This window comes from Streptomyces sp. NPDC111656, from assembly GCF_055656965.1.
Window position 1 is genome coordinate 1 of record NZ_JBVKCA010000003.1, and the last position, 56,016, is coordinate 56,016.

Sequence of the window (56,016 nt, forward strand, 5' to 3'; positions counted from 1 at the left end):
CTACCCGCCGAAAATCGCCCTGTCCAAACTCGTCAACTCCCTCAAGGGCGTCAGCTCCCGCTACCTGCGCGCGGAGTACACCGGCCGGATCAACCAGACCGGCACCGGGTCCGTGTTCTGGTCCCCCTCCTACTTCGTAGGCTCCTGCGGCGGCGCACCACTGAGCATCGTCAAGGACTACATCCACAACCAGAAGCAACCAGCCTGACCATCACCCCGCAGACCCAGAGAACACCGGCACTTCGCGCCTCCGGGCCGAGGACCGCACTCCCGCCCGGCCTCAAGACCGGGACTCCCTGCGAAGATTCAGAGGATGGAGTCGGCCGTTACGGATGCCCGCCGCCTTGAGTAGGGCCTTCCACTGATGATCAGTGGTCGGGCTGAGCGGCTCGCCCGTGGGTGTGGTGAAGACGTAGCCCTTCTCCACTCAGAGGTCGGCAGCGGCATACCGGCTACAGCCCGACGCAACCGTTCGACGTCCACGCGGCCCTTGTTCAGCCCGCCATACAAAGCGCCATGGCTGCGGCGGTGTTCAGGAGCCAGAGCCAGGTCGACCAGCGTGCGCACCGGTCCGTCCGCGCAGAGCACCGCATCTGCCAGCTCGAACAGGGCGTCACCTCGAGCAGTCAGGCAGGCGTACAACTCAGCACGGAAGTCCTGCAGTTCCGCGATCGGCTCCTTGGCGGTGGCAAGACTCGGTACGCTCTTCAGCACGGCCTCCACTGATCAGATGCGTCCCTGACAGCGCACAGCATGAGTCGAATCCTGTTCCAGGATGCTCTGAACTGCGTAAATACCCACGACCGTGTGAATCGTCTCTGAGCTCGGTGTGACCCCGGGCCTGAGCTGCTGTGAATCAGCAGCCGGGGTCGGTGACTACCTCGCCCCAGAGGGTGCGGGAGGCGTCGTCAGCTCGGATCGCGGGATCAATGCGTTCGATCCCCACCAGAACGATCTGCTCGCATGCTTCGCGGCGATCGAAGTATGCATTGATTTCTTCTTCGGAGCAGGGGCTGGAGGGCTCAGTGAGCTCCAAGAGAATGGGTATGGCGGCTCGCCAGCGCCAGCTGATCTGGACGAGTTGAGCGATCGACGAATTGATGAAGTCGACGGCTGGGCGGTACAGGTCACGGTAGACCTCTCGCAGCGCGGGATGCACATCAGCTGCGGTGACAGGTGCGGGCCTGATGGCCAGGACCCGACCATCATTCTCAACCACGCCGATCTTTGGCGTCAGGTCGTGGCTACCCCATCGGCCCAGGTCATACAGCCTGTCGGCTGGGGTGGCCAGCTTCCGTTCGCGCGGGCCAGCCACGTTGGGCACCAGAGTCGGTTCGGCGTCGGTTTGGAACAAGGGTGTCAGGAGCTGGTCGTCGGGCAGCCCCCGTTCAGCCAGTTCCCGACAATCGGCCTCCGGCAGGCGCCACGAGTACACCGTCTCCCCCGACGGTCGGGATCGATGTTCCGATTCGATCAGGGTGTCGAGAGGCACCGCCATGACCGCTTCCAAGCGCTGCTCGATCGATGGCACTGCCTCGGCTCCCCTCCGCACTTGAGAACCCGGCCCTCGCAAGCAAGTGCCTGGGATGCTCGCCTATCTGTTCACACAACCTAGCTCTCGGGACTGACACCGGCGCCGTCGTCACAGCAGGGGAGGTTAAACGGCAAGCTCAGCTAAGCTCAGAGGAACCTCTTCAACCGCATGCTCGGCCAGCTCTATCACTGCCTCCAGCACCGCGAACGGTTCGACGAGCAGGCCGCCTTCCCCGCACCGTCCTCGACGGCGGAAACGGCGGCCGCCTGACCTTCGGCTACCTTGCTCAGATCACCCACAGCAGTCGATCATTCACGGATGAGACCCGAAGTTCAGGCCTTCGTCGCCGATGGCCCCCTCCCCGACTGGGACACCGACGACGAGGAGCTCGTTGACCGCCGATTCCGGCAAATCGAGGCCATCTCCGCGCCAGTCACACCCGACGAGGCTCATGCTCTGGCTGGCTGCTTCGGCCCCGATGACTGCTATGGCATCGCCTGGTCGCTGCTGCACCTGATCGAGACCAGCTCAGGACCACTGCCAGCCGTGACACGCCCGGGACCCGACGCCGACGAATGGCATCGCACGCTCTGGAATCGCTGGGGAAACCACGGACTCACCGACGAGGACTTGACGCGTTAGAACCCTGAGGTGTCTATGCGGTCAGAGCACTAGCCGACCAACGCAACGGATCAACCCGACGTCTTGTGGCTTCCGCCCGAGCCTCCGCAGCGCTGGGCCCGCTCCCGCCGCACGCCAGGACCAGCAGGGTTCGCGTCTTCGGTGAACCGGGCTACCGGCGGCATAGCGGGCCCTCACTGGAGAAACGACACCCAGGGGGTGCGGCTATGGGCGCCACCCGGCTTGGGGGGTGCGGCGCTGTCCACCGTACGGCGCAGCCGTGCCGGATCGGTGCGGGTCAGGGCCAGCTGGGCGGCCAGCTGCCAGCCGCTCTCGTACGCCTCGGCGAAGCGCTCGTGGCCGAGCGCGGCCCGGGCGCGGCTGCCCAGTGCGCGGACCTGGAGGTCGGTGTGGTCGTGGGCACCGCGTAGGCGGGCCGCCGCGCCGAGCACGACGGCCGCGTCGAGGAACCGCCCGTACAACGCGGCGAGGCCGGCCACGGTCACCGCGACTGTGGCCACGATCGGCAGGTCCTTGCTGTTGACCGCGGCCGTGTACGCCCGGTCCAGCGCCGCCTCGCAGGCGGGGCCGTCGCCGAGTTCGAGACAGAGTTCGGCCCGCACGGCACCGACCAGGGCCTGCCCGTGGTCGTTGCCGAACGGGAGCTGGTCGGACAGCCCGGCCTCGGCCTCCTCGACCAGCTCACGCGCCCGGTCCAGATCACCGGTCCGCAGGCGGAGGCCGGCCTCCCGGGCGTCGAGCAGCACCACCGCCTCGGGCACGGTCGAGCGCACCGTGCGCTCCCGGGTCACGGCGATCATCGCCGCCGCTTGCTCGGTCTGGCCGAGCCGCACGTACAGGTCGATCAGGCGCAGGTCGATGAAGGTCTCGTCGCTGTGGCTGAGCGACCCGAACTCGCGGGCCAGCCGCTTGGCCTCGGTCAGGTCAGCCAGCGCGCCGCCGAGATCGCCGTCGTACTGCCGCAGCAGCGCGCGTGTCGGCAGTGCCATGGCCAGGCCCCAACGGTCGCCCGCTTGGGTGAAGCAGTCCAGTGCCACGGCCACGTCGGCGCTGACCTGGTCGAGGTGGCCGTCGTTCTCGGCGAGCTCGGCCCGGGCCATCCGGGCCAGCCCGGCCAGCCACCCGTCCGGGTTGTCGACCAGCCGCTGGATCACCGGCGACGCCTCGATCCCGGCCAGGGCAGCCAGCCGGGCCGCGGTCAGCACGCCGAAGCCCTGCAGCTCCGGATGGCTCAGCAGCCGGTCGGTGAACTCCTTGGCCGAATCGTCGACTGGCACGCCCCGGATGTCGTAGGCGTCGAGCAGCAGCATCCCCTCGGCGATGTCGCGGTCCATGCTCGGCCGCCCGGCCGGCAACGCGGCCGCCTGGCCGAGCCAGTAGGACGCGTCGGGATGCCGGCCGAGCATGTGCCAGTACCAGGTCAGGTCCACCGCGAGCCCGAGCGCGCCGTCGGCTTCCCCGGTGTCGCAGAGGTGGCGCAGGGCGGCCAGCACGTTGTCGTACTCGGCGCTCAGCACGTGGAGCGCGTCGAGCTGCTCGGGGCCGCGCAGCAGCGGGTCGTAGCGGGCGACCAGTTCGGCGAAGTGGCGGGCGCTCAGGTCCCGTACGGCGGTCAGAACGCCTTGCTCGGCCAGGCATTCCGAGCCGTACTCCCGGATGGTCTCCAGCATCCGGTAACGGCCGGTATCCGGCGCAAGCTGGAGCAGCGAGCGGTCGACCAGGCCCGCGAGCAGCTCCCGGACCTCGCCGGCCGGCACCGTCGTGCCGGCACAGACCGCGGTGGCCGAGGCCAGCGTGACGCCGCCGGGCAGGACCGAGATCCGCTCCGCGACCGTGCGCGCGTCCTCGCCGAGCAGGTCCCAGCTCCACGCGATGACCGCTCGCAGCGTGCGGTGCCGTGGGAAGGCGGTGCGGCTGCCGGTGGTGAGCAGGCGGAACCGGTCGGACAGCCCGGTGGCCAGGTCGGCCAGCGAGAGCGTGCGCAGGCGGGCCGCGGCCAGTTCCAGTGCGAGCGGCATGCCGTCCAGGCTGCGGACGATCCGCAGCACCTCGCCGACGTTGCGCTGGTCGATGTCGAACCCGGGCCGCACGGCCGCCGCCCGCTCGGTGAACAGCCGCACTGACGCCGTGCGGTGGGCCTGCTCGACGTCCGCGTCCGGCTCGGGCAGCGTGAGCGGGCCGAGCGGAACCAGCGCCTCGCCGTCGATCGCGAGGGGTTCGCGGCTGGTGGCCAGCACCCGCAGGCCGGCGCAGCGGGCCAGCAGTGCCGAGAGCAGGTGGGCCACGGCGTCGATCAGGTGCTCGCAGTTGTCCACCACCAGCAGGCTTTCCCGGCCGCTCAGCTGGTCCGCCAGTACGTCCAGGTCGTCGACCGGCTTGGCCGAGGTCTCGAACAGAGCCGTGCCGAGCAGCCCGATCGCCGCCAGCAGCGCCGCGCCGACCTTGGCCGGTTCGGTGACCGGGGAGAGGTCGATCAGCCAGCTGCCGTCGCGGTATTCCTGCTGGTGGCGGCGGGCGGCCTCCAACGCGAGGCGGGTCTTGCCGGCACCGCCGGGACCGATCACGGTGACCAGCCGCCCGGCGGCGAGCAGCATGTCGATCCTGGCCAGGTCGTCGTCACGGCCGACGAAGCTGGTCAGCGGCGCGGGCAGATTGGTCGCCTTGGTCTCTACGGCGGCAGGCTCGGCGCGCAGCAGGCTCAGGTGACGCTCACGTAGTGCGGCCCCCGGGTCGGCGCCCAGGGCGTCGGCCAGGGTTTCCCGCACTTGTTCGTACCGGGCCAGGGCCTCGGCCTGGCGGCCCTGGGCGGCGAGCGCGTCCATGATCAACGCGGCGGCGCGTTCGTGGACGGGATGGTCGGCCAGCAGGGCGGTCAGGCGGGTGGCGGCCGCGTCGGCGCGCCCCAGGGTCAGCTCGGTCTCGGCGAGGTCGGTGACGGCCTCGATCGAGGCGTGGGCCAGCCGGGCAGCGGCGGCCGGTGCGACCGCGGCGACGGCCGTGGGCGCGATGCCGGGGCGGTCGCCCCACAGCGCCACGGCCTCGCCGAGCATGGCCGCCGCGGCGCTCGGGTCGCCGGCGCGCAGGCGGTCGCGGCCGGCAGCGGCCAGTTGCTCGAACCGCAGTGCGTCCACGTCGGCGGCGTCCACCGCCAGCCGGTAGCCGTCCGCGAGCGGCGAGACGTCGCCGGGCGCACCGAGGACCCGGCGCAGCCGCGAGACCAGGGCCTGCAAGGCGTGGGCGGGGTCGGCCGGCGGGTCCTCGGCCCAGATCGCGTCGACCAGGACGCCCCGCTCGACCGCGCGCCCGCCGGCCAGCGCCAGCCGCACGGCCAGCCCCTGCAACCGGGCGCCGGGCACGGCCAGGGCGGCGTCACCGCGCGCCGCCTGAAAGGCACCGAGCAGCGTGACCCGAAGCCGCGCACCCCCGTCCATTGCGTCATCTTCGCGCGAGCACCCGTGTCAGCGCCATGTGCCCCCCGGGTGAGCGCCGTGTGCGCCCCGTGTGAGCGGCCGGCGGCAGTGTTGCCGTATCGGAGGAGAACACGCTGCTGAGAGGGGATTTCTCATGCATGACGCAGTGATCGTGGGGGCCGGCCCGGTTGGTCTGTTCCTGGCCTGCGAGCTCGGTCTCGCGGGCTGCTCGGTCCTGGTGCTCGAACGGGAGCCGGAGCCCGGCTCCCGGTGGCGGGCAGCGCCGCTTGGGATGCGGGGCCTGTCGGCCACGGCGGTCGAGGCGTTCTACCGCCGCGGGATGTTGCCCTCGCTGCTGGCGGCGTCGGGCGTCCACGACGCTCCCGACGGGAACGAGCCGTCGGGCCCGCGGGCCGTGGGCCACTTTGCCGGCATGGTGCTCGATCCGGCCAAGGTCGACGTCGACGCGCTGTCGTACCGGCTGCCCAGCCCGGTGCTGGAGGTCATGATGACCAGCCTCGAAGCGGTCGAGTCGGTGCTGTCCGAGCGGGCGGCCGAGCTCGGCGTGGAGATCCGGCGCGGTGTCACGGTCTGCGCCGTCGAGCAGGACGAGGACGGCGTGATCGTGCGTACCGGCGAGCAGGAGTACGCGGCTCGCTGGGCCGTCGGCTGCGACGGCGGGCGCAGTGCCGTGCGCGGGCTGGCGGGCTTCGACTTCGTCGGCACCGAGCCGCAGTTCACCGGCTACACCATGCTCGTTGGCATCGCCGATCCCGAGAAGCTGAGCCCCGGGTTCAACCTGACGCCGACCGGCATGTACATCCGGATGCCCGCTGAGGGGCACATCGGCATGATGGACTTCGACGGCGGCACGTTCGACCGCACGCAGCAGCCGAGCCGCGAGCACCTCCAAGCCGTGCTGCGCCGCGTGTCTGGCGCCGACGTCACGCTGACCGGCGTTCGGCTCGTCTCGACCTTCACCGACCGGGCAATGCAGGCCACGACGTACCGGCGGGACCGTGTGCTGCTCGCCGGCGACGCCGCGCACGTCCACTCCCCGCTGGGCGGGCAGGGGCTCAACACCGGCATCGGCGACGCCGTGAACCTGGGGTGGAAGCTCGCGGCGGTCGCGCGTGGACAGGCACCGGACGGACTTCTCGACACCTACACCCGTGAACGCCATCCGGTCGGCGCCTGGGTACTCGACTGGACTCTTGCCCAGTCGGTGGCCATGCGTCCGGACGCGCATGGCCAGGCGGTGCAGGGCGTGATCCGCGACCTGCTCGACACCCGGGACGGCACGACCTACGTGTACGGGAAGATCTCCGGCTCGTCGCTCGCCTACGACCTCGGCGGCGAGCATCCGCTGGTCGGCCGCAACGCCCCGGACTTCCAGCTGGCGGACGGCACTCGCCTCGGCGGCCTGATGCAGGACGGCCGCAGCGTCGTCCTGGACTTCAGCACCGACCAGCGCCTGCGCGATTCGGCGACGGGCCGGGAGAGCCGGCTGCACTACGTAGCCGGTACGGCGAAGGACGACCTCGGACTGGGTGCCGTGCTCGTCCGGCCGGACGGCATCGTCGCCTGGGCGGGCGATCGCGGCTTCGACTGGAAAGGTACTCCAGCAGCGTTTCGCTATCTGGCCTGGTCAGAGGCGTCGTCCGGGCACTGTCACGTTGGCTGACAGGGTGGGGTGACCTTCTGGTTGATCATGCTGGAGGGGGATGGCCCGTGGGGAACGTATCGCCGTCGTACAAGGGGCACCGGTACCCGGTCGAGGTCATCTCCCACGGTGTGTGGCTGTATCACCGCTTTCCGCTCAGCTTCCGTGAGGTGGAGGAGCTGATGCTCGAACGCGGTGTGACCGTCTCCTACGAGACGGTCCGCCGCTGGTGTGTGAAGTTCGGGCAGCAGTACGCCGACGCACTGCGCCGCCGACAGTCCCGGCCCGGCGACAAGTGGCACCTGGACGAAGTCTTCATCAAGGTCAACGGCAAGCAGAAGTACCTGTGGCGGGCCGTCGGCCAGGACGGCAACGTGCTCAACGTTCTTGTGCAGAATCGGCGCGACAAGGCCGCAGCCGGGCGCTTCTTCCGTCGCCTGATGAAGAAGACGGGTGCGGTGCCGCGGGTGGTCGTCACCGACAGGCTCCGCTCCTACGGCGCCGCCCACCGCGAGGTCATGCCCTGCGTCCAGCACCGGCAGTCGAAGTACCTGAACCATCGGACGGGGAACAGCCACCAGCCGACGAGGCAGCGCGAACGCGCGATGAAGGGCTTCCGTTCCGTCGGCGAGGCGCAGCGGCTTCTGTCCGCCTTCAGCGGCATCTCACCCCACTTCCAGCCCCGCCGCCACCAGATGACCGCACACAACTACCGAGCCGAGATGACCATCCGCTTCGCGATCTGGGAACAGATCACCGGCGCCGTCGGCCTGGCCGCCACGATCTGAGCGCAGGCCCCGAACCGGGCCCAACCACGCCCCGACGCACCGTCAGACACCCACGCGCCCAACAACGTGACAGCGCCCGCTGCGCCCCTGCCCGCCTCGGCCTGGACCTGACCACCCGCGTCGCCGTGCCCGCGCCGGAAACTCGGATGCGGGTGGCGCACGGCCGCCCCTAGGCTGCGCCCGCGCAAAGGGCGAGGCGCCGGGTCGACCGTCGATGGATCGGAGATACACGGGGTATGGCCAGTCAACTGTTCGCGATCTGCTTCAACGCGACCCGGCCGTCGGGCCTGGCGCGCTTCTGGTCCCGGGTCCTGGGCTGGGAGTTGGCCGACGGTCCGGACGACGACGTCGCGATCCTGCCCCCTGATGCCGGCGGGTTCCGCATCCGTTTCCTGCCGAGCCAGGAGCCGAAGACCGGCCAGAACCGGGCACACTTCGACCTGACGAGCACCTCCCCGGAGGATCAGCAGCAGACGGTGGCCAGGGCACTGGAGCTCGGCGGGACACACATCGACGTGGGCCAACTCCCGGAAGACGGACATGTGGTGCTCGCCGATCCGGACGGCAACGAGTTCTGCGTGATCGAGGCGGGCAACAAGTTCCTCGCCGGCACCGGTTCCATCGGAGCGCTGGCCTGCGATGGTACGCAGGAGGTCGGTTACTTCTGGAGCGAGGCGCTGCGGTGGCCGCTGGTCTGGGACCAGGACCAGGAGACCGCGATCCAGTCGCCGGACGGCGGTACGAAGATCACCTGGGGTGGTCCTCCGGTGGCGCCGAAGACAGGCACGAACAGGCTGTACCTGGAGCTGGCGCTCCCCGCCGACGCCGACGGGGAGGCGGAGGTCGACCGCCTGATCTCACTCGGTGCGACGCGCGGCGGCATCGGCGGGGGCGACGGCGTCCGGGTGCTGATGCTCGACCCCGACGGCAACGAGTTCTCCGTACAGAGGCCGCGGTAGCGGGGCCGGGCACGGTCGCTGAGCAGTTCGGCGGCCGCGCTGAGGGCCTGAGGGAGATCGGCGTGTGGTCCGCGGCAAAACCGGCGGGACCGGTTCGGCCACCGCGGGCGCGTGGCGCGCCCACGCCTCGACGCGCCCGACGGCACCGCACGACGGCGAGCCGATCAACGCGAACGATCCGGCCGGCCGCGCGAGCAGTCCTGCTGGCCGCTTCGGCGTCCGGGGCTCCCCCGGCTCACTGCAACCGGAGCAGAACTGCCGGCCATGAGTACGGTCGCACGTCGTCGGCAGGCTGATCGGGCGCTTCCGTGGCCACTGCGGCCCCGGATCCGGCCCGGCCGGTGGATCGCCCTGGGGTGGTGTTCTGGGCATTCGCGTCGGGTGGCTGTCCCGGCGTGGAGAGGACCCGCCCGGTACAGCGGGGTGTCACGGCCTGTGGGGAAGCAATCGTCCAGGGAGGCGGTCGACGGGGTTCATGTGTCGGTGCGGGCCTGGCCGTGGTCGGCGTGGCGGGCGCTGAGGGCCAGAGTGCCTTCGCCCTTGTGTGCGGCGTTCGTCTCCATGCGGGCGGACCGCCGTGGGGCGCGCGCTCCGGGATCCTGGCCGGCCGGGGTGCGGCCGTGTTGCTGTGAGGGCAGGCGCCGGCGTTCCGGAGTGGGGCGGCTCGGGCCGCGTCAGCTGTGGTCCAGGGACCACATGACCTGGTCCTCGTACCAGCGGGCGGCGCTGACACCGTGCCACGAGGCCGCTTCGTCGACCTGGTCCTCGTACCAGCGGGCGGCACTGACGCCGCGCCACGAGGCCGCTTCGCCCCCGTGGCCCGCAGTGCGTACGTAGCGCACGGTGTCCTGCCCACGGTGGTCGTCGTCCGTGTGGCGGCCGACTTGCTCGCTGCTGGTCGCGGAGGTGGCGGACACGTACTGCGTGTGCTGCGCGGGCACCGAAGCCGTGGCTGCCGACGCCGAGCCGCCGGCTCCGAGAAGGGCTCCGCCGGCCAGTGCCGTGGAGGCGAGTGCGAGCGAGACGCGCTTGGTGATGCTGTTCATGGTCATTTCCCTTGCGAGACTGCCGCGGTTCCGCCGAACTGGCGGCCGCCGCTTCTGTGTGAACCGAGATCCGGAAATCCCGGGTCAGTCGGCTTGCCGCAAGGTCATCCGGAGGGGTGCCTCACGTTCGGCTCTGCCACCGTACCCGAGGGGTGCCTCATGTTTGCAGTGAGGCTCATCACAGCACGTCAGAAGGGCGAGATTGCGATCGGAAACATGACAACACCCGAATTCGAGGGGGCCCTCATGTTACGCTCGGGCCATGAGCCACCACCACGCCCCGTCCGCGAGGGAGACACCGACGAAACCCCTGCGCCGTGACGCACAGCGCAACAAGGACGCGATCGTGGCCGCCGCCCGCGCAGCCTTCTCCGAGCAGGGCCTCGGGGCGTCCCTGGAGGGCGTCGCCCGCGAGGCCGGCGTCGCGATCGGCACGCTCTACCGCCACTTCCCCACCCGGCTCGACCTGGTCGAAACACTCTTCAACGCGAAGTACACGGAACTGCTCACCACCGCGGAAGAAGCCGCGGCCATGGACGACGCCTGGGAGGGGTTCTGCCGCTACCTGGAGAAACTCTGCCAGCTGCAGGCCTGCGACCGCGCCTTCAACGACCTGGTCTCGGCACGGCTGCCCCTTCACGTGGCCGGCCGCGAGATGTACGAACGCGCCAAGGAACTCTGCATCCAGATCATGCGCAACGCCCAGGAACAGGGCGTCCTGCGCGGCGACGTCACCGCGCAGGACATCGCCTTCGTGATCTGGTCCCAGGCCGGGATCATCCAGGCCACACGCACCATCGCCCCCCAGGCCTGGCGCCGCCACCTCCACCTGATGCTCGACGCCTTCCGCACCGAGGGCGCTCATGAACTGCCCGAACCTCCTCTGACCAGCCAGCAGGTCGACCAGACCCTCGTCACTCTCGAGTGCACCGAAGAGGACTGCCGCGAGCAGTCCTGACCACACGAGGGACGAGGCCGCGGACAACGGCTGCGCATCACACCGGACCGGCGCCACACCGGACCGGCACCCCGGCCGACCGGCCGGGAAGAGCCCGGACAGCATGCCGGCTCCCGCGGCTTCCCCGCAGCGACGGGCAGGGCGCCGCTGGTGAGCGCCGCCTGTACACGGCGCCCGCCAGGTCAGCGGGTCCTGACCTCATCAGCGTCCAGACCGCGGTCGACGCCGTGGGAGATGACCTTCTGCCCGGGCTCGGGTTCCAGGCGCTTGCCGTCGAGGTAGACCTCCACCTGGTCCGGTTCGAAGGACACCATGCCGCTGATCCGATCGACCTCCTGGTAGGCATCGCGGTACGTCCAGGCGGCGTGGTGGACGTCGCCGATGTCGTAGTAGTCGCACAGGCCCTTGTAGGGGCAGAACGTCTGCCCCTCGACAGGGCGCAGCCGGGTCTCGTCGATGTCGGCGCGCGGAACGTACCAGCGCGGGGCGAATCCGGACTCGTAGAGCACGACGGGGTGCTCGGAGCGGGCTACCACGGTGTCGCCCAGGCGGACTTCCAGAGGCCTGGAGGTGTTGCGGATGTCGATGCGGTGGTAGGGGTCCGCGGCGTGGCCCAGGATGCGCTCGTCTTCCTCGTAGAAGGCGTCCATGGCCCGCCACGCGAAGGCGATGCGGCCCCGCAGCTCGGCGGCATACTCGGGCGGCGAGGTGAACTCCCAGGCGGCGCGTTCGGTGCTGCGGTCCCCGGCGCGGACCGCGTACCAGGTGGTGTCGCCGAGTTCCTTGTGGTGGGTGACCTTGCCGCTTGCGGCCAGGGCCTTCTCCTCCAGGTCTTCGCGGGGGAAGTAGGCGACCGGGTAGCGGCCCGGCTCGTGCAGCAGGATCACGTTCTCGCTGTCGGCGATCCAGGTGCCGTTGAACTTCACGCGCATGCGGCGGCGCAGCCGCTCGGCGAACAGCAGGCGCTCAGGCAGGGGCTCGGGGGTGAGGAAGTGCCCGATCGCGCCTGCGGAAAGGGGCCCTTGCTGCCAGGACAGTCCCATGGCGTTCTTCTTCCGGGTGCGGGGGCGGCGTGAGTGCGGCACCCCGGGGTGCGGGTTTGTCGTGTCGTTGTCCGGTCAGGGTTTGCAGGAGCAGCGGGAAACCTGGGCCTCGGGCCGGTGGAAGCAGCTCCAGACGACTTTGGCGTCGTCATCGGCTGCGGTCGTCACTCCCCAGTCGTCGGAGAGCTCCTGGACGATATGCATGCCTCGTCCTGATTCCCCGCTCGCGGAGGGCGGCGGGATACGGACGGTGGACCGGAGCGCGCTGTCGAGCACTTCCACGTGGACGCAGCAGGTGCGCTGCACGAGGCGGACCAGGTAGTCACGGCCGTCCGGGCTTCCGTGCTGAACGGCGTTGCCGGCCAGTTCCGATACGCATGCCCGGATGTCGTCGCGGCGTGGGCACCCGCCCCAGTTCTCGAGGGCCTGCATCGCGAAAAGGCGGGCGGTGCGCACGGTCTGGGGGGTGGGGCTGAAGGCGTGTTGCGTAAGGCGTTGCATGACGGGTCCTTTGCCGACCGCGGCACAGGGGGCCCGTGAGGTCCGCGGCCCCCGCAGCCGCCTCTTGACGCGTCAGGTCAGGACGCGGCCGAGGAAGTCGCGGATGTGCTGGGTGATGGGCTGGAGGTGGCTCTCCAGAGCGAAGTGCCCGGACTCGAGGAGGTGGACTTCGGCGCCCGGCAGGTCCGTGCTGAACGCCTCGGCGCCCGCGGGGCCGAAGATCTCGTCGTTGGCGCCCCAGACCGCCAGCAGCGGGACCTGGGTGTCACGGAAGTACTGGTGGACCTGTGGGTAGAGGTCGACGTTGGTGGGATAGTCGCGGAAGAGCTTGAGCTGGATCTCGTCGTTGCCGGGCCGGTCCAGCAGCGCCTGGTCGTGGACCCAGTTGTCGGGGCTGACCAGACTGGGGTCGGCGACTCCGTTCACGTACTGCCATCGGGTGACCTCGGGGGTCAGGGCGCCTCGCAGGGGGGCTTCGGTGTCCGGGCCCGGCGCCTGGGCGTAGGCGAAGACGCCGTCCCAGAAGGGCTTGACGAAGCCCTCTTCGTAGGCGTTGCCGTTCTGGCTGATGATCGCGGTGATGCGGTCCGGGGCCTGGAGCGCGAGGCGCCAGCCGATGGGGGCGCCGTAGTCCTGCACGTACATCGCGAACCGGTCGATACCCAGGTGCTGCAGCAGGCCGGAGGTGACCTCGGTGAGGGCATCGAAGGTGTAGGGGAAGTCCCCCAGGGCGGGCATCGCCGACTGGCCGAACCCGATGTGGTCAGGAGCGATGACGTGGTACCGGTCGGCGAGCGCCGGGATCAGGTGGCGGAACATGTGCGAGCTGGTCGGGAAACCGTGGAGCAGCACCACGGCGGGTGCCTGGGGATCACCGGCCTCCCGGTAGAAGACCTCGAGGCCGTTGACGGTGGCCGTGCGGTGGTGGACTGCGGGAGCCATATCTCTAACCTTTCTATGAAGCTTGAGTGGTTACTCAGTCAGTCGACCATGCCCCATCTAACCTGTCAAGTGAATTTTACTGGTTAGGAGGCGCGGGGTTCGTGACGCCCGCCGCCGCGCAGGGCAGAACGCGCTCACCGCCGGCCGGGACGCGGGACCCAGGGCGGGAGCCGGCCGGCGTCCCGGATCCAGCCTCCGCCCGTGGACAGCCGTGAGCCAGCGCAGCCGGCCGTGAGCGCGTTCAGCCGGCCGATGCCGGCCTGCCGGCCTCGTGGGTAAAGGCCAGCCCTGCCGTGGCGGAGCGGGCGCGCCGAGGGCTGGGCTGTTCGCGGAACAGCCGCACCAGGCCGGTGGCGCGCTCCAGGTCGGTGCGCATGGGCGCGTAGGCGGAGGTGACCAGGCCGATCGCCAGACCTGCGACGACCGGGTCGACGCCACTGCCCATCCGGCCCGCCCACATCGTGACGCCCATCGCGACGACAAGGCCGCCGCGATGGGCGCAGCCGCAATGTGCGGCCGGCGAGGGTGGCAGCGAAGGACGCGGCGGCGACGGCCAGCGGGAGGGGCCGGATGCGGTGGCTGCAGAAGGCGGCGATCACCAGGAGCGCGACCAGGTCGTCGACGACGAACAGCGCGAGCAGGAAGGTACCGATCCTGCCGGGCAGGCTGCGGGCCATGACGCTGAAGACGCCGAGCGCCAGAGCACTGTCGGTGGACATGGCCACTCCCCAGCCGTGGGCGGTGGGTCCGGCATGGTTGACCGCGAGATAGATCCCCACCGGAACGGCCATCGCCACCACACCGGCTCCGACCGGCAGGAGGAGGCGCCGGCGTTCCCGCAGCTCCCCCAGGTCGAGTTCCGTGCGCGCCTCCAGGCCCACCAGCAGGAAGAAGAAGGTCATCAGCCCGCTGTCGATCCAGGTGCGCAGGTCCAGGCCCAGCCGGCCGCCGCCCAGCCCGAGGCTCAGCCCACACACACCGCCTCGTAGCCGGCGGGAAATACGTTGGACCAGATCAGGGCGGCCAGGAGTGCGGCCACCAAAGCCGCGGCGCCTCCTGCTTCACCGGCCAGCATGGCCCTGGCGCGTTCGACGACACGCATCGTGCGTGCGGCCGGAGCGCGACCGGCCGGCGTGACGCCCCCCCCGTCGGCGACCGTCACCAGCCGCCACCGCTTCCGCTCACACTGGTGCATCTCCGGGGCGTCCTGGTGCGTCTCCGGGGCGTCGGCGCTCCGGCAGGCGATCACGGGTTCTGTCCTTCCTGTCGCGGCTGCTGACCGTCCGGCTGGTGCAGCTCCTCAGCCGAGGATTCGAGGATTAAACTAACCGATTAAACACGTTTATCCAGTTAGGATGAACGAGCCCGTGTAACCTGTCAATCGAATCAGTACGGTTAGGAGACGCGATGGTGGCCGACCGAGAGCAGCAGGACGCACTGCTGGAACTCCTCAACACGACGCCGGTGGTGGGCGGGGTCGTCCAGGACCAGCTGGCAGATCCGGAAGCGGCCAGGCCCTGGCAGCGGGTGCACGGCGGCAGCGGCACCCCGGACGAGCACCGGCACCTCCTGCAGGCGCGCGATGCCCTGCAGAGCGTGGTGCGCGCCACCCGGCCGGCCGCGGCGCTCGCCCCGCTCCTCAAGGACGTCACCTCCCACCCGCACCTCTCCCCCACCGGGGTGTCCTGGGAGATCGACGCCCCGCAAGAGCGCCGGATGGCGGTGGAGGCCGTCCTGGCCTGGAGCGCACTGCAGGAGACGATGCCCGGCCGCCTGCGGCCGTGTGCCAACCCGGAGTGCCGGCGGTTCCTCCTCGACCGCAGCAAGGCCAACAAGGCCCGCTGGTGCTCGATGGCCGTCTGCGGCAACAGGATGAAGGCCAGGCGCCACTACCAGCGCACCCGCGACGACGGCGCCGCCGAGTAACGAGTCAGCACGCGGCAGTGGTGGCCAGACCGTTGACATGACGGTGGCCGCACGGGTTGGTGAGAAGCAGAGCACCGCCAAGACCACCACCGTCAGTGACGGCTCGGGGCGCCTGCCGCGGTCCGGGGCCGCCCGGCCCGGCCGGATGCGCGACCAGGCCGCGCTGCGCACCGAAGGCATCGCCGAGCAGCTGCGGACACCTCCGCAGGTCGCTGCGACAGCCGACGAGGGCCACCGGGGTCCGGCCGACGGCCTCCCCGACCAGGTGCAGGCACCTCCATGCAAGGCGAAGGACGGAGCACCACCGGGCGGGAAGTACGCCTGGCGGGAGGCGCGCCGACGCCAGTCCTCGCGGATCTGACGCCAGTCCTCGCGGATCTGCGGGGAACACACCACCGGCGAGGTACAGAACCCGGCGTCCGAGCCGGATTGAGCGGGCAAGGGCCCGGAAAAGCGCGGCAAAGCCAGCAAGCCGAATGCGGCGGCTTCACCTCACGAGGAACGAAAACCGCATTCCTGCAGCGCCCACGCATTGCCGTCAGGATCGGTGAACTCCGCGAAGCTCGCGTAGTCGCGGTGCTCCGGGTCAACGCCGGGCTCGAAGCCGCCCTGCCACGTGTCGACCGGCGCCTTGTGCCTGATCTCCCCGACGTCGACACCGCGGCCCACCAACTCGGCCCGCGCACTCTGAAGATCGGGGACCACCAGGTACAGGCCCTTCACCGAGCCGGGCTCGGCGTCAGTGAGGCCCACCCCGATCTGCACCGAGCAGGCGGACCCGGGAGGCGTCAGCTGCACCACGCGGAAATCAGGGCTGGGCCCGTAGTCCACGTCGAGGTGGAAACCCAACCGCTCGGTGTAGAAGGCCAAAGAGCGGTCGACTTCACTCACGGGCAGGATGGCGACCTCGAGCTTGTACTCCATGTGGGCATTCTGGTGCAGCACGGCACCACCCGCTACCGCGCACTCATGCGTAATGTGGATGACCAGCCGAGGCAACACGAATAGAAAGCCCGATTTCCGCGCCCGCCCCAATCATTCGGAAAATCTCTGACCATGCCTCAAAGAATGCATGCCCACGAAACAGCGGCGGCACCTGCCAAGAACTAAGATCGACTCCAACCGCACAAATCAAAGCGCCATGAGGGGCTTTCCCGGCTGGCCGCCCACGCAGGAGAAGCACTATGGCGACGCTGCTGTCCGTCAACGTAGGGACGCCCAAAGACGTCTCCTGGCAGGGGAAGACCGTCCACACAGGAGCGTGGAAGAGCCCCGTCCACGGCCCGCGGATGGTCCGGCGGCTGAACATCGACGGAGACGGCCAAGGAGACCTCGCCGGGCACGGAGGCGAGATGAGGGCCGTCCTCGTCTACCAAGTGGAGTCCTACCAGTACTGGCAACAGCATCTCGGCCGCGACGACCTCACCTTCGGCATTTTCGGAGAGAACTTCACCGTCGACGGCCTGCCCGACGAGGAAGTGCGCATCGGCGACCGGTACCGCATCGGCGAAGCCGAATTCGAAGTCACCCAGCCCCGCGTCACCTGCTACCGCGTCGGCATGCGCCTGGGCGAACCCGACATGGCCTCCCTCCTCGTCGCCCACCACCGTCCCGGCTTCTACATGCGCGTCATCACCGAGGGACACATCCATGCCGGCAACGAAATCACCCTCACCCGCAAGGGCCCGGAAGAACTCAGCGTCGCCGACACCGACGCACTGCTCTACCTCCCCGACCGCGACCCCGCGAAGCTGCGCAAAGCACTGAACATCCCCGCCCTCAGCCCCGGATGGCAGCAGTCCTTCCGCGAACTCGCCGCCGCCCAGCCGCCCCGGCAGGAACCGGGATGGCCGGGCGAACTCACCAGCGCCCAGCAGCCCCGACAGGAACCGGGATGGCCGGGCTTCAAGACCATGCGCGTCGCCCGCATCGTCCCCGAGACCCCCACCGTCTCGTCGATCTACCTCGACACCACCGACAGCACACCACTGCCCGAGGCCCGTCCCGGCCAGTACCTCTCCATCCGCCTGGCCGTCGGCGAGCCCGCCCCCGCAGTGCGCAGCTACTCCCTGTCCTCCACACCTGAAGCCGGCACCTACCGCATCAGCGTGAAGCACGAGCCCCACGGCCGGGTCAGCGGCTATGTACACACCAGCCTCCGCCCCGGAGACCTCGTGGACATCGCCAGCCCCCGCGGGACCTTCGTCCTTGACGAAGGCACCGGCCCGGTCGTCCTCATCTCCGCGGGGATCGGTGCCACACCCGTGCTGGCCATGCTCCACCAACTCGCCGCCGCACGAGACCCACGCCCGGTGTGGTGGATCCACACCGCCCACGACCGCGCCCACCACGCCTTCGCGGACGAGACACGCACACTCCTGGCACAGCTCCCCAACGCCCACCAGCACGTCTACTACACCGCTGAAGCCCCACACCCTGATGAGCCCCACATCACCCAGGGCCGCCCGACCGCCGCATCGCTCGCGGCCATGGGCATCCCCGCCGACGCCGACGCCTACATCTGCGGGCCGCTCGCCTTCATGGACGACCTCGGCGGCCACCTGCGCGATCACGGTCTGCGCCCCGAGCGGATCCATACGGAACAGTTCAGCGCCCTGCCCGCCATCAACCCCGGCGTCACACCCACGGCCGCGATCCGACCGCACCAACCACCCGGCCCCCCGGGCACCGGCCCGCTCATCACCTTCGCCCGCAGCGGCATCACCACACCCTGGTCACCGGCCCACGCCTCCCTCCTCGACCTCGCCGAGGCCTGCGACATCCCCACCCGCTGGTCCTGCCGCACCGGCGTCTGCCACACCTGCATCACCCACCTCGTCTCGGGCGACATCACCTACACGCCCCAACCCCTCGACCCCCCCGAGCCCGGCACCCTCCTCGTCTGCTGCAGCCGACCCACCACTGAAGTCGTCCTCGACCTGTAGCCGCACGATCTGGGCAGCCGAAGAGCACATGTCCAGGGGCGAAGGCCACGCAGACCCGTACAAGACGTACGCGCGCCCCGTCGGCGCCGGGTTCATCGTCCTGATCGGCGGCGACGCCGACGGCCGCCAGGCCGACGTCCCCCACGGCGGCAATCCGGGCCCGGACCGCTCCGCGGGCGCGGCTCGAGCAGCGAGTCCCAGGTCTCGCCTCACTCGGCCGAACTCCGAACTCCGAACTCGCACTGGGCGCCCGACGGGCGGGCCCGGTCCAAGGACGCAACGGACAGCGGGCCGGACGGCCTGCAGAGCCCCAAGGCGTACATCTCCGGACTGACACGCCGTCCGGAAATCCGCCGGAGGCTCGATGCCGCCCGGCAGTTCACCCTGAAGGGTGGCAGCCATGGGTGAACCCAGAACACTGACGAAGCGTCATAAGCGTTCCCTGACAGGCAGGTTGGCGGCCGTCGCGGCCGCCCTCTGTCTCACCTCGGCCACCGCGGCCCTGCTGCCCGCGCCCTCCTCCGCCGCGACGGGGCCGGGCGGCGAGACGGTGGCCGAGGGCGGGCACACGGCCCGGATCAGCCGGACCGAGTACGGCATCCCGCACATCCTGGCCCGGGACTTCAACGGCCTCGGATACGGCTACGGCTACGCGTTCGCGCAGGACAACATGTGTGAACTCGCCGACCAGGTGGTGACCTTGCGGGGCGAGCGGTCCCAGTTCTTCGGGCCCGACGGGGAGTCCGGCGAGGGCTCCAACCTCGCGAGCGACACGTACTACACGGGGCAACGGCGCGCGGGCACCGTCCAGCGGCTGCTCGACCGGAAGGCGCCGCTGGGGCCGACGGCGGAGCTGCGCCGGATGGTCGAGGGGTACGCCGCCGGGTACAACCGCTATCTGCGCGACACGGGCGTCGGCAAGCTGCCGGACCCGCGCTGCAAGGGCAAGCCCTGGGTGCGGCCGATCACCCCGCTCGACCTGTGGAGCGTCGTGTACGACGTCAACAGGGTGACCGCGGAGGTGCCGCTGGCGCCGGACATCGGCGACGCGAAGCCTCCGGCGGCGGGCGCGGGCGGCACGGCGGCCTCCGGAACCCCGGACGGCAAGGGCACGGCGGCCTCCGGGACCTCCCGTGCGACGGCCGCGGCATCCGTCATCCCGGGCGCGCAGGGCCCCGCCACGGCCGGCGTCGGCAGCAACGGCTGGGCGCTCGGCCGGGACGCCACCCGCACCGGCAACGCGATGGTCCTCGCCAACCCGCACCTTCCCTGGACCGTCGGCAACTTCCGCTTGTACCAGGTGCAGTTGACGATCCCCGGCACCCTGGACGTGTCCGGCGCCGGCCTGTACGGCACTCCCCTGGTCGAGATCGGCCACAACCAGAGCCTCGCCTGGACGCACACCACGAGCGACGCCCAGCACGCCTCCTTCTACGCCTTGAAGCTCGTGCCCGGCGACCCGACCAGCTATGTGGTCGACGGCAAGGCCGAGCCGATGAAACGCCGCACGGTCCCGGTCACCGTCCGCGACGAGAACGGCAGACTGTCGACCGTCGACCGCACCCTGTACACCTCACGCTTCGGCCCGGTCCTCTCCTCCGCCTGGACCACGAAGACCGCCTACGCCGTCCGCGACGCCAACGCCGACAACCTGCGCTCCATGAACGCCTGGCTGGCTATGGGCAAGGCCCGCAACCTCGCCCAGCTGCGCACCGCCCAGAACACCTACCAGGGCATCCCCTGGACCTACACCCTCGCGGCCGACACCGGCGGCGGCACGTACTTCACCGACTCCTCGGCCGTCCCGCACCTCACCGACGAACAACTGGGGCGCTGCACCCTTCCGGCCGGCAACGAGACACCCGCCGCCCTGGACGGTTCGACGTCGGCCTGCGCCTGGGGCAGCGACCCCGACGCGCTCGTACCGGGCGTCTACGGCCCCTCCCACCAGCCGAAGCTGAACCGCACCGACTACGTCGCCAACTCCAACAACGGACCCCAGTACACCAACCCCGAGGCCCCCCTCACCGGCCTCCCGGGCGTGTACGACATCAATCCCCGCCTCGACCAGCGGGCCCAGCTCGGACTCCGCATGATCGCGCAGCGCGCGAACGGCACGGACGGACTCGGCGCTCCGGCCTTCACCCGGGCCACCCTGCGCGCGTCGATGCTCGGCAACCGCGTCCTGTCGGCCGAGACGGGCCGCGACGACGTGGTCGGCATGTGCCGCGCCCACCCACGCCTGACGGCCACGGACGGCACGGAGGTCGACGTACAGCAGGCGTGCACGACCCTCGCCCGCTGGGACACCCGCGCCGACACCACCAGCCGGGGCACCGCGCTCTGGATCACCTTCTTCAACCGCCTCCTCGACAACGGCCCGCCCGACACCTGGCGCCGCGTCCCCTACGACCCCGCCCAGCCCCTCACCACACCACGCGGCATCAACGGCGACGACGTACGCGTCCAGCACGCCCTGGCCGACGCCGTCCAGGATTTCGCCGCCCGTGACCTCCCGGTCGACACCGAGCTCGGCGCCGTCCAGAAGTGGGCCGGCATCCCGCTGCCCGGCTGCGACGTGGGCTGCTTCGACGTCATGGACGCCAGCCCCGACTCGGGCACCGGCACCCCGCCTGCCGGCGTCTTCGGCAGCAGCTTCCTGATGGCCGTCGAACTGACCCCGGACGGCCCCCGCGCCCACACCCTCCTCACCTACGGCCAGTCGTCGAACCCGGCCTCGCCCCACTACACGGACCAGACCCGCCTCTTCTCCCGCAAGCAGTGGGTCACCGAACGCTTCACACAGGCGGAGATCACCGGCGACCCGGCCCTGACGGTGACGACCTTGCACAGCTGACCCGGCGTGGAGCGGGCCGGTCCGGGCGCGGTGACCACCAGCACCCGGCCCGGCCCGAACTCCTGATCACTCACTGCCTGCCGCACGCCGGACGACGACACCGTCCGCCATCAGCCCTCCTGCCGCCTTCTCTTGCTCACGGCCCGGTCCGGCCGCATAGGCCAGCGGAGGTGCGATCGCCTGGACATCCGCTTCCTCCGCGACCCACAGCGCGATGAACAGCGCGGCGGTCGCCTCCAGGAGCCCCGCCCGTTCGAGACCGCCGCCGGCCACGGGCTCGCAGCCCACATCCCGCACCAACTCCCGTACGCGCGCGAGAGCTGCATGGTCGTCCCCGCAGACCGGAACGGCCAGTGGCCGCCCGTCGAAGACGGGCGGCCGCATGCGCCACACGTCCTCGTGGCAGAGATTGAACGCCTTGACCACATGGGCGCCCGGTGCCGCCGCGGCCAGCTGCCGCGCGGCCGAAGGACCTCCTTCCGTCAGCAGCCGGAAGCCCGGCCCGACCGGATTGGAACAGTCCAGCAGCACCTTGCCGTCCAGCGCCGCCCGCAGCTCCCGTGCCACGCCCGCTCCTGCGTCATAGGGCAGCGCGGCCAGCACGACCTGGCCGGACTCGGCCGCCGCACGCAGACTCGCAGGCTTCGCGCTGCCCCCGATGCGCGTCGCGAGCCGCTCCGCCTTGTCCGCGTCCCGTCCCCCGACGGTCACCTCGTGCCCGGCCCGCGCCCAGTGGGTGGCGAGTGCGTCCGCCATGTTGCCCGTTCCCAGCACGCCGATTCTCATCACGCGATTCCTCTCCGTGCCTGCTTCGACCTTCCGGGACGACGCTAGGCGGCCTGTCGGGCACCATGTGGTACGTGACGACCGACGCCTTCCTCGCCGACTGCCGCGCCCGCCTCGCCTTCGACCTGCTCTCCAACACCTGGAACGCCGTGGTGCTCTGGGCACTGCGTGAGGGTCCCCGGCGCCCGGTCGAACTGCGGGAGCGGATCGGGGGCATCAGCCCCAAGGTCCTCACCGAGACGCTGCGGCGCCTGCAGTTCAACGGACTGGTGGACCGGCACGCACATCCCGGAGCACCACCGCGGGTCGAGTACCGGCTCACCGCCCTGGGACGGACCTTGTTGGCCCCCATCGACGCCGTCGGAGCATGGGCCTTCGAACACGGTGATGAGGTCATGGCCGCCCAGCAAGCCGAATGCACCCCCACCACACAGCACCTGCCCTCCGGCGGTGCCTCACAGGGGTAACGCCCGGATCCCGACCGTCCGGCGGCACGGTGGAACGCACACGCTCGCTTCGTGGGGAAGATCTTGATCACCGGGATGTCGCAGGTGGTGCTGCTGAGTATCAAGCTCATCGGGCGGGCAAGGGCGCGTCACAGATCAGGCCCGCGTGGCAGGCGTCCCGGTAGGAGGACTCGTAGACACGTTCACCAGCAGCCTTCGCGCCGATCATGATCCCGCAGATGGCGACGGACATCACGAGCTGGGTGATGGCGACCGCACGTACCCGGCGGACTGCGGCCACGACAGCGGCCAGCAAGGCTGCTGCCGGCACGAACGCAGCCTTCTGCAGGTAGGGACCCGGAGAGGCGCCGTAGTGCTGCGGGTCCCACGACCAGTAGGACGAAGCCCAGGACAGCCAGACCAGGGCAAGGGCTGCCAGCTCGACAGCAGCCAGGGCCACGGCCACGCCCCGACCAGTACGTTCGGCATCTGCACTCACCCAGCGACAGTCGCCCCGGCAGGCACGCGGTGTCATGAGTACCCGTACTCAGACCCAGCACGTGGCGCCCACGGGCAGTGGTCGGCCGGACATCGGCATCACGGACGCCGCGAGCCGGCCGATCGCGACGCGCACCGGGCAGGCCCGTCCGGCGCCGCGGTGGGCCCGCGGGCGCCGGGTGCGCAGCCACTTGTTCAGGTCCCCGCGCCGTCACATGTGCGCAAGTGCGCCGCTCACTCGAAGGGAGTCAGGAAGTCCCGGGTGGCCAGGGCCCTGTTCACGATGCGGGTGTCGCCGATCCATCCGTAGAAGCCCTGCCCGAACTGCTCGTCGAACTGCGTGGCGCCGATGACGAAGGGCTTGCCGAGCGTGGTGATGCCGGTCGACGGCTGCGACGGATTGCGGGCGATCTTCGAGCCGTCCACGTACATCACCGTCCGGCGGCCGTCGTTGACGAGCGCGATGTGCATCCACCGGCCGACGGGCACGGCGTGGCTCCACGACGTGGGGTCCGCGTCCTGCTTGTAGGGGTAGACGACGAACTGGAGGAACCTCTCGGGCGACAGGTTGAGGCTGCAGGTGGGCTCCAGCGGGGACCAGCCGGTGGTCTTGCCCGCGTCTCCGTTGCGGCCCTCCCAGCTGAGGATGCCCATCCAGCTGTGGTCGCCCTCGAACGGCTCGGGCAGCATGAGATACGTCTCGATGGTGTAGCCGCCGGTGAACTTCTCGCTGTTGAGGGCGGCGCCCGCGGCGGTCGTCAGCACGGCACCGCGGTCCGGGCTCTTGCCGCCGTCGAAGCGGAGGCTGGCGTGTGCCGGCTGGCCGGGGTGGTGGTCCGCCGACCAGGTGAGCGCGTCGGGTCCGCTGGAGTGCAGCCGGCTCACGCTCAGATGGTTGCCGTTGCCCGTGAGGTCGCGCACGACCGCTCCGTCGGCCACGGTGGCGCCCGGCGATCCGGCCGCAGCCGTCCCGGACGCGTCGAAGCGCCAGTACGCGACCGTGCCGCGGGGCATCACGGCGGATGCCGGACGCGGCTTCGGCGGGACGGCCGGGGCGAAGCCCTTGAAGCGCTCGTCGAAGTCGACGCTCAGGCTGAACCGGTCGGTGGGGCCGGTCAGTTCGATCGTCTCCGCCTCCAGCGGCGACCGCTCGTGCGGGTCACGGGCGAGGAACCACGGCGAGAAGGTCTCGACGTCGATGACCTTGCGGACCAGGTCGAAACCGTACAGGCGGATCATCCCGGCGCCGCCGTAGTAGCGGTCCTGGTAGTTGGTGATGTGGACGTGGACATCGTTGTCGGCGTCGTTGGTCAACACCGTGCGCCCGGGCGGCCAGTAGTGGCCGCCCAGCGCGAGGAAGATCTGGTCGTTGCCGCGGATGAGACCGTCCCACAGCCGCCTCCCGTGGTCCGACAGCTGCGCCGCGCCGTCGTCGTCCGACCAGGCGAGGTCGTGCGTGGTGAGGACGGCGGGCAGCGTGGGGTGCGCGTCGAGGACCCCCTGCGCCCAGCGCAGTCCGTTGTCCGACACCCGCCAGTCGAGGGCGAGGACCAGCCACTCCCGGCCCGCCGCACGCAGTACGTGGTAGCTGTTGTAGCCGTCGGGAGAGGCGCCGCGGAAGGTCGGCATCGAGGCGTAGCGCTGGGGTCCGAACGCCGCGAGGTAGGCGGAGTCGCCGCGCTGGTCGTCGGTGGAGGAGCGGATGTCGTGGTTCCCCGCCAGGACGCTGTAGGGCACCTTGCCGTGGATGGTCCTGAAGGTGTCGGCGGCGAGTGCGATCTCCTGCTCGGTGCCGTGTTCCGTGACGTCACCGAGGTGCGTCATGAAGGCGATGTTCGCCTCCTCCCGCTCGGCGGCGAGGTAGCGGAACGTGGCGCGCAGGGGTGCCGGGTCGGAGCTGTCGGCGTCGAAGAGGTATTGCGTGTCGGGCAGGACGGCCAGCGCGAAGCGGGGGCTCTCGGTGTCGAAGTGGGACCGGCCGCCGCTGCGGGCTGCCGGGCCGGCGTGTGCCGGGGTCGCCTCGAGTGCGGTCGCCACCGCGCCGGCCGCGGGTATGGCGACCGCGGCCTGCAGCAGTGCGCGTCTGTCCAGCCGGTTGTGGTGCCCTGCTGTGCTCATGTGCCCTCCAGGTGGGGAACGTTGGGTTCGCAAGGCACAGTCCTGAGCGGCCGTGGCCACGTGGTGGCAGGTAGCTGAACGCCGAATTCTGTTCGCCGCACGTTTGGCTTCCGTCGCCGTGGTGCGGGGCGGGGTGCGCTGTCGGAAGAACAGCTCGCGTGCGTTGTCCCGGCCGGCCGGCTCGCCCGCTGCCTCCTTCGCCCTCTCCCCTGGGGTCCTCCCCCGGGCTCCTGCGAGCGGTTCGGCGAGGCCGGCGAACACGCGTAACGCTGCCGTCTGCGAGGGGAATCGGCTCCGCCAGCCCCCCGGTCCGGCCCCGCCATGTCGACGGGGCGCGGCCCGGGGGCGGGAGCAGCCGGGCAAGAGGGTCGTGGCCGTACAGCGTGAAGCGGCCGCCCCTCGTACGGGCTGCCCCTCGCACGGACTGCCCCTCGCACGGGCCGCCCCCTGCACGGGCCGCCTCTTCAGAGCCGGCAGCGGTGCCCGGCCGTCTGCCCGGCTCGCGCAGGGCCTCCGGCCGGATCCCGCTCACCGGGCCGGGGGCAGGCCCCGTCACCGTTCCTGTGGCCTGCCCCCGAGCGGCAGGCCCTCGGCGTCCCGTCGTCGGCCGGGCGGCCGGGCGGCGGGTCAGGCGTGGTTCTGCTCGTGCTGGTGCGCCGCGACCAGGGCCTCGATCATGTCGACGGTGCTGCCCTCGTGGTCGCTGCCGGCCGTTCCGCTGCCCTGCTGGATGTTCGCGGTCCGGTCCACCTCGAGGATGGAGTCGGCGTGCGAGTTGTCGAGGACGGTGATCAGGCTGTCGCCCGCGGCCGCCGGTGTTGCCGCGGTGCCCAGCAGGGCCGCCGCCAGCACGGCGGCCGTGCGCAGTCGCGGTGGCGGGACGCGTGCCGGTGTCACGCGCTCACGCCCTGGGGTTCCGGCCGCAGCCGGGCGATGTTGCGCTCCAGCAGCTGGGTGGCGGTCTTGACGCCGACGCCGTCCGCCGTGTTCACCGCGGGGAGCCGGCCGTCCGCCCTTCTGAGGTCGGCGAGCGCGGAGTGCATGGCCTGGTGGGCCGCGAACAGACACGGTGTGCTGTAGATGGCGACGTCCACGCCGAGTTCGGACAGTTCGGTCAGCGAGAGCCGGGGTGACTTGCCGCCCGCGATCTGGTTGAACAGCAGGGGCTTGTCGCCGACCACCTTGCGGATCCGCCGGATCCATTCCACGCTGCGTACTCCGTCGACCAGCACCACGTCCGCGTCGGTCGCGGCCAGTTTCTCGGCCCGGTGCAGGATGTCGTTCTCGTCGGTGGCGTCCGTACGGGCCACCACCACCAGGTCCTGCCGGGTCGCCAGGACCATCTCCAGCTTGGCGAGGTACTCGGACAGCGGCAGCACCTGCTTGCCGTCGGCGTGTCCGCACCGGCGCGGGCGCTTCTGGTCCTCCAGGATCACTCCCGACGCCCCGGTCCGCTCCAGTCCCTCCACGACATGGCAGGCGACCTCGGGGTCGACGTATCCGTCGTCGATGTCCACCAGGAGGTGGTGGCGCGGGAAGGCGCCCCGCAGCCGCTGGACGAACGCCATCATGTCCGGCCAGGCGATGAAGCCGATGTCCGGCAGTCCATAGTACGAGGCCGCGAAGCCGAAGCCGGAGACGAACATCCCGTCGTAGTGCTCGGCCGCGATCGACGCCGAGTACATGTCATGCACGCCGATCAGCGGGGTGGTCTCCGGCCCGGCGATCTGTTCCCTCAGTTTCGTCCCGTAGGTCAACGTCCGGTTCCTCTCGTGGGGTTGGACACGTCGCGCGGAGAGGGCCGCCGCAACACGACTGCCCTTTGCCAGAACAAGAGGATCCCTATAGCGACACCTGGCTCTCTCCTTGGGAGGGCTTTACTCACCTCAATGGCGCAAGCGGTTCACCGGAGAAACGTCACTGGTCCTCCGTCCGGGCCGCCCGGTTGATCCCGCCGGGGCGGGCGGACGCGGGAGCCCGGGTCCGCGCAGGCGGCCGGGGCGCGGCCGAGGGGGTGCACAAGACCCGGCCGGCGTCCTGTTCCCGGCACCAGACCAGCCGGGGGGGGCGCCGCGGTCCCCGGCGTTCAAAAAAAGCAGCCCCGCCTCCGGGAGACCGGAGGCGGGGCTGTGCGGAGCGCCGGGCAGGCCTTGCACCTGCATCTCCCCGCAGGAAGCGGGGCGTCTTTCCTTGGACCACCAACGCGAGGCCGGCCGCCGGAAGTTCGGGCGTCTTGCTCAAGATCAATGATAGCGCAGTCCCAGCGTCCCGGATCACGCGGCGGCGCAGGGACCGGGCCGGCTGCCGTGCGGGGCAGCGTCCGGGTCCTCGGGTGTTCAGGGCAGCGCGATGGTGACTTCGTCCTCGACCGGCGGGTCGAGTTCCTGCGCGCGGTTTCCGGTGGCCGCGAAGCAGCGCAGCCGGACCGATTCCGGGGTGACGTCCAGGCGCAGGAAGCACTTGAAGAAGGGCGGGCTGTAGGTCGCCGAGCTCGGTGAGAAGAGCTGGGTGTAGATCTTCCGTACGGGCAGGCGGAAGCGCGAGGTGCGGTCGGGGCGGCCGCCCGCGCCCAGCAGGTTCGCGATGAGACGGGTGCGCCGGGTGACGCGGGCGGGCGGGCCCTGGGTGCGGGTCGGCGGGATGCCGAGGCGCTCGGCGACGACGGCTGTCGCCTCGGCCTCGGTGAGGGTGAACAGGCGGCGCAGGCGGAGCCGGTGTCCGTAGAGCCTGCTGTAGAAGGCGAGGGAGTCGCCGCGCAGCGGGTAGCAGCGGAACTCCTGCTCGGTGACGTTCGCGACGGAGACGCGGGGGATGGTGTGGGTGGCGTGCATGAAGGCTCCGCCGCCGCCCGACACCACGTACTGGATGGTGCGGCCGTCGACCTGCACCGGGTAGCGCTGGTAGTTGTGGATGTCGCCGCCTATGGCCGCGAGGTAGCGGTGGTCCGGGTCGCGGACGAGGTCGTCGACGGTGCCGCCGCCTTCGATGGGGCAAGGGTGGTGTTCGCCGTCCACGTACAGGGGCGAGCCGGTGACGAGGATCTTGGGGAGAGGTCCCTTGGACACCTCGCGCAGCCATGCGCCCTGTTCGGCGTCGATGGTTCCCAGCAGTCCCGTGTCGATGCCTATGATCCGCACCGGACCGGCGTCGATGGCCCAGTACGGGCCCGGCTGGACGGCTTGTTGGGCCGGTGAGGAGCGCAACTTGCGTGCTTCGGTGAGGTGTTGTCCGTCGGCCGGGTGCGGCCGGTGCCACAGCAGTGACCGCAGCCAGGCCCGTGAGAGGGGGCGCGGCGCGGGCTGTGGGGCGAGTGGCCGGGCGTCGTCGCAGAAGACGCGCATGAAGCCGCCGAGGTCTTCGTACCAGTCGTGGTTGCCGGGTATCGCGTATATGGGTGCCTGGTAGTCCTGGTACGGGCGGAAGAACTTCGTGCCGTAGTCGTCCGTCCGGCCGACGGGGTAGATCACGTCGCTGGCGATGACGGCGAATTTCGTGTCCTGACTGGCTTTCAGGAAGCCGGGGACGACGGCGTATTGGGGATCGTCGCCCTCGCCGGTGTCTCCGATGACCATGAAGGAGAAGTGGTCCGGGTCGTCGCGCCGGATCACCTTGGTGGCGGGTGCTCCGGCGGCCGTCCGCTGTGCCACCCAGCGGCTGCGGGTGCGGCCCGTGGGATCTCCGAACCAGGAGGCCAGTACGCCGTTGCGTGCGGCCCACAGGGTCTTCGGGTTGAGCCATGAGAGCTTGTCGACCTGGTACGGCATGAGGTGCTTGTACTCGCCGTGTTCCAGGGTGCCCCAGCCGGCGCCTTCGGCGGTATCGCGTGAAGAGTCAGACACCGGTGAACCGTAGCAACGGTCCGGGAACGGGCCGGGGATGGGGTGCGTGGCGACGCTGCCGTCGCTGCGTGCTCCAGGGGGGAGGACGTCGGGTTCGCCGTCGCTGCGCGGCCGCGACGGGAGGCCGGGCAGGAGTGAGGCCGCCGGGCACGGCCACGGGCGCGAGTGGTGCGTCTGGCACGCGTCTCACCCCGCCGCCTTGTCGGGCCGCGGGGTGACAGGCAGGGGCAGGGGCAGGCGGCGGCCGGTTCGGCCGTCAGTGCTCGGTCAGCTGCTGCTCCCCCGGCAGGCGCCGGCCGCGCACGTGTCGAGCCAGGCGGCGAAGTCCGCGTCGTAACGGGTGCCGATGCCGGTGTTGTAGAGCGCATAGGCTCCGGCGTAGTCGCCGGTGCGGAACTTGGTGAGCATGGCCTGCACGTCGTCCGGGTGGTTCTCAAGCATGTAGCGGACGGCCAGGTAGCCCCATGGGTAGGTGCGGGTCAGGTCGGAGTTGGCGTACGTGCTCTGCCACAGGGTGCTCAGGGCGTAGGTGTGCTTCCCGGCATCAAGGAGCGCCTCGGTGTCGGGCACGCCCCGGTAGCTGTACGAGACGTACTCGGCGAAGCCCTCGATCCACCAGATGTCCGGGACCGTCTGGCCCGCGGAGAAGTCGCCGTAGGTGTCGTAGCGGCCGTCGAGGTAGTGGGTGTACTCGTGGTTCAGGTTCCAGATGTCCGCCGGGAAGCCGTCGCCCGCGCTCTTCACGTAGGCGACGAAGCGGGCCTGGTTGTCGGGGTCGGCGGGGTTGCCCTCCAGGTATTCGCCGCCGTTGTCGGTGCTGTTGCCGAAGATCCAGCCTGAGTAGGTCTGGTAGTCCCTGGGGCTCGCGAAGACGACGATCTGGATGTCGGTGTTGTGGTCGTCGGCGACCGGGCCGCTGTCTTTGACGATGCCGTGGACGTAGGCGTCCTGTCCCTGCACGCTCTTGCAGGCCTCGGCGAGCGCCGGGCCGGTCAGGGACTGGGCCAGGAACGTGTGCCCGTCGTCGCACGTGTAGGTGAGGGGCAGTGCCGCCGCGGTGAGCTGGGACGTCAGGTCGCAGGTGTCGTAGTACGAGCATTGGGCCGCGTCGTGCGCGGAGGTCATCTCGGCGGCGCCGACCCACAGCGCAGCGGTCGGGCCGGTGATCGAGGAGGCGTCGAGCAGGCCCTTCACCATCGGCCGCACCTTGTCCTTGAGCCCGGCCGTGTCGAGGAAGCGTGCCGTCTCCGTTCCGGCGTTGGAGGCCATGAAGTACCAGGTCCCGCTCAGCATCGGCAGGTGGTTCAGGGTGAACGAGTTCAGCGTGTCGATGATGCCCGGGTCGGCGGTGACCGCGCTGATGAACGCGGGGTTGAAGTGGCCGCGGAAGAGCGGGGTGAAGACGTCGTTGACGGCCGTGTCCATGCTCCAGTAGGCGTCGTAGGAGCTGTCGTAGGCGTTCAGCACTCGCTGGTACGTGTCCAGGTAGCGGGCCTGCTCGTTGGCGCTGTCCGTCAGGATGATGACGTCGCCCAGGATGTTGCCGTGTTCCGAACTGACGTCCATGAAGTGGGAGTTGGCGGTGAACGTGTCCAGTCCGCCTTCGGTGGCCGCGGCCAGGGTCGGGCCGTAGTCGCCGACGTCGGCCGAGTCGTTGTACTGCACGTAGTAGCCGGCGCGCAGGAACAGCACGAGCTGCCACACGTGGGTGGAGTTGTCGCCGGGGTACGTCTGCGACGCGTCCTGCAAGGCTCCTGCGACGGTCACCATCTGCGCCTCGCGGAACACGTTGCGGGCGTCGGTGCCGGTGATGCCGAACAGCGTATTGATGCAGTCGGTGGTCGAGTCCTGGATGTACGCGAGCAGTTCGGATCCGGTACGGGTGCCGAAGTCGGCCGGGGTGCACGACGCGGCTGCCGCGTGTTTCGCGGCTTGGGGAGGCCGTATGGCCTTCGAGGTCGAGGAGGTCTGCGGCAACTGCGGGCTGAGCGGCCGGACCTGGGCGGCGGCCAGTCGCCCGCTCTGGACGTCTGCCTGCTCGGACGCAGCGGTGTTCGCGCCGAGCGGCGACAGCGCGCGCGGCCTGGGCCTGGTCGCGGCGGTGGTCGTGGGAGCAGCCGTCGCGGCGGCCTTCGGTCCGGCGGCTGCGAGGGCCGGTGCGGCCGGCAGGCCTGCCATCAGGGCGCTGACCACCAGGCTGACGGCCAGGAATCCGGACGCGCATCTGAACGTGAATCTGGACGTGAATCCGGGCGGACTTCCGGGATGGAATCGGGGCAGGGCAGGTCGACGACGCATCCATGCTCCTTCGTGAGTGGGGGGTCGCTTCGAGCACGAGCGGCGAGGCGTGGGGGGAACGTCCCACCCACCGTGGCCGATGACAACGGACCGGGGGATACGACAATGGAGGGGCGGGCCATAACATCGGTGCCCGCAGAGGCAGTTGACGGTCAGGGCGGGACGCCGAGCAGGTCTTCGCCTGGTGTTATGCCTGCGGCGGGAAAACGGTATGGGGCGGGGCGGCCCCCTGCTCCCTACGATCCCGGCATGACGACGAAGAAGCCGCTCCACACCGGTTCGCACGACCTTCCGGTCTCCTCGGCGCTCGCCGAGTTCCTCATGGGGAACTGGGAGTCTTCGCCGCGGGCCGATCCGCCCCCGCAGTCGATCGCACCGTGGGCGGCCAAGCGGCGCGACCGGCTGTCCGCGCGCTTCCCCGGCGAACGGCTCGTCGTTCCCTCAGGCGTCCTCAAGGTGCGCAGCAACGACTGCGACTACCGGTTCCGCCCGCACACCGCGTTCTCGTACCTGACGGGCGGCACCGAGCCGGACAGCGTCCTGATCCTCGAACCGACCGGCTCTGGTCACGAGGCGGTGCTGCACGTCCGCCCGCGATCCCCGCGCGACACCGGGGAGTTCTACCGCGACCGCCGCTACGGCGAGATCTGGGTCGGCCGCCGCGCCACCCTCGACGAGACCTCCTCACTGCTCGGCGTGGCGACCCAGGGCCTCGACGACGTGCCCGCCCGGCTGAACGGCGCGCGGCCGGCCCGCTTGCTGCGCGGCGTCGACCCGGAGATCGACGCGCTCCTGGACAGCACCGGCCGCGAAGAGGCCGACCTCGAATTCGCCTCGTTCCTCTCCGAGATGCGCCTGGTCAAGGACGAGTGGGAGGTCGAGCAGCTGCAGATCGCGGTGGACGCCACGGCGGCCGGATTCACCGACGTCGTGCGCGCACTGCCCGAGGCCGTCCGCCATCCGCGCGGCGAACGCTGGGTCGAGGGCGTCTTCGGCCTGCGCGCCCGCCTCGAGGGCAACGGCCTCGGCTACGAGACGATCGCCGCCGCCGGAGCGCACGCGTGCGTACTGCACTGGATCGCCAACGACGGTCCGGTCCGTCCCGGGGACCTGCTGCTGCTCGACGCCGGCGTCGAGTCGGACACGCTCTACACCGCCGACATCACGCGCACCCTTCCGGTGAGCGGCATCTTCACCGCCGCGCAGCGCGACCTCTACGACCTCGTGCTCGCCGCGCAGGACGCGGGTATCGCGGCGGTCCGGCCGGGCGCGCGCTTTCGTGACTTCCACCTCGCCGCGATGCGGGTCATCGCCGAGGGGCTGCACTCCTGGGGCCTGCTCCCGGTGACGCCGGACGAGGCCCTTGAGCCCGGGAGCGGCCTGTTCCGCCGCTACACGTGGTGCAGCAGCGGCCACATGCTGGGCATGGACGTCCACGACTGCGCCGCGGCCCGTGCCGGGCAGTACCTGGACGGCGTCCTGGAGGCGGGCCACGTCCTGACCGTCGAGCCGGGCCTGTATCTCCAGCCGGACGACCTGACGCTGCCGCCGGAGCTGCGCGGCGTCGGCGTGCGCATCGAGGACGATCTGGTCGTCACCCAGGACGGCGCCCGCCTCATGTCGTCGGCGCTGCCGCGCACCGCGTCGGCGATCGAGACGTGGATGGGCGAGCTCCTGGCCTGACCCTGCGCCCCGGGGTGCGGGCGCCGCCGTAACCGGCCCTAGGAATATGGCAGACGGAACGTCTGCGCCGCCCACGCCTGGAAGTGCGCCGACCGTGTGATGAGGTCGCGGTAGGACGCGTGCGCGGAGCTGAACAGTGTCTCCGTGATGTCCTGCGTGACCTGGTCGCGGCGCCATGCGAGCAGATAGCGGGTCCACAGCGGTGTGCCGGCCAGCGGTTTGACGATCACGCCCCGGTTCGGCCGGGTCGTAGCCTGCACGATGGAGACGCCGAGTCCCTCGGCGATCATGTCCTGGAGCTGGAGCCGGTCACCGAGGTACTCGTGGACGGCCGCGGGCGTGAACCCGGCTGCCGCGCAGGCCGCGTAGAACACGCCCGGCCAGCCGGCACCGTCGTCGGGGGTCAGGAACCAGGCCTCGTCGGCGAGTTCGGCGAGGGGGACCTCCATGCGGTGCCTGAGCCGGTGACCGGCGGGCAGGGCTACGAACGCGGGTTCGTTGACGATCTCGCGATGCGCCACGGCCGCGGAGTGCCGCAGTTCCATTCCGGGGTAGTCCGCGGCGATCGCGGCGTCCAGTTCGCCCTGCTCCAAGTGCTCGACTATCTCCGACGACGGGTAGACGCTGCTCACCGTCAGCGTGAGATCGGGCCTCCGGCTGCGTATACGGACGACCATGCCGGACAGGACGGGCGAGTTGGTCGCCGCAAGGCGCAGGGCCCGGGGTGCTTTGACGCCGTCCCTCGCCGGACGGCGCCTGATGGCATCCGCACGGGCCAGAATGTCGCGCGCCTGGGTCAGGACCTCAAGGCCGTACTGGGTCGGCTCGACTCCCGACGCGGTACGCACGAACAAGTCCTCGCCGAAGAGCCGCTCGATGCGGCGCAGTTGGGTGCTCATCGCCGGCTGCGAGTACTTCAGGAGTGCCGCGGCCCGCCCCAGACTCCCGGCGTCGGCGATCGCACACAAGGTCCGCAGATGCCGAAGCTCCAGGTCCATCGTCCGGGCTCCTCGTCTCGACGCCCCTGCCGTCCGCGGTCACCGGGCGACTCTAGCGGTGGTTCATCGCGGGGTCACCTTGCCTCCGTGATGGGCCGGACAGAACCTGGGCCGGCACTCCCCCAGCGCGGAGTCCCTCCGCTTCTGGCTGCCAAGACCGCTAGGCTGACATCTGCGGGGCATGCTTTCGCCGCCGCCGGTCCGACCCTGTGTATCGGGCAGAACGAAAGACCAGGGCATGATCGAAAAGGCATCGGATGCCACCGCGCGATCCCGCTGGGCCCCGGCGCCGGATCAGCTGCCTGGTGACCTCACCGAGCTCATCGGTCCCACCCAGGGCACGGTCGTCCTCCCTCTTCACCTGGCGTGGTCGGGGCTGCGCGCGTTCGATCTCGGTGATGAGAAACTGCTGCTGGGGATGTACCGGATCGTCTTGCTCAACGGCAGACGCGAGGACTACACCTGCTATCTCGACGCCGCACAACTGATCGCGCATTGGCCGATCCTGCGCAAGATGCTCGGCCGCGGTGTGCGCACCGCGTGGGAGGACCGCTTCGCACAGTTGCAGCCGGCGGCTGCCGCGTGACACTGCCCGGCCTGCCCGACCACCACCGCCGCCTGCTCGCCGACGCACTCACGGCCGGGCGCCCGTTCGGACTTGCACTGATGGGAGGCTACGCGGTTCAGGCGCATGGCATTGTCCACAGGCCCAGCCAGGACCTCGACTTTGCCACAGAGCATCCGGCAGCGATGCACGAAATCATCGAACAGCTGGTACTCGGCCTGAGCGGGCGAGGCTGGCAGGTTGACGTCCACGCTGCCCGGCACCTCTACAGCGCCGGAGAACTGGAAGGCCTGGCCGCACGGCGCCCGGAGGAGTTCGATCTGCAGAGCTCCATGACCGGCTGGAAAGCCTGGAATGGATCAGCGATGCGGAATTCGAGGCTTACGGACTGGACGCGGCTGATATCACTGAGCTCCGGAGCTGGGCGCAGGAATGGCTGGATGATGTTGCGCAGCGACTCGCTGAGCCCTACACGGAGCCGAACGAGTAACGGCGGTAGTCGGCATCCAAACCGCCCTACCCTCATTTCACAGGAGCGGTGCTCCGCCAACGCGCTGCCCCTGCGGGCCGAATAGCCCCCCTATACGAGGATCGCTGTCCGGGGGAAATGAGGGGACGGCCGGCATGCCGTGGTTCCGCACACGCGGAGATGGTCTTCGTCACCCAACCGGCCGCATCCAAGCTCCAGCAACTGCTCTACCCAGCATCCTCCTGGACACCGGCGATCCGGCACCAGTCCCTCGTACGTATTCCGCTCCCCTACCGTCCGTACTGCCGACGGGGTAGATCACGTCGCTGGCGATGACGGCGAATTCCGTTCCCTGACCGGCCTTCAGGAAGCCAGGGGCGACGGCGTATCGGGGATCGTCCCCTTCGCCGGTGTCTCCCGATGACCATGAAGCGGTGAACCGTAGCAACGATCCAGGAACGGGCGGGGAAGGGTGCGTCGGGACGCTGTCGTCTCTTCGTGCTTCAGGAGGGGTGAAGGCGTCGAGTCCGTACCTGTGCATCGGGCCGGGCCGAGAGGTGGCGCCTGTCTGCGGCACGGCGGTGAAGGAGTTCGGCCGGCCGGGGGTGAGCTGCGAGGCCGTCGTCGCCTGTCCGGGGACCCGCGTGTCCGGGGACGGCTGGTCCTCCGGTTCTGGCCGGGGCTGCGTCTCCCCCGGTTCACCGGTTTCGCCGCGTGAGGGGCGTGGTGGTGGGGCCGTGCCGTCCATGGTGCGCGTCGGCGGTGATCGCAGAGGGCGGCGGTCGCGTCGCCGTGTTCGTCGCCGTCCGGGGCGCGGGGCCCGGCGGGCTGCGCCGGGACCGCTCTGCGGCCGGGGTGGACGGCCCCGGCCCGAGATAGGCAGGCTGCCTGTTAATATTTGTCAGGTGGCCTGCTCATCTCCGCCGGGATCTCCCCAGCAGGCCTGCCCCGTCGCGGAAGGTCCCGGAGGAAGGAGCCGCGCCGTGCCGTCTGCCGGTGACACCCGCACTCCGGAGCGGATATCCGAGGCCGGAGCGCCCCGCGGCAATCCCTTCGGTGCGCGCTTTGTGGCGCCGCTGTACCTGGGGGCCTCGCTCAACCCGGTCAACAGCTCGATCATCGCGACGGCGCTGGTCGCCATCGCCGCGGCCCTGCACATCCCCGTCGGGGACACCGCGATCCTGATCTCCAGCCTCTATCTCACCAGCGCGCTGGCCCAGCCCGCCGCCGGGCGCCTCGCCGAGGAGTTCGGGCCCCGGCGGATCTTCGTGGCCGGTATCACGCTGGTGCTCGCGGCCGGGATCGTCGGCTCGCTGGCCCACTCGCTGACGGCACTGATCGTGGCCCGGGTACTGATCGGCGCGGGCACCTCGGCGGGCTACCCGGCGGCGATGCTGCTGATCCGCCGCCGCGCCGCACAGGCCGGCCACGAGGCCCCGCCGCGCGAGGTGCTCGGCGGTCTGTCGATCACCGGTGCCGCCACCGTCGCCGTCGGCCCCGCCATCGGCGGACTGCTGATCGGCTGGGCGGGCTGGCGCGCCGCCTTCTGGATCAACATCCCGGTCGCCGCCGTCGCCCTGTTCCTGGCGCTGGCCGGGATCGCCCGGGACCCCGACCCGGTGCGCTTCGGCTCGCCCCGCGCGCTCGCCTCCCGCATCGACCTGCTCGGCATGCTGGGCTTCGGCGGCTCGCTCACCGCGCTGATGGTCTTCCTCGACGCGCTGCCGCGCCTGGACCGGCCCGCGCTCGCCGCCGCCCTGGTCCTCGCCGCCGCCCTGGTCGGCTGGGAACTGCGCGCCGCCCAGCCCTTCCTCGACGTACGGCTGCTCGTCGCCAACGGCGCCCTGACCCGCACCTACCTGCGCAACGGCCTGACCCTGATGGGCACCTACGTGATCCTGTACGGGCTCACCCAGTGGCTGGAGGTGGCCCGCGGCCTGTCCGCCTACCAGGCCGGGCTGATGCTGATGCCGATGGGTGTGCTGACCGCCCTGGCCGCCCGGCTGGTGTCGCGGCGGGCGGCGGTGCGGTGGCCGCTGATCGCCTGCGCGGTCCTGCTGCTCGTCGGCGCGGTGGCCACGCTGTTCGTGGGCAGCAACACCCCGATGGCGGCGGTCATCTGCGTCACCGCGGTCTTCGGCCTGACCTCCGGCGCCGGAACGGTCGCCAACCAGACCGTCCTCTACCAGGAGGCCCCCGCCGCCGCGCTGGGCACCGCTTCCGGACTGCTGCGCACCTTCGGCTACATCGGGTCCATCGCCTCGGCGGCGATCACCGGCACCGCCTTCCACCGCGGCGTGAGCGACAGCGGCCTGCACTCCATAGCGTGGGTGCTGGTCGCGATCTCCGCTCTCGTCCTCGTGATGACCGTCCTCGACCGGCAGTTGGCCCGCGCCGACCGGCACCACACGAACCAGCCCCCGGCCGGGGCGCGGAATCCGGACCCCGCGCCCAGCACACACCCCACTCGCACAGAACCCCCTCGCACAGAAAGCCGATCCACAGACATGACCACTGGTACGCACACCGCCCCCGCCCTCGACCCGGCCCGCACCGCGCTGCTGCTGATGGACTTCCAGCCCGTCGTGCTCGGCGCCGTGCCCGACCCGCAGGGCGTGCTCGCCCGCGCGGGCGAGGCACTGGCCTGGGCCCGCGCCCACGGGGCGCACGTCGTCTTCGTACGCGTCGCGCTCGCGGAGAAGGACGCCGCCGCCGTGCCCGCCCACAACAAGACGTTCTCCCAGGCCGTCGCGGCCGGGTACCTCACCGACGGCACCGCGGCGACGGCCGTGCACGAGTCCCTGAAGGCCGGGGAGGACGATCTGACCGTGCGCAAGACACGGATCAGTGCCTTCGCCAGCGACACCGACCTGCGCGCCGAACTCCGTGCCCGCGGCGTGGACACCCTGGTCCTCGCCGGGCTGTCCACCAGCGGCGTGGTGCTGACCACCCTGCGGCAGGCGGCCGATGAGGACTACCGTCTGTTCCTCCTGGCCGACGCCACCGCCGACCCCGATCCGGAGGTGCACCAGGTGCTCATGGAGAAGGTCTTCCCCCACCAGGCCGAGATCATCAGCACCGCGGACCTCGCCGCCCTGAGCACGGCAGCGCAGTAGCCGGCACGGCGCTAGGCGGTCTCACAGTCCGCCAGGCGATTCATGATCTCGGCGGCCCTGTCGAGCGTCCGGCGCTCGGGGGCCCGAAGCGCGGACCCGATCACCTCGGCCAGCCACGCCTCACGGGCCGCCGGGATCCGCTCGGTCAGCGTCCGCCCGGCCGGGGTCGCGCTCACCAGGGCCTTGCGCCCGTCGTCGGGGTCCTTCGCGGTGGTGACCAGTTCACCGGCGCGCAGCGCGGCCACGGTCTCCGCCATCGACTGCCGCCGCACGTGCTCGGCCTGCGCGAGCTCGCTCACGGTCATCGGGCCGTCCGTGACGATCCGGTGCAGCGTGGTCAGATGCGACCAGTTCCACGGCAGGTCGTCGATCGGCGCCTCGGTGCGCAGCCGCGCGCGCAGCCGCGTCATCGCCCGCATCAGCTCGACGGCGGTGCCCTCTGGCGGTACCGGTTCGCTACTCACCGAGCCAGCATATTGCAGGGCGAAGATGCCCTGACCAGGGACGGGAACCGGGAGAGGCGGATCCCCGGGCAGGCGGACCCGATCCCGTCAACGGCCGGCCGGACAGACCCTGTTGCACGTACGGAGCTCGCTCCCGGCGGCGCCTCCGCGGCGGGCAGTGCGCCGTTCGCCTGCCGGCCGCCGTGGCTGGGGTGGTGGTTCCCGTCCGCGCCGCCGTCCCTGGCACGGCGCGCGTCTTCGGGGTGGCAGATACCTTTGAGGACGAGCGGCAGGTCGGTGATCGACCGCAGCCGGCTGAGATCGTCCCAGGTCAGCGGATTGCCGAAGGTCCGTGCCCACTCCAGCAGTGCGGCCCGCACATCCTCCTCGGGGGCTTTGGCCAGCCGGGTCCGGAAGGCCGGGTCGGACGTGTGGCTGGCAAGGCAGTGGCCGCGCGACTGCGGGAAGTTGCCGGTTGCCCGGTCGCGGGGGCTCCATCCCGTGATCCAGGTGGTCACAGCGGTACGGACCGCGCTGAAGGGGTTGTGGCCGGCGTGCATTGATCCGCCGCGGCCCCCGGTCACGTCGCGCGTGCGCGGTCCGCCGATGAGCAGCCGGTGATCTCGTTTTGTACGATCGGGGCATGGCTGCGGAGTATCCCGAGGCCGCAAAGCAGCTGTCCGTGGTCGCGGAGAGCGTGGGGGCACATCTTTCGGACGTCAGCCGTGACATCGGGGAGCAGCTGCTCGCGGAGATCCCGGAGCTCCGGGGTGACGGGACCGTCATCAAGATCCTCGAAGCGAGCGTCGCGGAGAACGTCGCCACGCTGCTGCACATTTTCGAGAACGACATACCGCTGGACAACGTCGAGGGGCCCCCGGTCGCCTCGGAGTACGCCCGGAGACTGGCCCAGCGGAACGTACCCCTCGGTGCGCTGATCAGGTCCTACAGGATCGGGCACTGGCGTTTCCTGCAATGGTGTCTCGACGAGCTCAGCCGTCAGGGCGCCGACGAGTCCCTGTCCGCCGCGACCAACCGGCGCATGCTGAACATGAGTTTCGGCTACATCGACCGGGTCACGGAGCATGTCATCGATGTCTACCAGCTCGAACGCGACCACTGGCTGCTGAGCCGGACAGCCGTGCGTGCCGCGCGCGTGCGGGACATCCTCGCCGGGAAGGACGTCGATCTCGACTGGGCGGAGTCGGCTCTGGGGTACCGCATCCGGCAGTACCACCTCGGGCTGGTGTCCTGGCTGCCCCCGCTGGCGGAGGCGGGTGCGGGGCTGGCCAGACTCGACCGGATGACCACCGTGGCCGCCGAAGCGCTCGGCTGTCCTGCCCGGCCGCTGTTCGTTCCCCGGGACGAAGCGCTGTCCTGGGCGTGGCTGCCGTTCGGCTCGCACCACGACGTCTCCTGGGAACAGCTGTCGGACGCGATCGAGAGGACCGATGCCTCGGTGCATGTGTGCGTGGGGAACGTGGAGCCCGGCATCGGGGGGTTCCGCTCCACGCACCACCAGGCACTGCGCACCCAGGAGCTGGCGACGCTGGCCAGTCCCGGCACCCGGTTCACCGAGTACTCCCGGGTGGCTCCGATCGCCTTGATGTGCGCCAATGTCGAGGACATGCGCGCCTGGGTGTGGGGGGTTCTGGGCCCGCTGGCTGTCGATGACGAGAACTGCGCGCGGCTGCGGGAGACCGTGCAGATCTTCCTGGACACCGGCTGCAGTTACACCGCCACGGCCGGCGCTCAGATTCTGCACAAGAACACCGTGCACTACCGCATCCGGAAGGCCGAGGAGGTCATGGGCCATCCCGTCCAGGAGCGCCGCATCGATCTGGAAGTCGCGCTGCTGGCCGTCCAGTACCTCGGCCTGACGCTCCTTCGCAGCGCCCCGGCATGACACGCCCTCGCGCCGGCCGGCCTGTCGCCCCCGGGCGGTCCGTGGCCGAGATCTGGGAGCTGCTCCTCGGCGTCAGTCGGTGCCGGCCGTGACCGGCTCCCAGCGGGTGTACTCGTCCATCAGTTCGGCGAAGCGGCCGCGCACCATCTCCAGGCCTGCGGTGGCCACCGCGAGGTGCAGCGGGGGCTCGTCGATGCCCGTGATGTCGGCGACGGCCGCCATGGACTTGACGAGGTCGCCCCGCACCGCCTGCTGGTCGAATGCGGCCATGGCGGCGTAGGAGGGCGCGTAGTCGGGGATGGACGTGGCGGGGAGCTTCGCATTGGTCCCGAAACTGGTGTTGTAGCCCGCCGGCTCGACCAGGGTGACGCGGATGCCCAGCGGGCCGACCTCCTTGGCCAGTCCCTCGGTCAGGTTCTGCACGGCGCTCTTGGAGGCGCAGTACACGGCCATCGTGGGCAGGCTGACGTGGCCGCCCATGGAGCCGACGTTGATGATGTGGCCGCGGCCGCGTTCCCGCATGTGCGGGAGTACGGCCTGGATCACCTGGACGAGGCCCACCACGTTGGTCTCGAACTGGTCGCGCAGCTGGTCGGGGCTGACTTCCTCGACCGTGCCGACCTGCCCGTAGCCGGCGGCGCCCACGAGGGCGTCGATGGCGCCGAAGCGGTCGAGGGTCTCCTTGACGGCCTGCTCGATGCCGGCGGCGTCGGTGACGTCGAGGCGTGCGACCAGGACGTTGCCGAGGCCGGCGAAGGCCGGGTTGGCCTTGGCCGTGTCGCGCATGGTGGCCACGACGTTCCAGCCGCGCGCGGCGTACTCGAAGGTGGCCGCTTCGCCCATGCCTGTCGAAGCACCTGTGATCAGAACGGTCTTGCGCATGATGCCCTCTCTCGCGGCGTGGTCTCTGCACCCACACTCGCTACTAAACAGAATCTACAAAACATGTATAGCACGCTCAGTCGGTATGGTGTGCATATGGCAGCGACCCGTGGGGACACCCGACGCCGCGAGCAGGTGCTCGCGGCGGCACTGACCGTTTTCGCCACGTTCGGCTATCGCAAGACGTCGATGGACGCGGTGGCCCAGGCGGCGGACATCTCCCGCCCCGGCCTGTACTTCCTCTTCTCCGGCAAGGAGGAGCTGTTCCGCGAGACCATGCGGCAGGCGCTGGACGAGGCCCTGGGCGACGCCCGCACGGCGCTGGCCGCGCCCGGTGCGGACCTCAACGCGCGTCTGGTGGCCGCGCTCGACGCCCATCTGGGCCGCTACGTCGGCACGCACATCAACGAGGGCGTCGACGACCTGCTGGAGCACGGCACCGCGCAGCTCGAGAACATGTACGACGACTACCGGGGCGCCTTCCTCGACGCGCTCACCGAGGCCGTCGCCGCCTCCGGCCGGCCCACCGCAGGCGTCACCCCGCGGCAGATCGCCGAGGTCCTGCACGCCGCCGCCGAGGGCTGGAAGCACCGCGTCGCCGACCGTCCGGCATTCGTCGACAAGCTCACCATGGCCGTCGGCGTCGCCCTGCGCCCCTAGGCTCCGCCGGCGGCACCGCCGCTGGGGGCACCCCCTGCTCGAAGAGCTTGGGGGAGGGCGTACCGGGCCCCCGCATCTGCGGCATGACCGGCCGGGCAGGCCCTAGAAGCTCCTGCGCACACCCCCGTCGACCGACAGCATCACGCCCGTCAGGTAGGACGCGGCGGGCGACAGCAGGAAGGCGGCGCTGCGGCCGAACTCCTCGGGGGTTCCATAGCGGCGCAGGGGGACGCCGGCGGTCGCACGGGCGCGGGCGGCGTCGGCGTGGCCGGTGTGCGCGTCGAGTTCGCGGACCCGGTCGGTCTCGATGTGGGCGGGCACGAGACCGACGACGCGGATGCCCCGGGGACCCAGCTCGTTCGCCAGGTTCTTCGCGTAACCGGCCAGGCCCGGCCGGAAGGCGTTGGAGAGCGCGAGGCCGGGAATCGGCTCGTACACGGAGCTGGAGAGGACGAAGCCGATGACCCCTCCCCCGTCCAGCTCCGCCGCGACGGCGCGCGACAGCCGCACCGCACCGAGGAAGACCGACTCGAAGGCGGCACGCCACAGATCGTCGTCGGTGGTGTCCGACGTACCTGCCGGCGGGCCGCCGACGCTGATGAGCACCCCGTCCAGCCGCCTGAAGGCATCGCGTGCCGCGCCGATGAGCCGGTCCGGGGCAGCGGGGTCGGCGTTGTCGGCCACGACACCGACCGCCTGCCCCCGGCCGCCGAGCTCCGCCTCGGCGGCGGCCACCGGCTTCTCGCCGCGGCCGCTGACGACCACCCTCGCCCCGTCCGCCACCAGTTCGCGCGCGGCGGCCCTGCCCAGACCGCGGGTGCCACCGGTGACGATGTACACCCGGTCCTTCAGTCCAAGGTCCATGACCGCTGTCTCCTGTCCCGCCGTGCCGGTCGCACGGCCTACAGCATCGCCTTCTGGGGCTGGGTGGGCACCACGATGACGGTGGTGGTGCCGGCGCTCAGGGCCGCCTTGAACTCACGCTCCAGGTCCCCCGTGGTCTCCACGTCGACCGCACGGCATCCGAATCCGCGGGCCACGGAGGCGATGTCGAGCCCGGGCAGGTCGAGTCCCGGAACGCCCGGTGTCTCCTCCAGTACCGCGAACGACTTGAGGATGGAGTACTCCTGGTTGCGCATGACCACGTACACGATGGGAAGGTCGTGCCGGGCCGCCGTCCAGATGGCCTGCACGGAGTACTGGAAGGAACCGTCGCCGATCAGGCCGACCACCGGCCGGTCGACGCCCCGCTCCCGGTCGCCCAGCGCGACGCCCACCGCGGCCGGGGTGCCCCAGCCGATCCCTCCGCTGGCCGTGGCGAAGAACGATCCGCTCCTGACCGTCGGAAGCCACTCGACCTGCTGCGCCATCGTGGAGGTCGATTCGTTGACGATGACCGCGTCCGGCGGCCGGACCCTGCTCAGGGCGGCGTACACCTCCGGCGGGGTGAGCGGGCTGCCCGGCACCTGCGGCAGCTCACGGGGCCGCGCCATCGGCTCCGGAGCGGTCCGCGCAGACCCCTCGGCGACCATGTCCAGGAGCAGCCCGGTCGCCGTCGCGGGATCGCCCAGGAGGCTGTCGCCCACCCGCGCCGCCGCGGCCACCCCCGGATTGCCGGTGATCTGCAGGAGTTCGGTGCCGTCGGGGAGGTAGTCGCCGGGCACGTAGGGGTAGTAGCGGAACGCCTCCGCGCCGATCACGACCACCAGGTCGTGCCCGGCCAGCCGGTCGCTGATGGTCTTCACCGACATGCCGAGCGGGCCGCGGAAGAGGGGGTGGTCCTCGGGGAAGGAGGCGCGGTCCAGCAGCGGGGCGCCGTAGACGGAAGCGCGCAGCTTCTCCGCCGGGGCCACGGCCGCGTCCCAGCCGCCGGCGCGGTCCACCTCCGGCCCGAAGACCAGCGCGGGACGGCGGCTTGCGGAGATGCGGTCGGCGAACAGCCGCAGGCGCTGCGCATCGGGGACGACCCGGTCGCTGACGGTCCGGACCCGGGTGAATCCGGACAGCGGCCGCTTCCAGTCGTCCATGGGAATCGACAGGTAGACCGGTCCCGCCGGCGGCTGCAGTGCCTCCGCGTAGGCCCGCATGAAGGCCTCGGGGACGTCTTCGGCGCGGGCCGGCTCGTAGGACCACTTCACCCACGGCTTCGGCAGCGTGGTGGCCTCGCGGTTGCCGAGATACGGCTCCCCGATCACGAGTTCACGGTGCTGCTGTCCCGAGGTGATGATCAGGGGCGTGTTTCCGTGGTAGGCCGCCACCAGGTTGCCCACCGCGTTTCCCACCCCGGCCGAGGAGTGCACGTTGACCAGTGCCGGGCGGCGCGTGACCTGGGCGAAGGCGTCGGCCATCGCGATGACGGACGCCTCCTGCAGCGCCAGGACGTAGGTGAAGTCCTCGGGGAAATCCTGCAGGAAGGTCTGCTCGGTCGAGCCGGGATTGCCGAAGACCGTGGTGAGTTTCAGGGTCCGCAGCAGGTCGTAGGTCACGCTGTGGACGGTGGATCGCTCGGTCATTGTTGCCACCGACTTTCGTGCTGGAGCCGGGCGCCGGGTCAGCGGCCCTGCCCGTGGGGTGCGCGCTTCTCGGTGAAGGCCCGGGCGCCTTCCCTCGCGTCGTGGGACGCCGGAACCAAGCGCCGATCCGATCCTGCTCGACACCGGCGCCCTCGTCGCGAAATGCGGTCCGTTCGGTGACGGCACGTCCAGCGGCCGCCACGGCCGGCGGGGCGACGCCGCAGCGGACCTCCGGCCGGCCGGGGCCCGGCGCTCCGCGCGGCCACGGTCATGCCACGGGCGGGCGCCGCCCCGGGGCCCGCGACGGGCCGGCCGCCGTGCCGTCCGTCGCGTTCATGCACCGCTCCTTTGCCGCGCTCATGTACCGCTCTCCTTCCGGTCCGGGGATCGGACCGCTTCCGTCAGGACGACGCTAGGAGCGTGCACGGATGGAGCCATTGGGCGACGGACACCACATTTGCCAGGAAATTGGTTTCCTGACACCAATAAGAGCGATACTCACCGGTATTTCCTTGCTTGACAAAGCAGATGAATGCCTGGGCATACTCGGTCGGTCGGTCCGGACACGGGAGCCCGCATGAACCTCGGCATGGCCATCGCTGACTTCACCCGGCCCCGGGGCCCGGCAGGTATCGCACGTCACGTGGGCCGGCTCGCCCGCACCGCGGAGGAGTACGGGTTCACGCGCATCGCCGTCATGGACCATCTCTTCCAGATCGGGATCGTGGGGACGTCCGAACAGGAGATGCTGGAGGCGTACACCACGCTGGGCTACCTGGCGGCGAGCACCGAACGCGTGGAGCTTCTCGCCCTGGTGACCTCGGCCGGCTACCGCGAGCCCGGCCTGCTGGCCAAGATGGTCACCACGCTCGACGTACTGTCCGAGGGCCGGGCGGCCTTGGGCATCGGCGTCGGCGCGGGGTTCAACGTCGCCGAGGCGCGCGGACTGGGCCTGCCCTTCCCGCCCCTCGCGGAGCGGTTCGAACGCCTCGAGGAGACGCTGCGGATCTGCCTGCAGATGTGGAGCGACGACGAAGGGCCCTTCAACGGCCGCCACTACCGGCTCGAACGCACCCTCAACTCCCCGGCCACGGTACGGCGCCCCCATCCGCCGGTCCTGATCGGCGGGTCCGGCGAGCGGAAGACACTGCGGCTCGTCGCGGAGTACGGCAACGCCTGCAACCTCTTCCACGGACCGGACCTCCGGCACAAACTCGACGTGCTGCGCGGGCACTGCGACCGGGCCGGGCGGGACTACGACACGATCGAGAAGACCGTCCTTCTCCCCCTCGACCCCGGGCCGCGCGGCGAGCACGTGCCGGGCCTGCTCGCCGAACTGCGCCGGTTGCACCGGATCGGCATCGACCACGTCATCGGCCCGGTACGGGGAGCCGACCAGCAGGCAGCCCTCCAGCTGCTCGGAGAACGCGTCGTTCCCGAGGCAGCGCATTTCTGAGATACCGCGCCTCTGGGATACCGCATCCCTGGCCGCAGCACGTGGCAGGAACCTGACCAACCCCCGCTGTATCAGTGTGCTTGAAGAAGCGTTCAAAGAGCATCCGCTGACAGGCCCTCAAAGGAAAGTCCGTGCGTGACAGCAACGACCGCCGGGCAAGGACGCCGATGTCATCGTCGTCGGAGGCGGATCCGCGGGCGCCGTACTCGCCGCCCGGCTTCGAGCGGTCGGCGGCAGTTCACGATGGCGTCCGGCAGGAGGCCGTCGTCGTCAGGGCGTGCTGAGCTGACTACCTCCGCGACTGCTGGCGGTACCGGCCGGGAGCCAGGCCGTACTCTCGTTTGAACGCTTTGGCGAAGGCGAATTCGGAGGTGTATCCGGTGCGCTGCGCGACGGTCTGTACCGGCTTGTCGCTGTCACGCAGCAGTCGCGCCGCCAGGGTCATCCGCCACCAGGTCAGGTAGCCCAGCGGCGGTTTGCCGACCAGCGAGGTGAACCGGCGGGAGAAGGCCGCGCGCGACAGTCCGGCTTTCGCGCCCAGCGCTTCGACCGTCCACTGCCCGGCGGGTTCCCGGTGGATATGGTGCAGCGCTGCGGTGATCGCCGGATCGCGCAGCGTCGCGGCCCACCCGGTGGCCGGACCGTCGTCGGTTTGCTCGTCGAGCCAGGCCCGCAGGATGTACAGCAGCATGATGTCCAGCAGGGCCGACACGACCGCTTCGGTTCCGTGGTCCGGGTAGGCGATCTCGTCGCCGAGCAGGTTGACGGCAGCATGCAGCGGCGTGCGGTGGCCAAGACGTGCCGGAAGGTGGATGACCTCGGGCAGTTCCTCGAACAGTGGATGTGGCCGGGTCTGGTCGAGCGTGTATGCGCCGCACAGCAGGACCGTCGTGGCTCCCTCGCCGTCGTCGGCGCTCGGCGCTATCTCCCGCAGGGAGGCCGAGGGTGCGCCCGTCAGGGTCGTCGACGGGCTGTCGGCCAGAGCGTGCCCGCAGCCGTGCGGAAGGCACACCACATCGCCCACGCTCAGGGCGATCGCGGCGCCCGTCGGCGGGATCAGCCAGCATGCCCCTTCCAGCACCACATGGAAGCCGGCCCCGGAGAACGGCTCGGCCCGCACTCCCCACGGAGCGCGCTTGCGGATCTCACTGGAATGCGGGCGCCCCATACGCATGACACCGATCGCATCGCTGAGCACGTCCATCGCCAGACCGTATCGCGAGGCCGCTACGCGCAAGACGATCAGATATGAAACGGAGACGGTGAGCCATGGGGAGCGCCTCCTGACCTCCATACGCTGAGTGCGCCAAACAGATTGGCCGATCGGTCTACCAGAAGGGCAGGACATGAGCCTGTACACCGCCGTCGCGACCGCGACCGGCCGCGACGGCCGCGCCTTCAGTTCGGACGGCAAGTTGGACGTCGAGCTGGCCCTCCAGAAGGAGTTGGGCGGCACCGGCGAGGGCACCAACCCCGAGCAGCTCTTCGCGGCGGGCTATGCGGCCTGCTTCGCCACCTCCATGCAGCTGGTGGCACAGAAGGAGAAGATCGACGTCTCGGGCATGTCGGTCACCGCCGAAGTCGGCCTCGCCCCCAACGGGCAGGGCGGCTTCCAGCTCGAAGTCAGCCTGCGGACGAAGCTGCCGGACAGCCTGCCCCGGGAAGTCGGTCGCGAGCTCATCGAGGCCACCCACCAGGTTTGCCCGTACTCCAACGCCACGCGCGGCAGCATCCCGGTCGAGCTGCTCGCCGAGTAACCGCCGCCCGCTGAACGCCGCCTGGACCGCAACCGCCGGAGTTCGCGATCCATTCGCGATCCAGGTGGCGTCGTCCTGCCCGGTTGCCCACGGCGCGGGGCAACGCCTGTCGGTCTTGAGACCAGCTCATTTCACACCGAGACCCTGTGTACGTTCAGGCGTACCTGACTGTGCACGTTTGCTTGCCTGTACGCCGGCAACGGGGCTTGACCGGTGCCGGTGAGCGGGGTCCGGTGCGTGCAGCCGCAAGGCGGAGGAGGGAGTCGTGGCGGAGCCATGGCGACCGACGACAACGCCGCAGGGGGCCCTTCCCTGTTCGAGCGAAGCCGAGAGTTTGGGGGCGTGCGTGCCAGACCCCCGCGGCCCAGGCCTGACCCAAACGCAGCCCCGGGTCCTCCCGCGTCACGGACGCGTCCCTGAGCCACGCCTCGGCGGCAGCGGACGCCGGTGACCGCCCCGATCCGTTGTCCCGGCGAATTCGCCGAGCAGGACGGCGGGTGGCTCCTCGCCGAGCGCGGGCTGACGACCGACCGGACCGGGACACGGCCGCCGGTGGCCTGATTCAGTCGAGTTCTTTCACCACGGCCTCGAACTGCCTCACCAGAGCGGGCAGGGAGCGTCCGTCGAGCTGGTCGACGACCCGCTTACGGGCACTCGCCAGATGAACGGGGTAGGCGGCCTGAAGACGCTTCAGCCCCTCGGGGGTCAAAGAGGCCACATTGCCCCGCCCGTCGCCTTCGTGACGCCGCTTGGTCACCTGGCCCCGGGCCTGGAGCGTGTCCACGATCCGGGTGATCCGGCTTGCCGACAGGGCGCTGGCCGCGGCGAGATCCGTCATCCGCAGCTCCTGGTTCTCCGCTTCGGAGAGACTCATGAGGACGACGTACTCGGTGAGCGTCAGTCCCGTGGCCCGCAGCAGATCGTCGTCCAGCGAGCGCGGGAGCGCGATGATGACGCGCATCAGGGCACGCCAGAATCGCTCTTCCTCGGCGGCCAGCGGAGCAGCGTCATTCATCCGTGTAGCTTACATGCTCAAGCAAGCAAGCTCAAACGGTGACCGGATCCCGGGTTCCCGCGCAGCCTGCGGCACTGGCAGGGCCGGCCGGCGACCGCCCGCGCCCGCGCCCGCGCGGCGAACGGGCTGGCGGCCGCGGGATCCAGCCGGCCCACGGCACGCCTGCAGGCGCCGACCCGACAAGCCCTCGTTTACTTGCTTGACAAAGCATCACCATCGTAGAGATGCTTGCTTACGCAAGGAACAATCTGTCGGGGATCGCCGCGTGCGACGACGAGTGAGAGGCCAGAAGGGCATGAGTGTCCAGTTGCCGCCCGCCGGGACCTACCAGGTCGATCCGGCGCGATCGTCCATCACCTTCACCACCCGGCACCTGTTCGGCCTCGGCAGGGTGAACGGCACCTTCACGCTGGAGTCGGCGAGCATCTCCGTCGCCGAACCGGTGACCGGGTCGGCCGTGCACGCGGTCGTCGCGGCGGGCAGTTTCCACACCGGTGCGGCGCGCCGGGACGATCACGTGCGCTCGCCCGCGTTCCTGGACACGGACCGGCACCCGGCCATCCGCTTCGAGTCGAGCGGGGCGGTCCGCGGCGACGACGGCGTCTGGACGGTGGAGGGGTCGCTCACGGTCCGTGGGCACCGCGCTCCCCTCCGGCTGACGATCGACTCACTGACCGTCAGGGACGGATCGCTGCGGCTCTCGGCCTCGGCGACCGTCGACCGGCACCGCCACGGCCTGACAGCCGCCCGCGGGATGGCGGCCCGCCGGCTGCGGCTCTCCCTGACCGCCACCGCTCACCCCACCACCAGCCCCACCACCGGCCCCATCACGAACGCGACCACGCACCCCGCCCTCAGCACGGCGACTCGCGCCGTCACGCCGGCAGAAGAAGAAAAGGACCTTCCGATGTCTCCCAAGATCGCAGTGATCTACTACTCCTCCAGCGGGACAGTCCACGAGCTGGCGGAGTCGGTGGCCGAGGGCGCCCGCAAGGAAGGCGCGGAGGTACGGCTTCTGCGCGTCGCCGAACTGGCCCCCAAGGAAGCCATCGCCACCAACGAGGCCTGGGCGGCGCACATGGTGGCCACCGAGGACATCCCCGTGGCGACCCCGGACGACATCGAGTGGGCGGACGCCGTCATCTTCGGCTCCCCCACCCGCTTCGGCAACATCGCCAGCCAGCTCAAGCAGTTCATCGACACCCTCGGCGGCCTGTGGGCCCAGGGCAAGCTGGCCGACAAGATCTACAGCGGCTTCACCGCCACCGCCACCGCGCACGGCGGGCAGGAGTCCACGCTGCTGGCCCTGTACAACTCCGTCCACCACTTCGGCGGCATCATCGTCACGCCCGGCTACACCGACCCCGTGAAGTTCGCCGACGGCAACCCCTACGGCACCAGCCACGTCAACGGCCAGGGAGCGGTCCCCGTCGACGACACCGCCCGTGCCGCCGCCGTCTACCAGGGCAAGCGCGTGGCCGCCGTCACCGCGCAGTTCAAGAGCGCCTGACAGGACGTTCCGGGCCGCGTCACGGCGCGCGGGCCGGGGCCGGGCTCGACCGCTCGGTCGGCGGGGGTCAGTGCTGCGCGAACTGAACGCGCGTCGGCTGCACGGCGTCCGGCCGCAGGGCGATCCCGTTGAGCACCAGGGGTTCTCCGTAGATGTCGGTGATCCTGATCGCGCCCCCGCACCCGCTGCCCCGGTCGGAGAGGAAGTAGTTGTAGTCGGTACGGGGCAGCGGATGCCAGCCGCCGCCGGTGCGGACCTCCAGCCGCGCCACCGGATTCCGGTGGCCGATCACCTGGATGGCGCACCACCAGCGGCTGGACCCGGTCTTGTACCGGATCGAGACCGTGTCGGACGTGCTGGGGCTCAGCAGGCTCCACGTGACCTGGATGCGGCCGAGCGAGGGAGCGGCGAGTTCGGCGAAGGCCTGCGCGCTGAGGTCGAGTTGACCAGGTGCACAGGGCAGCGGGCATTCGTTGGTGATCCGGACCGTGACCGAGGCGCCGCCTGCCGCGCGGACGCGCACGTACGCCCCGCACGCCTTGGACGACTCGTAGTCGGTGTGGTTCATCGCCGCGGTCATGAGGTCATCGCTCGGGCCGTACAGGCAGGCTCCGTCGCCTGTCCCGGCGTCGTAGTGGGTGGCGGTTCCCCGATAGGTGGTCTCGGGCCGGATCCGTCCCGCCAATGACGCCGTGCCGGAAGCCGGCCGGCGGGTGGTCGCGGGCCGGGTCCGCGCCGGTGCGGTGGTCGCAGAAGGCGCTGGAGCGGTCGCGCCGGCCGTCGCGGCCGGGGAGGCCGTGGGCGGCTTGCGTCCGGACGCCGCCGACGGGACGGCCGTCTCCTGGGAGCCGGCGACGGGCGTGGCCGCTGCGTTCCCGGCACCGGCGTCGCGGCCGGAGCGGAGGACCACGATCAGGGAGACGAGCACAACGGTGGCGACCAGCGCCAGCGCCGTGCCTGTCACCCGCCCTCGCCTGCGCGGGCGACGCCGCGCGGCCTGCCTTGTTGCCTTCATGTCCGTCCGATCAAAAGAGCGAGTCGATGGTGCGCTGTTCAGTGGCCGCAGAAGCCGGAAAGGTTGCTCCCGGACTCCCGGGCGATCGGGTCCGTACCCGGTCGCCGGGTCGGGGCGGCGACGGAGGCGAAGTTCCCCGCGCGAGGCCGGACATCAGGTCAGCGGAGGGCTGAACGGCCCCGCGGCTCTCTCAAAGACTTCGAGGGTGATCTCCGGGACGAAAACAGCATCGCTCTCCAGGCCCTCGGGAAGGTGTCCCCGCATGTCCTCACGGCACAAGAACGTGCCGTCGGGAATGAGGATCCCCGCTCCGAGCCGGTCCGCCAGCTCGATGATGATCTTCCACACGTCGCCGGCCTGCGGGCGTTCGACGCCGATGCCGCTGTCGAAGACGAACACCTCGGCCTCGCTGCCGTCGGCGGCACGGATCCAGAACTCCCTATCGCCCTCGGCCGCCTTCTCGGGCGCGGCGTCACAGGGCGAAAGGACCGCCCGGACCACGTCCATGTCCGGCTCGGCCGGCTCACCGTCCAAGAACCTGTAGAGGCTCAGGCTGTAGCTCATTGCGGAGGCCCCGGTCTGCACACGAGCCCGATTGCCCTGACGTCGTTGCCGAAGGGCCTGGTGTCCCCGCTGTCCAAGAGGGGTCTCCTTCGCTGTCGTGTGCGGGGATCATCGCATCGGCGACTGACAGCGGGCGCCAGAACTCCCGAACCAGCCGGACCGCTTCGGCCTTGACCGGCGCGGCCGTCACGGCGAGCGCTTCGCGGCGGCCTGCGACGTCCGGGGAGGGACGCGCGTCGCACTAGCGTGGCCGCATGCGTTTTGCCTTCAAGACGTCACCGCAGAGTACGACTTGGGACGCCATGCTCCAGGTGTGGCGGGCCGCCGACGACATCGGGATGTTCGAGTCCGGCTGGACCTCCGACCACTTCTACCCGACGCACAGCGCCGACCCGGCCCTCCCCCGCCTGGAGGGCTGGATCACGCTGACCGCGCTGGCACAGGCGACCAGCCGGCTGCGGATGGGCACGCTGGTCACCGGCATCCACTACCGGCATCCTGCGGTGCTGGCCAACATGGCGGCAACGCTCGACATCGTGTCCGGCGGCCGGCTGGAGCTCGGCCTCGGGACCGGCTGGAACCAGGAGGAGTCCAGTGCCTACGGCATCGAGCTGGGCACCCCGAAAGAGCGCAGCGACCGGTTCGAAGAGGCGTGCGAGGTCATCACCGGTCTGCTCAGCCGGGAGAGCACGACGTTCAAAGGCAGCTACTACGAGCTGACCGGCGCCCGCTGCAACCCCAAGCCCGTGCAGCGGCCGCACCCGCCGCTGTGCATCGGCGGCAGCGGCGAGAAGCGCACCCTGCGCACCGCCGCCCGCTTCGCACAGCACTGGAACTTCGACAGCGGCACGGTCGGGCAGTTCATCCGCGCGCGCGACGTACTCCACCGGCACTGCGCCGACGTCCGCCGGGACCCGGCGGAGATCCTGCTGTCGGGCCAGGTGCGGTTCAGCGGCGATCCGGCCGCGACGGCGGCCACCGCCGCCGAGCTCGGCGAGGCCGGTGCGGAGCTTGCCATCGTCTACCTGCCGCCGCCCTGCACCCCCGCCGTGCTGGAGCCACTGGCACAAGCGCTGGGCCGGCTGGCCTGAGCCCAGGAACGGCGCCCTCCACAGCCCTGCGACGACCTGGATGACGGGAGCTGTACCAGTCACGGCTGCAGCGCTGTCACAAAACCGACCCCTATCCGGTCATCAGGGGAGAAAAGGGGCACACCGCCGGAGCCCCATACCGCCGGCTTTCCCAGACTCCCGAGGACAGCACTTGACGACCACGATCAGCATCGACGCAGTGACACTCGGCAAGCAGTTGAACGCGTCTGATATATCCGACACGGCCATCGCGCTGCTCGACGAGCAGGGGACGGTCGCCGCATGGACACACACCGCCGAGCGGCTCGTCGGATTCTGTGCCGGGGACGTCGTGGGCCGGTCCGCCGCACTCGTGCTGCCGTCCTTCAAGGAAGCGACGACGACATCAGCGTTTGTCGAGCAGTGCCGGGCCGAAAACGGGTGGTCAGGGGCGACGGCAGTGCGCCACCGGGACGGCCGCGTACTCGACGCCAGCGTACGGCTCACGATGTTGCACGGTCAGGACGGGACAGCGCGATGGCTCGCGTCCGTGACCGACGCCGTCCCGCAGTCCGGGGACGCGATCGACCGATCGGTGCGGGGACCGCTTCTCGCCCGCGCGCCGATCGGTGTCGGCATCCGTGACCGGCAACTGCGGTCCACCTACGTGAACGACGTTGCCGAGAACCACGACGGCCTGTCCCGTGACCGACGTCTCGGACGTCGGTTCACCGAGGTACTGCCCGGTGTCAATGCCGAAACGATCGAGGCGGTGATGCGGCAGGTTCTCCAGAACGGTGCGACCAAGATCCACGAGTACCGGACGTGGCTGCCGACGAGTCAGGGCCCGGAGCACCAGTTCGCGGTTTCGTTCCAGTGCCTCCAGGGCGCCGACGGCCGAGCGCTGGGGGTGTGCATCATCGGCGCTGACGTCACCGCGAGCCGGCGGACGCGTGAGCGCCTCGCCGTCCTCAGCCAGGCCAGTACGCGTCTGGGCAGCACCCTGGATGTGACGCAGGCCGGCCAGGAACTGGCCGACCTGGCCGTGCCGTTGCTCGCCGACCACGTCGCCGTGGACCTGGAGCAGTCGATCTCGTTCGGGGAGGGGCCCCCGGTCCGCATCGGCGCGACGGGCAAGCATCTCCCCGCTCTCCGGCGTGCCGGTCTGGCCTCGATCCACCAGGGGGTCCCGGACAACCCCTGGGCGTCCGGCGAGCCGGTGTTCGTGCCGCCGGTCTCACCCTTCACCGACGTCCTGCGTACCGGGAAGTCCTTCCTGGAGCCGGTCCTGGACACCGCCCCGGGCACATGGATCGACGAGATGCCGGAACTGGCGCGCAGCGTCCGCGAGCACGGCGCGCACTCGATCATGATCGTACCCATCCGTGCACGGCGCTCCCTGCTGGGCGTGGCGCTGTTCGTCCGCACGAAGGATCCCGTGCCGTTCCATGAGGTCGATCTCCTCCTGGCCGAAGAACTCGTCGGCCGCGCCGCGCAGTCGTTGCACAACGCCCGTCAGTACGCCCGCAAACACACCGCCGCCCTCACACTGCAACGCCATCTGCTGCCCCGCCGGTTGACAGGCGGCACAGCGGTCGAGGCGGCGTCGCGCTACCTGCCCGCGGACCTGGACCACGGTGTCGGCGGCGACTGGTTCGACGTGATCCCGCTGTCCGGCGCACGGGTGGCGCTCGTCGTCGGCGACGTGATCGGACACGGCCTCCACGCCGCCGCGACCATGGGCAGGCTCCGCACCGCCGTCCACACCCTCGCCACCATGGAACTGCCCCCCGACGAACTGCTGGCCCACCTCGACGACACGGTCCAGCGACTGGGCGAGGAAGACGCCGACAGCCCGGACCAGACCCCCGCGGTGGTGGGCGCCACCTGCCTGTACGCCGTCTACGACCCGGCCACCCGCCGGTGCACCATGGCGAGCGCCGGGCATCCCCCGCCCGCGATCATCGACCCGCAGGGGCAGGTCACGTACCTCGACCTGCCCCCCGGAGCCCCCCTGGGTGTCGGCCTGGGGGACCCCCCCGAATCCGTGGAAGTGGAACTGGCCGAGGGAAGCATCCTCGCCCTGTACACCGACGGCCTGATCGAGACCCGCGACCACGACATCGAAGAGGGAATGCGCCGGCTGGGCAGCGTCCTCGCACAACCGGGCCGGTCCCTGGAAGACCTCTGCGACATCGCAACGCAGTCCCTTCCGGACCAGGCACCGTGCGACGACGTCACACTCCTCCTCGTCCGCACCCGCTCCCTCAACCCGGCCCGGGTCGCCTCCTGGACACTGCCCGGTGACCAGTCCGCCGTCAGCAGCGCCCGCACCCTGGCCGCACGACAGCTGACGGAATGGGGCCTGCACGGTCTTCAGGACGCCACGAAACTGATCGTCAGCGAACTCGTCACCAACGCCATCCGCCACGGCACCGGACAGATCGAGCTACGGCTCGTCCGGCACCGAGTCCTGACCTGCGAAGTGTCCGACACCGGCCTCTGCACCCCGCGTCCGCGTCGCGCACGCACCCTGGACGAGAACGGCCGCGGCCTCTTCCTCGTCACCAACCTGTCCCGCAGGTGGGGCTCCCGCCCGATACCGGGCGGCAAGGTCGTCTGGGCCGAACAGAACCTCCCCCACACATCCGGCCTCCGACCGGCGGCCGCCTGAGGCGAACCCACCCGCCCCCCACACACACAATCGATGCGCAGATCAGCGCAGCGAAGGAGTGAACCCATGACCCGCAGACGAGTACTCATCACGGGCGCCTCCAAAGGCATCGGCCGCGCCCTCGCCGAGCAGCTGGCAGGAGAAGGCCACACCCCCGTGGGCATCGCCCGCAGCGCACCGCAGTCCTTTCCCGGCGAGTTCCACGAAGCCGACCTCGCCGACCGTGCGGCCACCGATCAGGTCCTGGGCGAAGTGATCGGCGCGGGACCGGTCGACGCCGTGGTCAACAATGTGGGGACGGTGCGGCCCGCGCCCGTCGGGGAGGTCGCTCTGTCCGACCTCGACGCGGTTCTCGACATGAACGTGCGCACCGCGGTCCAGATCGTCCAGGCCGTCCTGCCCGGCATGCTGGAGCGGTCCTGGGGCCGCGTGGTGAACGTCACCAGCCTGGTCACCCTGGGGCTGCCCGGTCGAACGTCCTACGGTGCGGCCAAGGCCGCCCTGGAGTTCTTGACACGAGG

Annotated in this window: 47 protein-coding genes and 5 pseudogenes (1 of these 52 only partly in view); 23 read left to right on the forward strand and 29 right to left on the reverse strand. The window is 70.5% G+C overall.

The genetic code is table 11. The features are described 5' to 3' along the window. Positions 1-208, forward strand: a 208-nt coding sequence (gene tnpA / locus ACZ7M3_RS10285; RefSeq protein WP_472062234.1) for an IS200/IS605 family transposase, incomplete at its 5' end; no start/stop codon positions are given. Positions 209-435: 227 nt separating this feature from the next. Here the strand turns inward: tnpA and ACZ7M3_RS10290 are convergent. Then, positions 436-672 (reverse strand): annotated as a pseudogene (locus tag ACZ7M3_RS10290) (transposase); the annotation flags it as partial. A gap of 184 nt (positions 673-856) precedes the next feature. Then, entirely contained in the window at positions 857-1,531 is a 675-nt protein-coding gene (locus ACZ7M3_RS10295) for an SUKH-4 family immunity protein (protein ID WP_472062236.1), read from the reverse strand. Between the two features lie 321 nt (positions 1,532-1,852). Between ACZ7M3_RS10295 and ACZ7M3_RS10300 the strand changes: the two genes are divergently transcribed. Further along, a complete protein-coding gene (locus ACZ7M3_RS10300) occupies positions 1,853-2,176 on the forward strand; it encodes a hypothetical protein (RefSeq protein ID WP_472062238.1) in 324 nt (107 codons plus the stop codon). A gap of 173 nt (positions 2,177-2,349) precedes the next feature. Here the strand turns inward: ACZ7M3_RS10300 and ACZ7M3_RS10305 are convergent, their stop codons facing one another. Further along, a complete protein-coding gene (locus tag ACZ7M3_RS10305) occupies positions 2,350-5,607 on the reverse strand; it encodes an AfsR/SARP family transcriptional regulator (protein WP_472062240.1) in 3,258 nt (1,085 codons plus the stop codon). Between the two features lie 133 nt (positions 5,608-5,740). Between ACZ7M3_RS10305 and ACZ7M3_RS10310 the strand changes: the two genes are divergently transcribed. The 3 genes from ACZ7M3_RS10310 to ACZ7M3_RS10320 all read left to right on the forward strand — a co-directional run bounded on the left by ACZ7M3_RS10310 (position 5,741) and on the right by ACZ7M3_RS10320 (position 8,996). Beyond that, positions 5,741-7,270: an FAD-dependent oxidoreductase gene (locus ACZ7M3_RS10310; RefSeq protein WP_472062242.1), complete on the forward strand. Its 1,530-nt coding sequence runs from the start codon at positions 5,741-5,743 to the stop codon at positions 7,268-7,270. A 47-nt stretch (positions 7,271-7,317) separates the two neighbouring features. Continuing rightward, positions 7,318-8,037, forward strand: a complete 720-nt coding sequence (locus tag ACZ7M3_RS10315) for an IS6 family transposase (RefSeq protein WP_472062244.1) — start codon at positions 7,318-7,320, stop codon at positions 8,035-8,037. Positions 8,038-8,273: 236 nt separating this feature from the next. Further along, on the forward strand, positions 8,274-8,996 hold the full coding sequence (locus ACZ7M3_RS10320) for a VOC family protein (RefSeq protein WP_472062246.1): 723 nt from the start codon (positions 8,274-8,276) through the stop codon (positions 8,994-8,996). 674 nt (positions 8,997-9,670) lie between these two features. Here ACZ7M3_RS10320 and ACZ7M3_RS10325 read toward each other — a convergent pair. Then, positions 9,671-10,042, reverse strand: coding sequence for a hypothetical protein (locus ACZ7M3_RS10325; protein WP_472062248.1), 372 nt, complete (start codon positions 10,040-10,042; stop codon positions 9,671-9,673). A 262-nt stretch (positions 10,043-10,304) separates the two neighbouring features. Between ACZ7M3_RS10325 and ACZ7M3_RS10330 the strand changes: the two genes are divergently transcribed. Then, complete coding sequence (locus tag ACZ7M3_RS10330) at positions 10,305-11,000, forward strand: TetR/AcrR family transcriptional regulator (RefSeq protein ID WP_472062250.1); 696 nt, start codon at positions 10,305-10,307, stop codon at positions 10,998-11,000. Positions 11,001-11,182: 182 nt separating this feature from the next. Here ACZ7M3_RS10330 and ACZ7M3_RS10335 read toward each other — a convergent pair whose 3' ends face one another. The 6 genes and pseudogenes from ACZ7M3_RS10335 to ACZ7M3_RS10360 all read right to left on the reverse strand — a co-directional run bounded on the left by ACZ7M3_RS10335 (position 11,183) and on the right by ACZ7M3_RS10360 (position 14,735). Then, a complete protein-coding gene (locus ACZ7M3_RS10335) occupies positions 11,183-12,043 on the reverse strand; it encodes a DUF427 domain-containing protein (RefSeq protein ID WP_472062252.1) in 861 nt (286 codons plus the stop codon). A 75-nt stretch (positions 12,044-12,118) separates the two neighbouring features. Further along, entirely contained in the window at positions 12,119-12,544 is a 426-nt protein-coding gene (locus ACZ7M3_RS10340) for an ATP-binding protein (protein ID WP_472062254.1), read from the reverse strand. Positions 12,545-12,616: 72 nt separating this feature from the next. Beyond that, positions 12,617-13,486 (reverse strand): alpha/beta fold hydrolase, encoded by an 870-nt coding sequence (locus ACZ7M3_RS10345; RefSeq protein WP_472062256.1) that lies wholly within the window; start codon positions 13,484-13,486, stop codon positions 12,617-12,619. A 241-nt stretch (positions 13,487-13,727) separates the two neighbouring features. Next, on the reverse strand, positions 13,728-13,958 hold the full coding sequence (locus ACZ7M3_RS10350; RefSeq protein WP_472063136.1) for a hypothetical protein: 231 nt from the start codon (positions 13,956-13,958) through the stop codon (positions 13,728-13,730). 88 nt (positions 13,959-14,046) lie between these two features. After that, positions 14,047-14,388, reverse strand: a pseudogene (locus tag ACZ7M3_RS10355) (Na+/H+ antiporter NhaA); the annotation flags it as partial. Between the two features lie 62 nt (positions 14,389-14,450). Next, positions 14,451-14,735, reverse strand: coding sequence for a hypothetical protein (locus ACZ7M3_RS10360; protein ID WP_472062258.1), 285 nt, complete (start codon positions 14,733-14,735; stop codon positions 14,451-14,453). A gap of 158 nt (positions 14,736-14,893) precedes the next feature. Here ACZ7M3_RS10360 and ACZ7M3_RS10365 point away from each other — a divergent pair, with 158 nt between their 5' ends. Together ACZ7M3_RS10365 and ACZ7M3_RS10370 are read left to right on the forward strand one after the other, a co-directional pair. After that, a complete protein-coding gene (locus ACZ7M3_RS10365; protein ID WP_472062260.1) occupies positions 14,894-15,412 on the forward strand; it encodes a CGNR zinc finger domain-containing protein in 519 nt (172 codons plus the stop codon). Between the two features lie 37 nt (positions 15,413-15,449). Beyond that, positions 15,450-15,773 (forward strand): hypothetical protein, encoded by a 324-nt coding sequence (locus tag ACZ7M3_RS10370; RefSeq protein ID WP_472062262.1) that lies wholly within the window; start codon positions 15,450-15,452, stop codon positions 15,771-15,773. A 131-nt stretch (positions 15,774-15,904) separates the two neighbouring features. Here the strand turns inward: ACZ7M3_RS10370 and ACZ7M3_RS10375 are convergent, their stop codons facing one another. Beyond that, on the reverse strand, positions 15,905-16,336 hold the full coding sequence (locus ACZ7M3_RS10375; protein ID WP_472062263.1) for a VOC family protein: 432 nt from the start codon (positions 16,334-16,336) through the stop codon (positions 15,905-15,907). A gap of 260 nt (positions 16,337-16,596) precedes the next feature. On the opposite strand from ACZ7M3_RS10375, the gene ACZ7M3_RS10380 reads away from it, so the two are divergent. Together ACZ7M3_RS10380 and ACZ7M3_RS10385 are read left to right on the forward strand one after the other, a co-directional pair. Next, on the forward strand, positions 16,597-18,357 hold the full coding sequence (locus ACZ7M3_RS10380; RefSeq protein ID WP_472062265.1) for an MOSC domain-containing protein: 1,761 nt from the start codon (positions 16,597-16,599) through the stop codon (positions 18,355-18,357). Between the two features lie 400 nt (positions 18,358-18,757). Further along, positions 18,758-21,214: a penicillin acylase family protein gene (locus ACZ7M3_RS10385; RefSeq protein ID WP_472062267.1), complete on the forward strand. Its 2,457-nt coding sequence runs from the start codon at positions 18,758-18,760 to the stop codon at positions 21,212-21,214. A gap of 66 nt (positions 21,215-21,280) precedes the next feature. Here the strand turns inward: ACZ7M3_RS10385 and ACZ7M3_RS10390 are convergent, their stop codons facing one another. Beyond that, positions 21,281-22,000: an NADPH-dependent F420 reductase gene (locus ACZ7M3_RS10390; RefSeq protein ID WP_472062269.1), complete on the reverse strand. Its 720-nt coding sequence runs from the start codon at positions 21,998-22,000 to the stop codon at positions 21,281-21,283. 74 nt (positions 22,001-22,074) lie between these two features. Between ACZ7M3_RS10390 and ACZ7M3_RS10395 the strand changes: the two genes are divergently transcribed. After that, positions 22,075-22,467 (forward strand): winged helix-turn-helix transcriptional regulator, encoded by a 393-nt coding sequence (locus ACZ7M3_RS10395; protein WP_382142965.1) that lies wholly within the window; start codon positions 22,075-22,077, stop codon positions 22,465-22,467. Between the two features lie 106 nt (positions 22,468-22,573). On the opposite strand, the gene ACZ7M3_RS10400 is transcribed toward ACZ7M3_RS10395, so the two are convergent. The 6 genes from ACZ7M3_RS10400 to ACZ7M3_RS10425 all read right to left on the reverse strand — a co-directional run bounded on the left by ACZ7M3_RS10400 (position 22,574) and on the right by ACZ7M3_RS10425 (position 31,199). Then, complete coding sequence (locus tag ACZ7M3_RS10400; RefSeq protein ID WP_472062271.1) at positions 22,574-22,945, reverse strand: DUF6234 family protein; 372 nt, start codon at positions 22,943-22,945, stop codon at positions 22,574-22,576. Positions 22,946-23,178: 233 nt separating this feature from the next. Next, positions 23,179-25,062, reverse strand: coding sequence for a LamG-like jellyroll fold domain-containing protein (locus tag ACZ7M3_RS10405; RefSeq protein WP_472062273.1), 1,884 nt, complete (start codon positions 25,060-25,062; stop codon positions 23,179-23,181). Positions 25,063-25,689: 627 nt separating this feature from the next. Further along, positions 25,690-25,959 (reverse strand): hypothetical protein, encoded by a 270-nt coding sequence (locus ACZ7M3_RS10410; RefSeq protein WP_472062275.1) that lies wholly within the window; start codon positions 25,957-25,959, stop codon positions 25,690-25,692. Then, positions 25,956-26,819, reverse strand: a complete 864-nt coding sequence (locus ACZ7M3_RS10415; RefSeq protein WP_472062277.1) for an isocitrate lyase/PEP mutase family protein — start codon at positions 26,817-26,819, stop codon at positions 25,956-25,958. Before ACZ7M3_RS10415 ends, ACZ7M3_RS10410 begins: the two co-directional genes overlap by 4 nt. 579 nt (positions 26,820-27,398) lie before the next feature. Continuing rightward, positions 27,399-28,901, reverse strand: a complete 1,503-nt coding sequence (locus ACZ7M3_RS10420; RefSeq protein WP_472062278.1) for a metallophosphoesterase family protein — start codon at positions 28,899-28,901, stop codon at positions 27,399-27,401. A 267-nt stretch (positions 28,902-29,168) separates the two neighbouring features. After that, a complete protein-coding gene (locus ACZ7M3_RS10425; RefSeq protein ID WP_472062280.1) occupies positions 29,169-31,199 on the reverse strand; it encodes a collagenase in 2,031 nt (676 codons plus the stop codon). A 249-nt stretch (positions 31,200-31,448) separates the two neighbouring features. On the opposite strand from ACZ7M3_RS10425, the gene ACZ7M3_RS10430 reads away from it, so the two are divergent. Beyond that, entirely contained in the window at positions 31,449-32,882 is a 1,434-nt protein-coding gene (locus ACZ7M3_RS10430) for an aminopeptidase P family protein (RefSeq protein ID WP_472062282.1), read from the forward strand. Between the two features lie 38 nt (positions 32,883-32,920). Here the strand turns inward: ACZ7M3_RS10430 and ACZ7M3_RS10435 are convergent, their stop codons facing one another. Next, a complete protein-coding gene (locus ACZ7M3_RS10435; protein WP_472062284.1) occupies positions 32,921-33,880 on the reverse strand; it encodes a LysR family transcriptional regulator in 960 nt (319 codons plus the stop codon). A gap of 238 nt (positions 33,881-34,118) precedes the next feature. Between ACZ7M3_RS10435 and ACZ7M3_RS10440 the strand changes: the two genes are divergently transcribed. Next, a complete protein-coding gene (locus ACZ7M3_RS10440; protein WP_452981016.1) occupies positions 34,119-34,466 on the forward strand; it encodes a hypothetical protein in 348 nt (115 codons plus the stop codon). A 719-nt stretch (positions 34,467-35,185) separates the two neighbouring features. Here ACZ7M3_RS10440 and ACZ7M3_RS10445 read toward each other — a convergent pair. Next, positions 35,186-35,332: pseudogene (locus ACZ7M3_RS10445) on the reverse strand (metallophosphoesterase); the annotation flags it as partial. A 565-nt stretch (positions 35,333-35,897) separates the two neighbouring features. On the opposite strand from ACZ7M3_RS10445, the gene ACZ7M3_RS10450 reads away from it, so the two are divergent. After that, positions 35,898-38,030 (forward strand): MFS transporter, encoded by a 2,133-nt coding sequence (locus ACZ7M3_RS10450; protein ID WP_472062286.1) that lies wholly within the window; start codon positions 35,898-35,900, stop codon positions 38,028-38,030. Between the two features lie 11 nt (positions 38,031-38,041). On the opposite strand, the gene ACZ7M3_RS10455 is transcribed toward ACZ7M3_RS10450, so the two are convergent. Both ACZ7M3_RS10455 and ACZ7M3_RS10460 read right to left on the reverse strand, forming a co-directional pair. Next, a complete protein-coding gene (locus tag ACZ7M3_RS10455) occupies positions 38,042-38,494 on the reverse strand; it encodes a MarR family winged helix-turn-helix transcriptional regulator (protein WP_472062288.1) in 453 nt (150 codons plus the stop codon). Positions 38,495-38,625: 131 nt separating this feature from the next. Then, positions 38,626-39,012: pseudogene (locus ACZ7M3_RS10460) on the reverse strand (alpha-hydroxy-acid oxidizing protein); the annotation flags it as partial. Positions 39,013-39,116: 104 nt separating this feature from the next. On the opposite strand from ACZ7M3_RS10460, the gene ACZ7M3_RS10465 reads away from it, so the two are divergent. After that, entirely contained in the window at positions 39,117-40,379 is a 1,263-nt protein-coding gene (locus tag ACZ7M3_RS10465; RefSeq protein WP_472062290.1) for a PucR family transcriptional regulator, read from the forward strand. A gap of 72 nt (positions 40,380-40,451) precedes the next feature. Here ACZ7M3_RS10465 and ACZ7M3_RS10470 read toward each other — a convergent pair whose 3' ends face one another. Continuing rightward, positions 40,452-41,261 (reverse strand): SDR family NAD(P)-dependent oxidoreductase, encoded by an 810-nt coding sequence (locus ACZ7M3_RS10470; RefSeq protein ID WP_472062292.1) that lies wholly within the window; start codon positions 41,259-41,261, stop codon positions 40,452-40,454. Between the two features lie 96 nt (positions 41,262-41,357). Here ACZ7M3_RS10470 and ACZ7M3_RS10475 point away from each other — a divergent pair, with 96 nt between their 5' ends. After that, entirely contained in the window at positions 41,358-41,921 is a 564-nt protein-coding gene (locus ACZ7M3_RS10475; RefSeq protein WP_472062294.1) for a TetR/AcrR family transcriptional regulator, read from the forward strand. Between the two features lie 102 nt (positions 41,922-42,023). Here ACZ7M3_RS10475 and ACZ7M3_RS10480 read toward each other — a convergent pair whose 3' ends face one another. Continuing rightward, positions 42,024-42,785: an SDR family oxidoreductase gene (locus ACZ7M3_RS10480; protein ID WP_472062296.1), complete on the reverse strand. Its 762-nt coding sequence runs from the start codon at positions 42,783-42,785 to the stop codon at positions 42,024-42,026. Between the two features lie 38 nt (positions 42,786-42,823). Further along, positions 42,824-44,434 carry a benzoylformate decarboxylase gene (gene mdlC / locus ACZ7M3_RS10485; protein ID WP_472062298.1) on the reverse strand — a complete coding sequence of 537 codons (1,611 nt, stop codon included), beginning with the start codon at positions 44,432-44,434 and terminating at the stop codon, positions 42,824-42,826. A 577-nt stretch (positions 44,435-45,011) separates the two neighbouring features. On the opposite strand from mdlC, the gene ACZ7M3_RS10490 reads away from it, so the two are divergent. Beyond that, positions 45,012-45,890 (forward strand): LLM class F420-dependent oxidoreductase, encoded by an 879-nt coding sequence (locus ACZ7M3_RS10490; RefSeq protein ID WP_472062300.1) that lies wholly within the window; start codon positions 45,012-45,014, stop codon positions 45,888-45,890. A gap of 289 nt (positions 45,891-46,179) precedes the next feature. Here the strand turns inward: ACZ7M3_RS10490 and ACZ7M3_RS10495 are convergent, their stop codons facing one another. Continuing rightward, the gene (locus tag ACZ7M3_RS10495) at positions 46,180-47,094 is read right to left on the reverse strand and encodes an AraC family transcriptional regulator (RefSeq protein ID WP_472062301.1); all 915 of its coding nucleotides are present in this window, start codon (positions 47,092-47,094) and stop codon (positions 46,180-46,182) included. Between the two features lie 142 nt (positions 47,095-47,236). Between ACZ7M3_RS10495 and ACZ7M3_RS10500 the strand changes: the two genes are divergently transcribed. After that, the gene (locus ACZ7M3_RS10500; protein WP_388401664.1) at positions 47,237-47,647 is read left to right on the forward strand and encodes an organic hydroperoxide resistance protein; all 411 of its coding nucleotides are present in this window, start codon (positions 47,237-47,239) and stop codon (positions 47,645-47,647) included. Positions 47,648-48,209: 562 nt separating this feature from the next. Here the strand turns inward: ACZ7M3_RS10500 and ACZ7M3_RS10505 are convergent. Continuing rightward, positions 48,210-48,662, reverse strand: a complete 453-nt coding sequence (locus ACZ7M3_RS10505) for a MarR family winged helix-turn-helix transcriptional regulator (RefSeq protein ID WP_472062303.1) — start codon at positions 48,660-48,662, stop codon at positions 48,210-48,212. A 295-nt stretch (positions 48,663-48,957) separates the two neighbouring features. On the opposite strand from ACZ7M3_RS10505, the pseudogene ACZ7M3_RS10510 reads away from it, so the two are divergent. After that, positions 48,958-49,440 (forward strand): annotated as a pseudogene (locus ACZ7M3_RS10510) (YceI family protein); the annotation flags it as partial. 129 nt (positions 49,441-49,569) lie between these two features. After that, a complete protein-coding gene (gene wrbA / locus ACZ7M3_RS10515; RefSeq protein ID WP_472063098.1) occupies positions 49,570-50,172 on the forward strand; it encodes an NAD(P)H:quinone oxidoreductase in 603 nt (200 codons plus the stop codon). Between the two features lie 67 nt (positions 50,173-50,239). On the opposite strand, the gene ACZ7M3_RS10520 is transcribed toward wrbA, so the two are convergent. Continuing rightward, positions 50,240-51,187 (reverse strand): expansin EXLX1 family cellulose-binding protein, encoded by a 948-nt coding sequence (locus ACZ7M3_RS10520; protein ID WP_472062304.1) that lies wholly within the window; start codon positions 51,185-51,187, stop codon positions 50,240-50,242. Between the two features lie 153 nt (positions 51,188-51,340). Next, complete coding sequence (locus tag ACZ7M3_RS10525) at positions 51,341-51,772, reverse strand: hypothetical protein (RefSeq protein WP_472062306.1); 432 nt, start codon at positions 51,770-51,772, stop codon at positions 51,341-51,343. A 233-nt stretch (positions 51,773-52,005) separates the two neighbouring features. On the opposite strand from ACZ7M3_RS10525, the gene ACZ7M3_RS10530 reads away from it, so the two are divergent. From ACZ7M3_RS10530 to ACZ7M3_RS10540, 3 genes are all read left to right on the forward strand, one after another. Further along, a complete protein-coding gene (locus tag ACZ7M3_RS10530; RefSeq protein ID WP_472062308.1) occupies positions 52,006-52,842 on the forward strand; it encodes an LLM class F420-dependent oxidoreductase in 837 nt (278 codons plus the stop codon). A gap of 172 nt (positions 52,843-53,014) precedes the next feature. After that, positions 53,015-55,495, forward strand: a complete 2,481-nt coding sequence (locus tag ACZ7M3_RS10535; RefSeq protein ID WP_472062310.1) for a SpoIIE family protein phosphatase — start codon at positions 53,015-53,017, stop codon at positions 55,493-55,495. A 66-nt stretch (positions 55,496-55,561) separates the two neighbouring features. Continuing rightward, positions 55,562-56,016, forward strand: the 5' portion of a protein-coding gene (locus tag ACZ7M3_RS10540) for an SDR family oxidoreductase (protein ID WP_472062312.1). It continues 265 nt past the right edge of the window; the window shows 455 of its 720 coding nt (coding positions 1-455); it begins with the start codon at positions 55,562-55,564; the stop codon falls past the right edge of the window.

Bases quoted from the DNA above. Each gene is read 5' to 3' on its own strand.
- ACZ7M3_RS10300 (WP_472062238.1), top strand. From the start codon at position 1,853: ATGAGACCCGAAGTTCAGGCCTTCGTCGCCGATGGCCCCCTCCCCGAC.
- ACZ7M3_RS10305 (WP_472062240.1), bottom strand. From the start codon at position 5,607: ATGGACGGGGGTGCGCGGCTTCGGGTCACGCTGCTCGGTGCCTTTCAG.
- ACZ7M3_RS10310 (WP_472062242.1), top strand. From the start codon at position 5,741: ATGCATGACGCAGTGATCGTGGGGGCCGGCCCGGTTGGTCTGTTCCTG.
- ACZ7M3_RS10320 (WP_472062246.1), top strand. From the start codon at position 8,274: ATGGCCAGTCAACTGTTCGCGATCTGCTTCAACGCGACCCGGCCGTCG.
- ACZ7M3_RS10325 (WP_472062248.1), bottom strand. From the start codon at position 10,042: ATGAACAGCATCACCAAGCGCGTCTCGCTCGCACTCGCCTCCACGGCA.
- ACZ7M3_RS10330 (WP_472062250.1), top strand. From the start codon at position 10,305: ATGAGCCACCACCACGCCCCGTCCGCGAGGGAGACACCGACGAAACCC.
- ACZ7M3_RS10335 (WP_472062252.1), bottom strand. From the start codon at position 12,043: ATGGGACTGTCCTGGCAGCAAGGGCCCCTTTCCGCAGGCGCGATCGGG.
- ACZ7M3_RS10340 (WP_472062254.1), bottom strand. From the start codon at position 12,544: ATGCAACGCCTTACGCAACACGCCTTCAGCCCCACCCCCCAGACCGTG.
- ACZ7M3_RS10345 (WP_472062256.1), bottom strand. From the start codon at position 13,486: ATGGCTCCCGCAGTCCACCACCGCACGGCCACCGTCAACGGCCTCGAG.
- ACZ7M3_RS10350 (WP_472063136.1), bottom strand. From the start codon at position 13,958: ATGGGCGTCACGATGTGGGCGGGCCGGATGGGCAGTGGCGTCGACCCG.
- ACZ7M3_RS10365 (WP_472062260.1), top strand. From the start codon at position 14,894: ATGGTGGCCGACCGAGAGCAGCAGGACGCACTGCTGGAACTCCTCAAC.
- ACZ7M3_RS10370 (WP_472062262.1), top strand. From the start codon at position 15,450: ATGACGGTGGCCGCACGGGTTGGTGAGAAGCAGAGCACCGCCAAGACC.
- ACZ7M3_RS10375 (WP_472062263.1), bottom strand. From the start codon at position 16,336: ATGGAGTACAAGCTCGAGGTCGCCATCCTGCCCGTGAGTGAAGTCGAC.
- ACZ7M3_RS10380 (WP_472062265.1), top strand. From the start codon at position 16,597: ATGGCGACGCTGCTGTCCGTCAACGTAGGGACGCCCAAAGACGTCTCC.
- ACZ7M3_RS10385 (WP_472062267.1), top strand. From the start codon at position 18,758: ATGGGTGAACCCAGAACACTGACGAAGCGTCATAAGCGTTCCCTGACA.
- ACZ7M3_RS10390 (WP_472062269.1), bottom strand. From the start codon at position 22,000: ATGAGAATCGGCGTGCTGGGAACGGGCAACATGGCGGACGCACTCGCC.
- ACZ7M3_RS10405 (WP_472062273.1), bottom strand. From the start codon at position 25,062: ATGAGCACAGCAGGGCACCACAACCGGCTGGACAGACGCGCACTGCTG.
- ACZ7M3_RS10425 (WP_472062280.1), bottom strand. From the start codon at position 31,199: ATGCGTCGTCGACCTGCCCTGCCCCGATTCCATCCCGGAAGTCCGCCC.
- ACZ7M3_RS10430 (WP_472062282.1), top strand. From the start codon at position 31,449: ATGACGACGAAGAAGCCGCTCCACACCGGTTCGCACGACCTTCCGGTC.
- ACZ7M3_RS10435 (WP_472062284.1), bottom strand. From the start codon at position 33,880: ATGGACCTGGAGCTTCGGCATCTGCGGACCTTGTGTGCGATCGCCGAC.
- ACZ7M3_RS10440 (WP_452981016.1), top strand. From the start codon at position 34,119: ATGATCGAAAAGGCATCGGATGCCACCGCGCGATCCCGCTGGGCCCCG.
- ACZ7M3_RS10465 (WP_472062290.1), top strand. From the start codon at position 39,117: ATGGCTGCGGAGTATCCCGAGGCCGCAAAGCAGCTGTCCGTGGTCGCG.
- ACZ7M3_RS10470 (WP_472062292.1), bottom strand. From the start codon at position 41,261: ATGCGCAAGACCGTTCTGATCACAGGTGCTTCGACAGGCATGGGCGAA.
- ACZ7M3_RS10475 (WP_472062294.1), top strand. From the start codon at position 41,358: ATGGCAGCGACCCGTGGGGACACCCGACGCCGCGAGCAGGTGCTCGCG.
- ACZ7M3_RS10480 (WP_472062296.1), bottom strand. From the start codon at position 42,785: ATGGACCTTGGACTGAAGGACCGGGTGTACATCGTCACCGGTGGCACC.
- mdlC (WP_472062298.1), bottom strand. From the start codon at position 44,434: ATGACCGAGCGATCCACCGTCCACAGCGTGACCTACGACCTGCTGCGG.
- ACZ7M3_RS10490 (WP_472062300.1), top strand. From the start codon at position 45,012: ATGAACCTCGGCATGGCCATCGCTGACTTCACCCGGCCCCGGGGCCCG.
- ACZ7M3_RS10495 (WP_472062301.1), bottom strand. From the start codon at position 47,094: ATGGACGTGCTCAGCGATGCGATCGGTGTCATGCGTATGGGGCGCCCG.
- ACZ7M3_RS10500 (WP_388401664.1), top strand. From the start codon at position 47,237: ATGAGCCTGTACACCGCCGTCGCGACCGCGACCGGCCGCGACGGCCGC.
- ACZ7M3_RS10505 (WP_472062303.1), bottom strand. From the start codon at position 48,662: ATGAATGACGCTGCTCCGCTGGCCGCCGAGGAAGAGCGATTCTGGCGT.
- wrbA (WP_472063098.1), top strand. From the start codon at position 49,570: ATGTCTCCCAAGATCGCAGTGATCTACTACTCCTCCAGCGGGACAGTC.
- ACZ7M3_RS10520 (WP_472062304.1), bottom strand. From the start codon at position 51,187: ATGAAGGCAACAAGGCAGGCCGCGCGGCGTCGCCCGCGCAGGCGAGGG.
- ACZ7M3_RS10530 (WP_472062308.1), top strand. From the start codon at position 52,006: ATGCGTTTTGCCTTCAAGACGTCACCGCAGAGTACGACTTGGGACGCC.